The following is a 57,671-nucleotide window of genomic DNA, read 5'->3' as shown; positions in this document are numbered from 1 at the left end:
GCGCCCCCCGCAGCCGCCGCGCGTGGCCGCGCGCACGGGGTCACGGCCGCTGACCGTCGAGGAGACCTCGGCCGGGGGTCTGGTCGTGGACCTCGGCGGCGCTGTACCGTGCGCGGCCGTGATCGCCCGGGTGAACCGGGCCGGACGGCTCGAGTGGTGCCTGCCCAAGGGGCACCTCGAGGGCGACGAGACCCCGGAGCAGGCCGCCGTGCGCGAGATCGAGGAGGAGACCGGGATCCGCGGGCGGGTCGTGCGCGAGCTCGGCACGATCGACTACTGGTTCAACGCCGAGGGACGACGGATCCACAAGACCGTGCACCACTACCTGCTCGAGGCCACCGGCGGACGCCTCACCGTGGAGGGCGACCCCGACGCGGAGGCCGTCGACGTCGCGTGGGTGCCGTTCCCGGACCTGCCCACGAGGCTCGCGTTCGCCAACGAGCGCCGGATCGCCCTGGCCGCCCGGGACGCGCTGGCGGACATCGCGTGAGCCGCGGCCTGCTCGGGCGGCCCCGCACCACGGCGCCGCCCGGCGTCCTGCGGTCGGTGCCGCGCCCGGCCGTCCCGGGCGGGGTGCTGCCGGTCCTGCTGACGGCGTTGGTGACGGCGCTGCTCGCGGCGCTGGTCACCGCCGGCCTGCCCGGTGCCCCGGCCGCCGCGTCGACGACGTCACCCACCGACCAGGACCGCGAGCGGACGGACGACCGGATGAGCGACCGGACGGACGACCAGGAGGGGGACGAGGACGCCGTCACCCTGCGCGTCGACGCCGTCGGCCCGCAGAGCCTGGTCCCCGGCAGCACCCTGGTGGTGCGCGTCACCGTCACGAACGCGGCCGACGAGCCCGCGGACCTCACGGCGCAGCTGTCGGTGCGACGCCCCCGGCTGTCCAGCCGCAGCGCCGTCGAGGCGTGGGCCCAGGGCACCTTCGCGCGGGGGGCGGTGGTCGTGTCGCAGCCCCTGGGGACCCCGCTCGCGCCCGGCGAGTCGCGCACGCTGGACCTGTCGGTGCCCGCGGACGACCTCGCCCTGCCGGACGACCCCTTCCAGTGGGGGCCGCGGGGGGTGGAGGTCTCGGTCGCCGGCGCGGGCGGTCGGGAGGCCGTCGTCCGCACGTTCACCGTCTGGGAGCCGGCGCCGGGCGGCTACGAACCCACCCGGATCACCGTCCTCGTGCCGGTCGTCGCCGGGCCGCCGCGGCCCGCCACCGGCCTGCTGGACCCCCGGTCGTTCGCCGAGGTGACGGGCGAGGGCGGTCGGCTGCGGGCGGTGCTGGACGCAGCCGCCGTCCCCGGGGTGTCGTGGGCGGTCGACCCGGCGGTCGTCGACCCCGCCCTGCCTGCCGCCGCGGAGGACGGCTCCGCGGGGGACGTGCCACCGGACGACGGCGACGGCGGGACTCAGGGGGCACCGGGGGCCGCGCCGGGGACGACGGCGACGCAGGGCCCGGACCAGGGGGACGGCACGGGCTCGCCGGACCCGACGGCCGGCGACGACACGGCCGGCGACGACACGGACGAGGGGACGCCCGGGCGGACCATCGCGACCTGGCAGCAGGACCTCGCCGCCGCCGTCGGCGACCGCGAGGTGGTCGCACTGCCCTACGGGGACCCGGACACCGCGGCCCTCGTGCACGCGGGGCTCGGCGGCGTCCACGACCTGGCGGAGCAGCGCGGCGACGGCGTGGTCTCCGCCGCGCTGCGCACCACCGCGCGCACCGACGTGGCCTGGCCGGTGAGCGGGAGCCTCGACGAGTCGGTCCTCACCCACCTGCTCGGCGCCGGCCGGACGGCGGTCGTGCTCAGCGCAGGCGCCCAGCCGCTCAGCCGGCCCGTCGGCACGACCACGACGGGCCGCAGCGTCGTCGACGTCCCGGGGACCGGGGCCGCCGCCGGACTGCTCGTCGACACCGGGTTGTCCACCGTGCTGGGACGCGACACCGCCGACACCGCCGGTCCGGGCGGCCCCGACGGCCCCGCCGTCGTGGAGGACACCGGTCCCGCCGGGACGGCCCAGCGCCTGCTCGCCGAGACCGCGGCGCTGACGCTGGAGCGTCCCTTCGACCCCCGGCACGTGCTCGTCACGGCACCCCGGGACTGGGCGCCGCAGGACGGCGACCTGGCCACCCGGGCCCTCACCACCGCCCCCTGGCTGCAGGTCCAGCCCCTCGGTGCGCTGCTCGACAGCCCGCCGCCGGACCTGGCCCGCGGGGGCCTGCTGTACCCGGCCACCGACCGGGACGACGAGCTGTCCGCGTCGGTGCTGCGGCGGGCGGCCGCGGCGGCCGAGCGGGCCCGTGACACCGCCTCGGTGCTCGACGACCCCGTCCCCGCCCTGGCCGACGCCGACGCCGCCGTGGTCGCGGCGTCCTCGGCGCAGTGGCGGGAGCGGCGAGGCCGCTGGCTCGAGGCCGTGTCGGGGTACGAGCAGCAGGTCGCCGAGCGGGCGCAGGCGATCCGGGTGCTGCCCGGGTCGTCGCTCAACGTGGTCTCCTCGAACGTCTCGCTCCCGGTGACCGTCGTGAACGGCCTGGACGCCGACGCGACGGTGCGGGTGCAGCTCCGGCCGCGCAGCCAGCGCCTGGTGGCCGAGGAGACCGCCACGGTCCAGGTCCCGGCAGGGGGCCAGCGCAGGGTGACGGTCCCCGTCCGCGCGGTCGGCAACGGCGACACGGACGTGCTCGTGCAGCTGCTGACGCCCTCGGGCGAGGTGCTCGGCGAGCCGGTCACGATCACCGTCCGGGTCCGCGCCGACTGGGAGACGCGCGGCACGCTGGTGATCGGCGCCGTGGTCGCCGTGGTCCTGCTCGTGGGGCTGGTCCGGGCGATCCGGCGGGGCCGGCGCCGTCGCGCCCTCACCGAGGACCGGGTGCCGACGGACGGCGGTCCCGAGGCCGTGGCCACCGGCCAGCCGGCACCCGCGCAGCAGCCGGCACCCACCGGCCCGTCGGAACCCACCAGCGCGAGCGCCGCCGACGGCAACGCCCCTGCGCGCAGCGCACCACCCGGTACCGTGCCCGCCGACGACGAGGAGACCCGCAGGTGAGCACCGAGAGCCTGATGCGCTCGAGCGCCGTGATGGCCGCCGGCACCGCGGTCTCCCGGGTCCTCGGCTTCGTCCGGGCGGCGATCCTCGTCACCGCCATCGGCCTGACCACTCCGGCCGCGAACGCGTTCGACGTCGCCAACAAGGTGCCGAACATCCTCTACATGCTGCTCATCGGCGGCGTGCTGAACGCGGTCCTGGTGCCCCAGATCGTGCGCGCGAGCCGCCGGGAGGACGGCGGTCGGGAGTTCCTCGACCGCCTGCTGACGACGACCCTGGCGCTGATGGCGGGCGTCACCCTGGTGATGACGCTCGCCAGCCCGCTGCTGATCCTGCTGTACGGCAGCGCGAAGTGGCCCGCCGAGCAGGTCGCGCTCGGCACCGCGTTCGCGTTCATCTGCCTGCCGCAGGTCCTCTTCTACGGGCTGTACACCGTCCTGGGCCAGGTGCTCAACGCCCGCGGCAGCTTCGGCCCGTACATGTGGGCGCCGGCGGCCAGCAACGTCGTCGGCATCGCCGGCATCGTGGCCTTCATCTGGCTCTTCGGCCCCGGCGCCGAGGGGCAGCACCGCATCGACGAGTGGACCCCGGCGATGATCGCCGTCCTCGCCGGTTCCGCCACGCTCGGCGTCGTCGTCCAGGCGCTCGTGCTGCTCCCCGCCCTGCGCCGGATCGGCGTCACGTACCGGGTCCGCTGGGGGATGAAGGGCGCCGGCCTGGGGACCACGCGCCGGGTGGCCAGCTGGACCTTCGCCGCCGTGGTCGCCGGCCAGCTGGTCTACATCGTGACCTCGCGCGTCGCCGCGGCCGCCGGCGGGCAGGCGCTGCTGTCCGGCGACCGCTGGCTCGTCCTCGCCACGCCCGGCAACGCCGCGTACACCTACGCCTTCCTGCTGTTCATGCTCCCGCACTCGCTGGTCGCGGTGTCGCTGGTGACGGCGCTGTTCACGCGGATGAGCCACGCGGCCGAGCGCCACGACACGGGCGAGGTCCGCGCCGACCTGTCCCTCGGCGTCCGGATGGTCGGGATGGTGTCGGTCCTGGCCACGGCCGGGCTGGTGGCGCTGCAGGAGCCGGTCGGCCGGGTGATGGTCGACGGTCCACCCGTGACCGCCCAGGCGCTGGGGCAGGTCACCGCGGCGATGGCCCTCGGGCTGCTGCCGTTCAGCGCGAACTACCTCCTGCAGCGCGTCTTCTACGCCTTCGAGGACGCGCGGACGCCGTTCTGGGCGCAGGTGCCGAACCTGGCCGTCGTCCTGGTCGGGAACATGCTGTCGCTGTGGTTCCTGCCGACCCGCTACATCGTCGTCGGCGTCGGGCTGTCCATGAGCGTCGGTCACCTCGTCGGCGCCGGCACCGCCGCGTGGCTGCTGCGGCGCCGGCTGCGGACGCTGGACGGCCGGCGCATCGTGCGGACCCACGTGCGGATGCTCCTCGCCGGCGCGCTGGCCGGCGGGAGCGGCTACGGGGTGGCGACGCTCCTGGAGGACCTCACCCGCAGCGGCCGCCTCGGTGGGCTGGTGGTCCTCGTGGCCGCCGGCGGCGTCCTCGTCGCCGTGTACCTCGGCGCGCTGCGGCTGATGCACGTGCGGGAGCTGGGCGAGGTCGTCACGCCGTTCACGTCCCGGGTGCGCCGGCTCGTCCGCCGCTGACCCGCCCCCCTCTGACGCGCCACCGCCGCCGCGCGACCGCGTTCGGCCGAGTGGGTGAGGCACCTCAAGCGCCACCCGGTCGCGTACCGACGACACCCGGGTGGACGGGGACGTGCAGACCCGACGCCGGGCGCCGCGAGGTGACACCGGCGACATCGTGCTGGGGTGGCTGACCAGGCTGGTGGTCGCGTTCGCCGTCCTGGGCCTGGTCCTCTTCGACCTGCTGTCCGTCGTCACCGCCCGGCTGTCGGTGGAGGACCACGCCGTCCTCGTGGCCCGCGAGTCCAGCGAGCGCTACCGCGCGACCGGTGACCTGCAGGCCACCTACCAGCACGCCGTCACCGTGGCCGCCGACGCGGACGTCCACGACGTCGTCCCCGCCGAGGAGTTCCGGGTGGGACGCGACGGCAGCGTGACCGTGACCGTGCGTCGCACCGCCACCACGCTCGTGACCGAGCGGATCGGCTGGATCGACCACTGGGCCACCGTCGAGGCGCGCGCCACGTCCGACGGCGGTCGGTGACGCTCCCCCACGGGGACGCCCGGGCGGACGCGTCAGCCGCCTAGCATGGCCCCGGTCCGGGTCGGGTGACCCGGGAGTCCGTCGACCACGCGGTCACGGCACTGCACGGGAGAGGGTGGGCACACTGGACGGCGTCGGACACGGCACGGCCCTCGGCGGGCGCTACCGGCTCGAGGAGCGGCTGCGCTCGGAGGGCGGCGCGACGCTGTGGCGCGCCGTCGACGGGACGCTCGACCGCCCGGTCGACGTGCACGTCGTGACCGGTGAGCACGCCGAGGACGCGCTCGACGCCGCCCGACGCGCCGCCATGGTCGCCGAGCCGCGCCTGGTCAAGGTCGTCGACGTCGGCACCGAGCTGGCCGGCGGCGCACCGTCCGGCACGGGACGCGAGCGGGACACCACGCCCCTGACGTACGTCGTCACCGAGCACGTCGAGGCCCCCACCCTGGCCGAGCTCGTCGCGGCCGAGGGCCCGCTGCCCCCCGAGGTGGCGCGCTCGGTCGTCGGCGAGACCGCCGAGGCGCTCGAGCGCGCCCGCCGGACCGGGCTGCACCACCGGCGGCTCCACCCGGGGTCCGTGCACGTCCTGGACGACGGCGAGGTCAAGGTGTCCGGGCTCGCGGTGCAGTCGGCCGCCGCCGGGGCGGAGGACGAGGACGACGTCAGCGCGGCGCGCCAGGACGCCGTCGCGCTGGTCGCCGTCCTCTACGCGGCCATGACGGGCCGGTGGCCCCTGCGCCCCACCGGGTCGAGTCTGCCGCCGGCCCCGCTCGTCGCAGGCCGGTGCACCCCTCCCGCGGACCTCGTCCCCGGGGTCCCCAACGACCTGGACACCTTGTGCGAGGTCACCCTGGGCCCGCACGGCGACGGCCCGCGCACCCCGGGTGAGCTGGCCGACGAGCTGGCGCCATGGGGTTCGGCGCGCACCGTCGCGCAGCGACCGGCCGCCGGGCACCGCCCCGCTGCGCGCTTCCCCGTCCCGCTCGCCGCACCGGCTGACGCGCCCGCCGCCGCACCCGACCGGCCGGCGCCCGGCGAGCCCGCGCCCGGCGAGCCCGCGCGGAGTCAGGCGCCCACCCAGGCACCGCCAGGCACCGGGTCGGGCCGGGCCGTCCCCGCCGGGGTCGCCGCGGTCGCCGGCATGATGGCCGGGGGGCGCGCCGGGTCACCCGAGTCGCCCGACTCACCCGACTCACCCGAGTCGCCCCAGGAGCCGTCGCCGGGCGTGGGCTCCGGCGGCGGCACCGACGAGCCCCGGGTCCCGTTCGCCCAGGCCGTCGGCACCGGTCCGTACGCGGCGGAGCCGCGCGGGGCCACCCCCGTGCAGAAGATCGTCCTGGTCGCGGTGGCCGCGGCCCTCGTCGTGCTGCTCGCCGTCGCGGTGAGCACGCTCGCGGGCATCGGCGGGGACGACGGTCGGACCGCGGCGCCCGAGCCGACGACGCAGGCCACCGACGGGTCGACGCCCAGCGGGGAGCCGGCACCCACCACCAGCCCCGCCCCCACCGGGAGCCCGGCCGCGCCGCCCCAGGTCGTCGGTGGCGTGCCGCTGGACCCGCAGGGCGACCAGTCCGAGAACGAGGGGTCGGCGTCCGACGCCTACGACGGTGACGAGGGCTCGTACTGGCAGTCGGAGACGTACAACTCCGCGGACTTCGGCGGCCTCAAGGAGGGTGTCGGGTACGCCATCCAGCTCGCGCAGCCCGCGAGCGTCAGCGCCGTGACGCTCGTCGTCAACGGCGAGGGTGGCGCGTTCGAGGTGCGCACCGCACCGGACGCCGGTCTCGGCGGCTCGCAGGTCGTGGCGGAGGCCAGCACCACCGGGGGGCCGGTGGACGTGCCGTTGCCCGAGCCGGTGGAGACCGGCTGGCTGGTGCTGTGGTTCACCGAGCTGCCGAGCACCGACGCCGGCTTCCGCGTCGAGCTCGCCGAGGTGGGGGTCCGGTGACCTGGTCCGGGGAGCACGGCAGGACCGGTGACGCGCCGGAGGACGACAGGGAGCGGGACCGCAGGCTCCTCGCGGCGCACGTCGCCGGGGACCCGGACGCGTTCTCGGACCTGGTCCGGCTGCACCAGCGCAGGTTGTGGGCGGTGGCGCTGCGGACGCTCGGCGACCCCGAGGAGGCCGCCGACGCCGTCCAGGACGCGATGGTCAGCGCGTTCCGCTCCGCGCACACGTACCGCGGGGACGCCGCCGTGACGACCTGGCTGCACCGGGTCGTGGTCAACGCCTGCCTGGACCGGGTCCGCCGGGCCAAGGCACGCCCCACCGTGCCGCTGCCGGAGCGCGACGTGGCCACACACCGGGACGAGCACGCCGCGACCGAGACCCGCGTCGACGTGGTCGCGGCCCTGGCGCGGATCCCGGAGCACCAGCGCACCGCCCTCGTGCTGGTCGACGTGCAGGACCTGTCCGTCGCCGAGGCCGCGCAGGTCCTCGGGGTCGCCGAGGGCACCGTGAAGTCCCGCTGCGCCCGGGGCCGGGCCGCCCTGCTCGAGGTGCTGCGCGGTCCGCGGTCGCCGAGCGACCCGGAGCCGGGTCGGCGGAACCCGGCGGCCACGCCGGACGTCCCACCTGCCGGGTCTGGTCCGCCCTCGAACCGGGGGGCGGGCTCACCCGACGAGCCACCCGACGAGCCACCCGACAGGCCGACCGACGGGCCGCCCAGCGAGACGGCCCGGGACCGGACCGGAACCGCAGCCGCCCACCAGACCGGAGAGACGCCGTGACCCCTGCGCCAGCCGGCGCCCACCCCTCGCCGGAGGAGGTGGACGCGCTGCTCGACCTCGACGACCCCACCGAGGGAGCCCCGACGGGACCGTCGGGCCCCTCGGCACGTGCCGTCGACCCGGACGACGCGCCGGTGTCGGTGGAGGTCGCCGAGCACGTCCGTGGCTGCGAGCAGTGCCGCGAGCTGCTGGCGGGGATGCGCTCCGTGCGCGAGCTGCTGCGCACGGCCGCGCGGGAGGACCTGGAGCCGCCCGCCGACCTGGACGCGCGCCTCGGCGCGGCCCTCGCCCGCGCGTCCGCCGAACGGACCGGCACGATCGTGCCGCTCGCGGCGGCGTCCGCGGCGCGTGAGCGCCCGGGTCGACCGGGGCCCGACGCCGACGACAGCCGAGCGCGCGTCCCGCGCTGGCTCACCCTGGCCGCCGGGCTGGCCGTGCTCGCCGGGGCCGGTGCCGCCGCCACGCAGCTCCTCGACGGCGACGGGTCCGAGGGGCAGGCCAGCATGAGCCAGGCCGACGCCGGCGCGCCCCGGGCAGCCGCGGCACCCGTGACGTCGTCCGGCACCGGGTACACCGAGGACGCCCTCGCGGCGCAGGTGACCACCCTGCTGGACGCGCCCGCGGACAGCGCGCTGGACGGGACCGAGAGCGGGGGCGGGGACCTCGGCACGCTGTCCTCACCCTCGGCACCCGACGGCTCCCAGGGCACCCAGGACGGTCAGGGCAACCAGGACGGAGCGCCGGGCGCCGACGAGGAGGGCCTGCCCGGCTCGGGGACCGACGAGCCGGGGGTCCTGAGCGTCCCCGGCGACGCGGCCGCCCCCCGGTTGCAGGAGCCCGAGGTGCTGTCCCGCTGCCTCGACGCCCTCGGGGCGACCGACCCGCCGCTGCGCGTGGACCAGGGCACGTGGGACGGCGAGCCCGCGGCCGTGGTCGTGCTGCCGGGGAGCACGCCCGACACCGTCCAGGTGTGGGTGGTCGGCGCGGCGTGCGGTGTCGACGGGGACGACCTCAGGCACTTCCAGGTCGTCACCCGCTGACCGCCGCCGACGGTCGTGGCCACCGCGACCGGGGAACACCCGGCCCCTACGATCGGTTGTGCCGACGAGCGACGACGGTGGCCCCAGCGCGCCGTCCCGACCGAGCGCGCCGGAGCGGCGCGCACCCACGAGGAGACAGGCCAGCGTGAGCGACGACGTCCGAGAGCTGATCATCATCGGGTCCGGCCCCGCCGGGTACACCGCCGCCATCTACGCCGCCCGGGCGAACCTCGAGCCGCTCGTGGTCGCAGGGTCCGTCACCTCCGGTGGCGCCCTGATGAACACCACCGAGGTCGAGAACTTCCCCGGCTTCCCCGACGGCCTCATGGGCCCGGCGCTGATGGAGCAGATGCAGGCGCAGGCGGAGCGGTTCGGGGCCCGGATCGAGTACGACGACGTCATCGAGGTCGACCTGACGGGCGACGTCAAGGTCGTGCGGACCGCCCTGGACGCCACGTACCGGGCGCGCTCGGTGATCCTGGCGACCGGGTCCGCGTACCGCGAGATCGGCCTGGAGAACGAGAAGCGCCTGTCGGGGCGCGGCGTCAGCTGGTGCGCCACGTGCGACGGGTTCTTCTTCAAGGACCAGGACATCGTGGTCGTCGGTGGCGGGGACTCCGCGGTCGAGGAGGCCACCTTCCTCACCAAGTTCGCCCGCAGCGTCACCCTCGTCCACCGTCGCGACACGCTGCGCGCCTCGAAGATCATGCAGGAGCGCGCGTTCGCCAACGAGAAGATCTCGTTCGCGTGGAACAGCGAGGTCGCCGACGTCCTCGGTGAGGACAAGGTGACCGGCGTGCTGCTGCGCGACACGCAGACGGGCGAGACCCGCGAGCTCGCCGCGACGGGCCTGTTCGTCGCCATCGGCCACGACCCGCGCGTCGAGCTGTTCCGCGACCAGGTCGACCTCGACGAGGCGGGCTACGTCGTCGTCGAGGGCCGCACGAGCCGGACCAACCTGCCTGGCGTGTTCGCCTGCGGCGACGTGGTCGACCACGAGTACCGCCAGGCCATCACGGCCGCCGGCTCCGGGTGCGCCGCCGCCCTGGACGCCGAGCGCTACCTGGCCGCCCTCGGCGACGCCGGCGCCCCGGCGCCCGACGCGGCGCTCACCGCGCCCGAGGGCCACTCCTCGGACGAGGTCCCCGTCGGCTGAGCCACGGGACGACCGCACGACCCCTGCACCCCCAGCACGACTGACGCACGCGACCGAGAACCGACCGAGAGGAGCCGCCCCGTGGGCGCGACCAGGACCGTGACCGACGACACCTTCGAGACCGAGGTGCTCAAGGCCGACAAGCCCGTGCTCGTGGACTTCTGGGCCCCCTGGTGCCACCCGTGCCGGCAGGTCGCGCCGATCCTCGAGGAGCTCGCCACGGAGCACGCCGACAAGATCGAGGTCGTCAAGGTCAACACGGACGAGAACCCGAAGATCGCTTCCAGCTACGGCATCACGTCGATCCCCACGCTGAACGTCTACTCGGGAGGCGAGCTCGTCAAGAGCATCGTCGGGGCCCGCCCGAAGCCGGTGCTCGTCCGGGAGCTCTCCGACTTCCTCGGCTGAGACCGACCGCTGACCTGGCCGCGCCCGGCGCCTGTCCCGCCTCCCCGGCGGACGGTGCCGGGCGCGTCTGCGTCCGGTGCCAGCGTCCGGTGCCAGCGTCCGGTGCCAGCGTCCGGTGCCAGCGTCCGGTGCCAGCGTCCGGTGCCAGCGTCCGGTGCCAGCGTCCCGTGCCTGGGTCCGTGCCTGGGTCCGAGCCTGGGTCCGTGCTCAGCCGCCGGAGAGGACGGGGACGCGCACGGAGCCGAGGATCCGCTCCAGCGCCTGCTCGACGTCCTCCCGCCACGACAGCGCCGTCCGCAGGTCGAGGCGCAGCCGCGGGTGCCGGTGGTGCTGTCGGACCGTGGTGAAGCCGACCGCCAGCAGGAAGTCCGCCGGGACGACGCACCCCTGCGCCGGCGCGTAGCGGTCCTGCGCGCCCGCCAGGCCGAACGCCTCGATGGCGCGCACGCCGCGCCGGGTGAGGTCCTTGGCGGCAGCCTGGACCAGCATGCGTCCGAGGCCGCCACCTCGGTGCGCGACCGCCACCTGACCGCTCATCAGCAGCACGGCGTCCCCGCTGACCGGTGACGTCGCGAACGACACCGAGCGCGGGACGTACGCCGGTGGGGCGTAGACCACGTGCCCCACCGGTTCGTCGTCGACGTAGGCGACGCGGCCGCAGGACCCCCACTCCAGCAGGGTGGCGGACAGCCACGCCTCCTTCTCGAACCCCGGGTCACCGGTACGGCGGGCCCGGTCGGCGGCGACGGGGTCGAGCTCCCAGTACACGCACCGGCGGCACGGCGGCGCGAGGTCGTCGAGCGTCTGCAGGGTGAGGGGGTCGAGCCGACGCGACATGCGGTCAGCCGGCGTCGACCTGCTGGGCGGGGACCGCCGGCGTGACCGCCTCCTGCCACGGGTCGTACCCGCCCGGCCGGCGCGGCCGCAGCAGCGTGGCCACGAACGCGACCGCGGCACCCGCCAGCAGGCCCGAGACGACGAGCCGGACGACCTTCATGCGACACTCCAAGGACGAAGCGGCGGGGTGCGAGCACCATCGTAGGACCACGGTCACGGTCGGTGAAGCCCGCCGTCCGCAGCATCCCGACGACGGGCGGACCACCCATGCAGCGACGTGTTCCCGACGAGCCTGCCCACCCAGGCCAGGCGACCGACGCGACGAGTGACGTGACGACCGGCCGGTCCAGCCGGACCGCGGCCGGGGCGACCGGCGCGGGCGCCCCGGGGCGCGGGGGCCAGGGCACGCGCCTCGACGCCTGGGCCGGCCACTACGCCGCGCGCACGCGCGGGATGACCGCCTCCGAGATCCGTGCCCTGTTCGCCGTCGCGAGCCGGCCGGAGGTGGTCTCCCTCGCCGGTGGCATGCCCAACCTCGCGGCCCTGCCGATGGACGCCGTGGGGGACCTCGCCGCCTCGCTGCTGCGCGACCACGGCACGACGTCCCTGCAGTACGGCTCGGGGCAGGGCGACCCCGTGCTGCGCGAGCGCATCCTCGACGTCATGGCGCTGGAGGGCATCGACGCGCACGCGGACGACGTCGTCGTGACGACCGGCTCCCAGCAGGCGCTCGACCTCGTGACCCGGGTCTTCGTCGACCCGGGCGACGTGGTCGTCGCCGAGGCGCCCAGTTACGTCGGTGCCCTGGGTGTCTTCCGCGCGTACCAGGCGGACGTCGTCCACACGCCGATGGACGCCGACGGGCTCGACCCCGACGCGCTCGAGGTGACGCTCACCCGCCTCGCCGCCGAGGGGCGCACGGTCAAGCTGCTGTACACGGTGCCGAACCACCACAACCCCGGCGGGGTGACGCTCTCGCGCGAACGCCGGGCCCGCGTTCTCGAGGTCGCGCAGCGGTGGGACGTGCTCGTCCTGGAGGACAACCCGTACGGCCTGCTCGGTTTCGACGAGGAGCCCCTGCCCGCCCTGCGGAGCCTCGACGCCGAGGGCGTCGTGTACCTGGGCTCCTTCTCCAAGACGTTCGCCCCCGGGCTGCGGGTCGGGTGGGCCCTGGCACCGCACGCGATCCGCGACAAGCTCGTGCTCGCGAGCGAGTCGGCCATCCTGTGCCCGAGCGCCTTCAGCCAGGCCGTGGTCGCCCGCTACCTCGACCTCCACGACTGGCGGCACCAGGTGAAGGTGTACCAGCAGCTCTACCGGGAGCGGCGGGACGCGATGCTCGCCGCGCTGGACGACCTCCTGCCCGATGCGTCCTGGACGGTCCCCGGCGGCGGCTTCTACGTGTGGGTGCGCCTCCCAGGCTCTCTCGACGCCAAGGCGATGCTGCCCCGGGCCGTCACCGAGCGCGTCGCCTACGTCCCGGGGACCGCGTTCTACGCGGGTCCGACGTACGGCCTGGAGCCCACAGCGACCGGCGGAGCGGCCCAGGACCCGGTGGACGGCGGGGACGGAGGCGTCCCGGGCCGCTCGCACGTGCGCCTGTCGTACTGCTACCCCGATCCGGAACGGATCCGTGAGGGCGTCCGGCGGCTCGCGGGCGTGGTCGACGGTGAGCTCGACGTCCGCCGCACCTTCGGGGCCGCCGCCGGCAGCCCGTCCGGGGGCCGACCCGAGGTCCTCTCCCCCGGCCCCGAGACGACCTGACGGCGTCGCACTCTCACCGCCGAGATCCTCTGTCCCCCAACGAGAACGGGTGTTCGCATGTCTGCTGACGGGCCTCGGGTCCTGGTCGTCGCGGGTGGTCTGTCCCACGAGCGCGAGGTGTCGCTGCGCTCGGGTCGCAGGGTCGCCGACGCGCTGCGGCAAGCCGGGTGCGAGGTGCGGGTCAGCGACCTGGACGGCTCCCTGCTGAGCACCCTGTCCGAGGACCCGCCGGACGTCGTGTGGCCGCTGCTGCACGGCGCCACCGGTGAGGACGGCTCCGTCCGTGACGTCCTCGAGCTCGCCGGGGTCAGGTACGTCGGGTCCACGCCGGAGGCGTGCCGGCGCACGTGGGACAAGCCGGTGGCCGGGTCCGTGGCCGCCTCCGCCGGGGTGCGCGTGCCCGACGCGGTCGCGCTGCCGCACGCGGTCTTCCGCGAGCTGGGAGCCGTCGCCGTCATGCAGGCGCTGGAGCGTCGCTTCGGCCTGCCCCTGGTGGTGAAGCCGAGTCGCGGCGGGTCGGCGCTCGGCGTGACGGTCGTGCAGCGCGCCGAGGACCTGCCCCGTGCCATGGTCGACTGCTTCGCCTACTCCGACGTCGCGCTGGTGCAGCGCGCGGTGAGCGGTCGGGAGGTCACCGTGTCGGTGCTCGACCTCGGTGAGGGTCCCCTTCCACTCCCCGTCGTCGAGATCGTCACCGACGGCGCCTACGACTACGACGCCCGGTACAACCCCGGGCGGGTCGAGTACTTCTGCCCCGCCCGTCTCTCGGACGACGACACCATGCAGGTCGCCGCTGCGGCCGTCTCCGCGTACCAGGCGCTGGGGCTGCGTCACCTCGGCCGCGTGGACTTCATCCTGGACGACGAGGGGACGCCGTGGTTCCTGGAGGCCAACGTGGCCCCCGGGATGACAGAGGTCTCGCTGCTGCCTCAGGCCGTCCAGGCGTCCGCTCTCGACCTGGCCACGACCTACCGCCGGCTCGTCGAGTCCGCCGCCGCGTCCTGACCCCCGTCGCGACAGCCGGCTCGGTCGGGCGCAGCCCTGCCCGCCCCGGGAACCGGCGTGGCGTCCTGACCGGGACCCGCGCGGACGTCTCTCCGGGCCGCCGGGCGTGAGCCCGGGTGCGTGACCGGAGTGGGACGACGCCAGCTGGGGTCGTCCCACTCCGTCGTCCCGTTCGCGTCAGCTGTCGCGGAACACGCCGCGCTCGTCCGGGGCGAGCACGCCGACGATGCGGTTCAGGTCGTCGACGGTCGCGAACTCGACGGTGAGCCGCCCTTTCCGCTGACCCAGGGCGATCTTCACCCGGGTGTCGAAGCGGTCCGAGAGACGGCTCGCCAGGTCGTCCAGCGCAGCGTGCCGGTCCCCCGACCGCACCGGCCGCCGCTTGGCCGGAGCGCCGTCCTCTCCACCGAGCGCGACGATTTCCTCCGTCGAGCGCACGGACAGTCCCTCGGCGACGATCCGCTGCGCGAGGCGCTCCATCGCCGCGGCGTCGGCGAGGCCCAGGAGCGCCCGCGCGTGCCCTGCCGACAGCACGCCGGCAGCGACGCGACGCTGGACGAGGGGCGGCAGCTTCATCAGCCGCAGGGTGTTGGAGATCTGCGGCCGGGAGCGACCGATGCGCGTGGCCAGCTGGTCGTGCGTGCAGCCGAAGTCGTCGAGCAGCTGCTGGTAGGCCGCCGCCTCCTCGAGGGGGTTGAGCTGGCTGCGGTGCAGGTTCTCGAGCAGCGCGTCCCGCAGGAGGTCGTCCTCCTGCGTCTCTCGGATGATCGCCGGAATCCGGTCGAGTCCGGCCTGCTGGGTGGCCCGCCAGCGACGCTCCCCCATCACCAGCTCGTAGCGCGACTCCCCGTCGTCACCGGCGAGCGGCCGGACCACCACCGGCTGGAGCACTCCGATCTCACGGATGGAGTGGACCAGCTCGCTCATCGCCTCCTCGTCGAACACCTGACGGGGCTGACGGGGGTTCGGGCTGATCGACGAGACCGGGACCTCGGCGAACCGCGTGCCTGGCACCGGGACCAGGTCATCAGGACCGGGCGCCTCGTCGGTCACGTTTCCCGTGAAACCGTCGGCGGCGTCAGCGGCGTTTCCCGTGAAACCGTCGACGCCGTTCCACGTGGAACCAGCCGTCCCAGCGTCTTCCGGTGTCGCGGTACTCGCCGGTGTGGGTGCTCCCGCGGCTGTGTCCCCGGTCGAGGTGGGACCAGCGACACCTCCGTCGGCCGGTGCCACCGGCGCACCGGTACCGTTCCCGCCCGCGCTCCGAACGGTCACGTCCGCCGGCCTGGCAACGGAGTCGTCGGCTCCCGAGCGCGCCCCGGGCTCATCCCTCGTCGCGGTCTCCGCGGCCGGCTCCGGCGTACCACCCTCCGCGGGGGCGGGGTCGTCGCGGGTCGCGCCCGCGGACGTCCCGTCCTTCGCAGTGCCACCGTCTCGCTCGGGGAAGAAGACGTCCACGGGACGATCGGTCGCCCGCTGGGGAGGGGCGCTCGGGATGAGTGCTCCCAGACCACGTCCCAGACCGCGTCGCTTCTCGCTCACTGCTTCTCCTCCGCCGCTTCGCGGCCGTCAGCGGCAGGCTCAGGCTCCGTGCCGTCACAGTCCATGGTGGTCGCCGCGCTGGCCGACCCGGTTCCCGCCACGCCGCGGTCGGCGATCTCCTGCGCGGCGGACAGGTACGACAGCGCGCCGCTCGAGCTGGGGTCGTACGTCATCACCGTCTGGCTGTGGCTGGGGGCTTCGGAGATCCGGACCGACCGGGGGATGGTGGTACGCAGGACCGTGTCGGGGAAGTGCGTGCGCACCTCGTCGGCCACCTGGGCCGCCAGCCTCGTCCTCCCGTCGTACATGGTCAGCAGGATCGTCGACACGTGGAGCTCGGGGTTGAGGTGCGACTTGATGAGCTCGATGTTCCGCAGCAGCTGGCTCAGCCCCTCCAGGGCGTAGTACTCGCACTGGATCGGGATGAACACCTCGCGCGCGACCACGAACGCGTTGACCGTCAGCAGCCCCAGACTCGGAGGGCAGTCGACCAGGACGTAGTCGACGCGCGGCAGGTCGTTCTCCTCCCGGTACGCCAGGTAGGCGTCGAGCGCCGTTCGCAGCCGCGTCTCACGCGCCACCATGGACACGAGCTCGATCTCGGCGCCGGCGAGGTCGATCGTGGCCGGTGCGCACAGCAGGTTCGGGACGTCAGGGCACTCCTGGACGACGTCCTGCAAGGGCGTGCCCTCCACGAGTACGTCGTACAGGCTCGGCACCTCGGCGTGGTGGTCGATGTTGAGGGCCGTCGACGCGTTGCCCTGCGGATCGTTGTCCAGCACCAGCACCGTCAGCCCGGCCTGCGCCAACGACGCCGCGATGTTCACCGTCGTCGTGGTCTTGCCGACACCACCCTTCTGGTTGGCGACGGTCAGCACGCGAGTTCGAGGTGGCGCCGGGAACCGGCGCCCTGCCAGTGCGATACGGCGGCGCGCGTTCTCGGCGAGCTCCTGGGCGAGCGGGGTGCTGTCGTCGGTGAAGGGGATCGACTCCGCCACCGCCGCCCTGCGCGCCTCGTCCTCGGGATCCACGTCGACGACGTCCACGGGGTCGTCGAGTGGGTTGTCTCCACCTCGCACGTCGTTCTCTGGGTCGACGGTCAGGCCGGTTCCACGTGGAACCTCGTGACGCGCCCCGGCGTCGGCCCAGGAGGTCACCGTGCCCCCGCCTGCGGCGTGTGAGTCCGCCGGGGCGCCGGCGGCGATCACCGATGAGCCGTCGTCGAACTGACCCGCTGTTGGCCCCACCCGCTCCGGCACTGGCGGCCCGCCGTGCGGGCGCTCATCGACCTCGTTCATCTGCTCGTGCTCCTCGGGCCCGGTCGTTCCACGTGAAACGGGAGATGGGACAGCGCTCACCGGTGCAGGGGGCGACGGAGCGACCACGGGTACCCGACCCGTCCCATCGTCCGGTCCACCAGACCCGATGACCTCGTTGGACGCCTCGATTCCAGGAGCAGCATCGCCGGGTGACGAGCCGCCGCGCGGAGCGACGTCCCCGGGCCCCGCTCCGGGCGCTGCGCCGGACGGCGTGAACCGGTCGTCCTGTTCGATCCGCCCGCCCGGGACGCTCCCGCTGGGCGGCCAGCCAAGGTCACCTGAGGGCGGCCGCTCGCCACCCGGCCACCCCAGACCCGTGCGGTCCGGCCCGGTCCCCTCACTCACGCGTCCACCCCATCGTCACCGAATGTCCCTCCCAGCCGTGATGCCGTCCGTCAGCGTGAAGGGCGGCGGCGTCGGGGCCGCTTCCCGGTCCGAGGAGCGGTGCCCGCAGTGAGCCGGCGGACGTCGGCCCCGACCCTAACCCGCACCACGGTCGTCGGGGTCTCCAGGACCCCGGCCCCGCAGGTCACGACGTCCATGGCGTCCACTCCCAGTCGCAGGAGCGCAGCGCGCGAAGCGTCGAGCTCCTCCTGGGCGCTGCGTCCCTTGATGGCGAGCATCTGCCCGCCCGGCGCCACCAGTGGGAGGCCCCACCGAGCCAGCTTCTCCAGCGGCGCGACCGCGCGTGCCGTGACGACGTCCGCGGTCACCTGCCCGGCGACCTCCTCCGCTCTGGCCCGGCGTACCGAGACCGTCGCCAGCTCGAGGTCGTCGACGACCTCGTCGAGCCAGCTGGTCCGGCGTTCCAGCGGCTCCACGAGGGTGATCCGGATGTCAGGTCGGGCGATCGCGACAGCCAGGCCAGGCAGGCCGGCGCCGCTCCCGACGTCCACGACGGAGCATCCTGCAGGGAGCAGCTCGCCGAGCACAGCGCAGTTCAGGACGTGGCGCGTCCACAGGCGCGGCAGCTCCCGCGGGCCGAGGAGTCCCCAGTCGACCCCTGTGGTGGCCAGGTGCTCCGCGAAGCGCTCGGCGAGCGGAAGGCGGTCCCGGAACAGGGACACCGCCGAGGTCGGAGTCGCCTCGACGGTGTTGGTCCCTGATCGATCCGTTTCACGTGGAACAGGATCGGCTCCACGTGCAACGGCCTCGTCTCCCACGTCAGCCCCCAGTGGGCAGGACGACCACGCGGCGCTCGGGCTCCTCGCCCTCGGACTCGCTGCGGAGACCCGCCGTGGCGATCGCGTCGTGCACGACCTTTCGCTCGAACGGGGTCATCGGATCGAGCCGAACCGGAGCCGCGGTGCGGCGGCACTCGGCGACCGCGCGAGAGGCCAGCGCCTCGAGGTCCTTGCGACGGCCGGCGCGGAAACCGGCCACGTCCAGCATGAGCCGGCTACGTTCGCCGGTCCTGGTCTGGACGGCCAGCCGCGTCAGCTCCTGCAGCGCCTCGAGCACCTCACCGTCGCTGCCGGCCAGACGGCGCAACGAGCGGTTGGACACGGCATCGGCGACGACGGACACCGACGCGCGGCCGTTCTCGACGTCGATGTCGATGTCGCCGTCGAGGTCGACGATGTCGAGAAGCTCCTCGAGGTAGTCGGCGGCGACGTCGCCTTCCTCCTCCAGTCGCTGGGCGGCGGTGCGTCGCTGTCCCTCGTCCGCGGCCGGTGCAGGCGCCGTGGTGACGGCGTCGCCGGCGCCCGGGTGCCCTGGGTTCGGGTCCACGACCGCGGTCTCGGGGGTGCCCGACGGCTCGGTGCCCGACGTCTGCACGGCGGTGGTCTCGACGTCCGCGCCCGGGACGTCGCTGTTCTGCTCGCTCATGACGGTCTCCTCGCCGCCCGGACCGGGCGGTGTTCTGGGACAACAGGTGCTGCTCTGAAAACGAAGGGGCGACGGTCCACCGCCGCAGGTACTCAGGGGCGGGGACGGTTCCTGGCGCCGGTGCCCGCACGGGATCCGCCCTGCGCACGGGACTTGCCCTTGCCCTTGCGCTTGGGGCTCTTGCCGCCGTTGCCCGCGGCTCCGGTGCCCTTCGACCCCTGGCCCCCGCGGGGACCGGTGGTGTCGCCCTCCACGGACGGAGCGACGTCGGACGCCGGAGCCGCTCCGTCGTCGCGGCCATCGGCCTCCGGGTCCGCACCCGGGTCCTCGTCGGCACCACCCGTGGCTGCAGTGGGGCCCTCGCCCGGCCGGCGCCCGCGCTGACGGTCCTTGCGCTTGGGCTGCACCCGCTGACCACGGGCGGTCGTGGGGGCGGCCTCCTCCGCGACGGCCGCGTCCGCCCCGGGTGCGGGCTTGCCCTTGCGGGCACGGCGCTCCATCAGCGCCTTCTCCGCCGCGGAACCCGGGGCGGGCATCCGCCGGATCACGTAGAACTGCTGACCCATGGACCAGACGTTCGTGGTGAACCAGTAGATGAGGACACCGATCGGGAAGTTGACGCCCGACACGGCGAAGATCACGGGCAGCGCGTAGAGGAGGATCTTCTGCTGCTGAGCGAAGGGGTTGTCCAGCGCAGCGGCCGGCATGTTCTTCGTCATCAGCTGCTTCTGCGTCGTGAACGTCGTCGCTGACATCAGGATGATCAGCACGACCGTCACGAGCTTGGTCGCCAGGTCCTCCGAGCCGAGGAACGTCGAGGACAGCTGCGCCCCGAAGAGCGTGGACTGCTCCGCCTGCGCGGCGAGCTCCTGCGTGAGCGCACCGATCGGCTCGTCGCGACCCTCCGCGATCGGCCGCAGACCGTTCAGGACGCGGAAGAGCCCGAAGAAGATCGGGGCCTGGAGCAGGATCGGCAGGCACGACGCGAACGGGTTCGTCCCCGTCCGCTTGTACAGCTCCATCGTCTCCTGCGTCATCGCCTGACGCGACGCCGGATCGGTCTTCCCCTTGTACTTGGCCTGGATCTTGCGCATCTCCGGCTGGATGAGCTGCAGACCGCGGGAGGCCTTGATCTGCTTGACGAAGAGCGGGATGAGCAGGATGCGCATGACGATCACCAGTCCGACGATCGACAGCCCCCACGTCCACCCCGACGCCTCGGGCATGCCGAGCATCGTCAGGAGGCTGTGGAACTGCACCATCAGCCAGGCCACGGCGATCTCGATCGGCGTCAAGAACGCGAAGAAGTCCACGCTTGCTGCTCCTGCCGGTCAGGCGGCGGCCGCCGGCGTCGCCGGCCCGTCGTCTTCGGTGCGGTCACCGGATCCGGTGACCGAGGTCTGTGAGGGGGTACCCGGTCCCGCAGGACCCTCGCGCGGGGGGACGAGGTCGACCCCGCCGGGGTTCCACGGGTGGCAGCGCCCGAGGCGGCGCGCCGCCAGCCAGCTGCCGCGCACGGCGCCGTGCACCTGCAGCGCCTCGACCGCGTAGGCCGAGCACGACGGGTAGAACCGGCAGGTGGGTCCCAGCAGCGGCGAGACGAGGAGCTGGTAGAGGCGGACGACGCCGACCAGGACGCGTCGCGGCAGGCGCCTCACGACGGCCGCCGCCCCGCCGCCGGCTGCGTCCGGGCGGACCGCTGGGCGCGAGCGAGAGCGGCGTCGAGGTCGGCGGCCAGCTCGCCCGACGAGGCCCCCGAGGACGCAGGCAGCGCCCGGACCACCAGACGCGAACCCGTGGGGACCGCGTCGAGCCGGGTCCCGACCAGGTGCCGCAGCCGTCGCTTCACGCGGTTGCGGACGACGGCTCCGCCCACGGCCTTGGACACCACGAACCCCGCCGTCGTCGTACCCTCCGCGGCCCCGGCAGGGGACGTGAGGTGGACGACGAGGCGGGGTCTGCCGGCGCGGGCGCCGCGACGCACGGCGGCGCTGAAGTCCGCAGAGCGCCGCATCCGGTGGGCCGCTGGTAGCACCCGGAACCCGCGGGAGGGTCTCAGGCCGAGAGCTCGGTGCGGCCCTTGCGGCGACGGGCGGCCAGGATGGCGCGGCCCGCGCGGGTACGCATCCGCAGGCGGAAGCCGTGCGTCTTGGCGCGACGGCGGTTGTTCGGCTGGAAGGTGCGCTTGCTCACGGGTGGCTCCACACAGGACTGGTCGACCGCGTGCGTGCACGCGAGGGGAAGAAGGGCACCGGACACCGCCGGCCACCACCGGACGCCCACGCCGACCGCCGAGGCGGTGCGTGGGCATGCGACAGGGGCCGCCGGACACCAGGCCGTTCCACGGTACGGGCCGGGCTCGGAGCCGGTCAAACCGGCGGGCCCGTGGCCGCGGGCGCCTCCACCTGGAGGACGGCGTCGTCCACAGGTTGTCCACAGGCTGGGGGAAACCTGTGCACACCATCACCGGCGCCGTTGTGGACGCACGTGCGGGTCCTCTCCCGCCCACTGCCATCATGGGACCCCGGTCCGGGTCGACGGAACCGGCGATCATCTCCCGACCGGCCCGGGGCGCGGCGTCCGACACGCCGGCCCCCGGGCGGATTCGTGGGGACGGGACGTGAGGAGCCGCTTGTCGCTCCACGGACCGCGGTTGTACCGTCGCTCGCCGTACGGTGTGACGGGCCCTCCTGGTGAGTGCGCCGGACCCCGCGTTCCGCGACCCCCGGTACGCACAGGGTGTGGACAACCCTGTGGAATGTGCACGTCCGACGGTGGCGCGAGTCGAAGGGTGGGTGGCAGCACGGTGGCCGATCAGCAGGAGGACCTCCCCCAGGTCTGGCCCCGTGTCGTGCGCTCGCTCGCCAGCGAGCACTCCGCCCAGCAGATGGCGTTCGTCCGCCTGGCCCACCCTCTCGGCCTGCTCGACGGGACCGCCCTCTTCGCCGTCCCGAACGACCTGACCAAGGAGATGATCGAGCAGCGCATGCGCGCGCCGATCAGCGAGGCGCTCTCGGCCGCGATGGGCCAGCCCGTCCGGCTCGCCGTCACGGTCGACCACACCGTCGAGAGCTCCCTGGTCGAGGAGGACGACGAGGAGGTGGACGACGAGCCCGCGGCCGACGTCCTGCCGATGCCGACGCGCCGCGAGCGCGACGCCGGCCGGCAGGCCGAACCCGCCCGGCTCAACCCCAAGTACACGTTCGACACCTTCGTGATCGGCGCCAGCAACCGGTTCGCCCACGCGGCGTCGGTCGCCGTGGCGGAGGCACCGGCCAAGGCCTACAACCCGCTCTTCGTCTACGGCGAGTCCGGCCTGGGCAAGACGCACCTGCTGCACGCCATCGGCGACTACGCCCAGCACCTCTACCCCGGCGTCCGGGTGCGCTACGTGAACTCCGAGGAGTTCACCAACGACTTCATCAACTCGATCCGGGACGAGCGGGCGGGCGCGTTCCAGCGCCGCTACCGCGACGTCGACGTCCTGCTCATCGACGACATCCAGTTCCTGCAGGGCAAGGAGGGGACGCAGGAGGAGTTCTTCCACACCTTCAACACCCTTCACAACGCCAACAAGCAGGTCGTCATCACCTCCGACCTCCCGCCGAAGAAGCTGTCCGGCTTCGAGGAGCGGATGCGCTCGCGGTTCGAGTGGGGTCTGATCACCGACGTCCAGCCGCCCGACCTGGAGACGCGCATCGCGATCCTGCGCAAGAAGGCGGTCGGCGAGCGGCTGCTCGCGCCGGACGACGTGCTGGAGTACATCGCGTCGAAGATCTCCACGAACATCCGGGAGCTCGAGGGCGCCCTGATCCGGGTGACCGCGTTCGCGAACCTCAACCGGCAGCCGGTGGACCTCTCGCTCGCCGAGGTCGTGCTCAAGGACCTCATCACCGACGACGAGACGCGCGAGATCACCGTCGCGACGATCATGGCGCAGACCGCCGACTACTTCGGGCTGACCATGGAGGACCTGTCGGGATCGTCCCGGTCGCGGGTCCTGGTGACCGCCCGCCAGATCGCCATGTACCTGTGCCGTGAGCTCACCGAGCTGTCGCTGCCGAAGATCGGGCAGGCGTTCGGCGGCCGCGACCACACCACGGTGATGCACGCGAACAAGAAGGTGCGCGAGCTGATGACCGAGCGCCGGTCGATCTACAACCAGGTCACCGAGCTGACGAACCGGATCAAGCAGCAGCACCGGACCTGACGCCGCCGACCGCCCCGACGGGGAGCGCGCGCTCCCGTCCACGACGCCCTCGTCCACACGGACGGGGGCGTCGCTGCATCCCGGGCCCCGCGTCGCCTACTGATCACGCAATGCCATCACTCGAACACGGCGAGTGCCAATCCCATAGATCTGCCGCGCGCGTCAAGAGGTTCCACACAGGCTGTGGACAACTCTGTGGATCTGTGGACCGACCTGTTGGCAGCCGGTGGACGAGCGGTGGACGGCGCGGGACGGCGGCGGGGACGCGAGCCGTCGTCCACACCCGTCCCCAGCGACCGGGCCCGCCGTCAACAGACCGTCCACACGCCCCGCCGCGACGCGACCTCCCACCCGACCTGCGACGACGTGCGCTCCCCGGTGCTCCGTCCACAGGATCCACAGCCGCTACGAACACCTCTGTCCTGTCTTCCAGGAAGGGCGATCACCCGCGAACATCCACAGGGGCGTCGATCTGGGGACGATCGACCGCACCGCACGGAGCAGCGAGCCGACCCGTGACCAGCCGTGTGCACCCGGTTCACCGCTGTCGCTCCTCTGCCGTACTGTCAGCGCTCGCAGGAATGTCGTTCAGCTGCTCGTGTCCGCTCCGCGCGCGGACCGCGGAAGGGGTCGGTGGCCGTGAAGTTCCGGGTGGAGCGTGACGTCCTCGCCGAGGCGGTGACCTGGACGGCGCGCTCGCTGCCCAGCCGTCCCCCGGTCCCCGTGCTGGCCGGCCTCCTGCTCGAGGCGGACGCCCAGGGGTCCCTGGTGCTCTCCGGCTTCGACTACGAGGTCTCCGCCCGCGTCGAGGTGCCCGCCGAGGTCGACGAACCGGGCACCGCGCTCGTCAGCGGCCGCCTGCTCGCGGACATCTCCCGCAGCCTGCCCGCCAAGCCCGTCGAGGTCGCGCAGGACGGGTCGAAGATCAGCGTCACCTGCGGCGCCTCCCGCTTCAGCCTGCTGACGATGCCCGTCGACGAGTACCCGTCGCTGCCGCAGATGCCGGACGTCGCGGGCTCGATCGCGGGGGACGTCTTCACCTCCGCCGTCGCCCAGGTCACCGCAGCCGCCAGCCGCGACGAGACGCTCCCGATCCTCACCGGCGTCCGGATGGAGATCGAGGACGACCGCGTGACCCTGCTGGCGACGGACCGCTACCGGCTGGCCATGCGCGAGATCCCGTGGCGCCCGGCGACGCCGGGGACGTCGGCGGTCGCCCTCGTGCGCGCCCGCACGCTGTCCGAGGTCGCGAAGGCACTCGGCGGCGCGTCCTCGGACGTCACCGTGGCGCTGTCGTCCGACGGCGGGCAGGAGCTCATCGGGTTCGAGGCCGGCGGCCGGCGCACGACGTCGCTGCTCGTGGACGGCGAGTACCCCAAGGTCCGGTCGCTCTTCCCCGCGGAGTCCCCGGTCCACGCGGTCGTCGAGACGGGCCCGCTGGTCGAGGCCGTCCGGCGCGTCGCGCTGGTCGCCGAGCGCAACACCCCGGTGCGCCTGTCGTTCACCGACGGGCAGGTCACCCTGGAGGCGGGGCAGGGCGACGACGCGCAGGCCTCCGAGGCGCTGGAGTCCACGCTGCAGGGTGAGCCCATCTCCATCGCGTTCAACCCGCAGTTCCTGCTCGACGGGCTGCAGGCGCTGAGCACCCCGTTCGTGCGGCTGTCGTTCACGCAGCCGACGAAGCCGGCGGTCCTGACCGGGCAGGCCGAGCTCGCGGGGTCGGACGACGACACCTACCGCTACCTGCTGATGCCCGTCCGGATGGCCGGCTGACGTCGGTCAGCGCCGGGGTCTCGGGCCCCGGGCGTCCCGGCCCAGCGGGTGCCCGCCCCGGCCGGGTGTGGTCGAGTAGGCGGACGGACAGGCGGACAGGCTCGGTCGACGAGGAGGCAGCGATGCACATCGGGCTCGTGGGGCTCGGCAAGATGGGCGGCAACATGCGCGAGCGCCTGCGCCGCGCCGGCCTCGAGGTCACCGGCTACGACCGCGACCCGGACGTCAGCGACGTGGGGAGCATGGCCGAGATGGTGCAGGCCCTCCCCGCGCCGCGCACGGTCTGGGTCATGGTCCCCTCCGGGCCCGTCACCCACGGCGTGGTCGACGAGCTCGCCGACCTCCTCGACGAGGGCGACCTCGTCATCGAGGGCGGCAACTCGCGCTACACCGACGACCAGGAGCACGCCGACCAGCTCGCCGCCAAGGGCATCGGCTACCTCGACTGCGGCGTGTCCGGCGGCGTGTGGGGCCTGGACAACGGCTACGGGCTGATGGTCGGCGGCGACGCGGAGCTGGTCGAGCGCGCCATGCCCGTCTTCGACGCCCTGCGTCCGGAGGGCCCGCGCGAGGAGGGGTTCGTCCACGCGGGGGCCGTCGGCGCCGGCCACTACGCGAAGATGGTGCACAACGGCATCGAGTACGGCCTCATGCAGGCGTACGCCGAGGGCTACGAGCTGCTGCAAGCGAAGGACATCGTCGACGACCCGCACGGGTGCTTCCAGGCGTGGACCCGCGGGACCGTCGTCCGCTCCTGGCTGCTCGACCTGCTGGTCAAGGCGCTCGAGGGCGACAACGAGCTGTCCGCGATCAAGGGCTACGTCGAGGACTCCGGCGAGGGTCGCTGGACCGTCGAGGAGGGCATCGCCAACGCGGTGCCGATGCCCGTCATCAGCTCGGCCCTGTTCGCCCGCTTCGCCTCCCGCCAGGACGACTCACCCGCGATGAAGGCCGTCGCGGCGCTGCGCAACCAGTTCGGTGGGCACGCCATGACGGAGGCCGGACCCACCTCTGGCACCGAGGAGGTCAGCAAGGAGGCCGGTGCCGACGAGGCAGGCCCGACCTCCGGGTCCGGCGAGACCCACTGACGCCGGCTCCCCACAGCCGGCCGCCGACCGCAGCGAACAGCGCCCCACCCGTGCACGTCACCCACCTGTCCCTGGCCGACTTCCGCAGCTGGCGCCAGGTCGAGCTGCCGTTGGCGGCGGGCGTCACGGCCCTGGTCGGCCCGAACGGCCAGGGCAAGACCAACCTCGTCGAGGCCGTCGGCTACGTCGCGACGCTCGCCAGCCACCGCGTCGCCCAGGACGCCCCGCTCGTCCGGGCCGGCGCCGAGCGGGCCGTCGTCCGCACGGCCGTCGACCGGGACGGCCGCAGCACCCTGGTCGAGCTGGAGATCACCCCCGGCCGGGCGAACCGTGCCCGGTTGAACCGCTCACCCGTCCCGCGGCCGCGCGAGGTGCTCGGCACGCTGCGCACGGTGCTGTTCGCGCCGGAGGACCTCGCCCTGGTCAAGGGCGACCCGGAGGGGCGGCGTCGCTTCGTCGACGACCTGCTCGTGCTGCTCTCGCCGCGCTACGCCGGCGTCCGCGCCGACTACGACCGCGTGCTCCGGCAGCGCAACGCCCTGCTCAAGCAGGCCGCACCGCAGCGTGCCCGCGGGCGGCGCCGCGACGAGGCACCGGCGGCCGGCGGCGCGACCGTCGACTCCACCCTCGACGTGTGGGACACCCAGCTGTCCCGGCTGGGTGCCGAGCTGCTCGCCGCCCGGTTGTTCACGCTGCGCCGGCTCGCGCCCCACGTGGCGGAGGCCTACCGCGCGGTGTCCGACGCCCAGGGCGAGGCCGTCCTGGGGTACCGCGCGTCGGTGTCGGACGAGCTCGGCGACGCGTTCGCCGCGGGCGACGACCTGCCGGGCCGCGAGCCGCTGGCGCAGGCCCTGGCCGCCCGGATGCTCGAGCTGCGCCCCAAGGAGGTCGAACGGGGCACGAGCCTCGTCGGCCCCCACCGCGACGACCTCCTCCTCGACCTGGGTGGCCTGCCCGCCCGGGGGTACGCCAGCCACGGCGAGTCCTGGTCGTTCGCGCTGGCACTGCGGCTCGCCAGCTACCGGCTGCTGAAGGACGAGGGGTCCGGCAGCGACGCGGACCGCGAACCGGTCCTCGTGCTGGACGACGTGTTCGCCGAGCTCGACGCGGGCCGCCGGACCCGGCTGGCGGCGCTCGTCGGGGACGCCGAGCAGGTGCTGCTGACCGCCGCGGTGGACGCCGACGTCCCGGCGGAGCTCGCGGGCGACCGGGTGCGGGTGCAGGGCGGCGAGGTGACCCGTGGTTGACGCACGCGGCCAGGACGAGCCGCCCGGCGAGGGGCCGGAGGCGGCCGAGGACGGCATCGACGCGGTGCGCGCGGCGCTGAACCGGGCGCGCGCCGCAGCGGCGGCGAAAGGGCTGGCACCGGGACGCCGGCCCGGTCCGGCGCCGCGACCGAGGCGCCGGGTCGCCGGCCGCCGCACCGGCGCAGGCCCCGACGGGCGGGACCCGCAGCCGTTCGCGTCGGTCGTCGAGCGCCTGGTCGCGGAGCGCGGCTGGACCACCCCGGTGGCCGTCGGCGGGGTCATCGGCCGGTGGGAGCAGGTGGTCGGGGACGAGGTCGCCGCCCACTGCACCCCGGACTCCTTCGAGGACGGTGTGCTCGTCGTGCGCACCGACTCCACGGCGTGGGCCACCCAGATGCGGCTGCTGGCGCCGACGGTCCTGCGCCGGCTGGCCGAGGAGCTCGGGCAGGGTGTCGTGAAGCGGCTCGTCGTGCGTGGGCCGAGCGGTCCGAGCTGGCGGCGCGGCCCGCGCAGCGCGTACGGCGGCCGGGGCCCGCGGGACACCTACGGGTGAGTCGGCAGAACGGGGGGCACGAATGCGAGGGATCCGGCGCGGGAGCGTGCGGCTGGTCGCGGACGGCGACGGCGTGCGGGTGGTCGGGGCCGAGGGTGGTCACGGCCCGGACGTCCGGGTCGAGTGGGGGTCGTTGACGAAGACGGTCACCGCCACGGCCCTGGAGGTGCTGGCCGCCGACGGTGCCCTGGACCCCGACGCGCCGCTCGAGGAGGTGCTCCCGGGTGCGCGCCCGGGCACGGGGATCACCCCGCGCCTGCTGGTGGAGCACCGGTCGGGCCTGCCGCGGCTGCCCCCGGGCGTCCACCCCTTCACCACCCAGCCGTACGCGCGGTTCGACGCCGCGGCGCTCGAGGTGGTGCTCGGGCGGCTCGACCAGGTGGCGGTCCGCCCGCCCGGGCACGACGAGGAGTACTCCAACCTCGGCTACGCGGTGCTCGGCGCCGTGGTCGCCGCCGCGACCGGCGGCAGCTGGGCCGGCGCGGTGCGCCGCCTCGTCCTGGAGCCGGTCGGCCTGACCGGCGTGTCCGACGTCCCCGGGCCCGACGCCGTCGCCGGCGCCACGCGGTGGGGACGACCGCGCGTCCCGTGGCGGATGGCGGCGATGGCACCGGCGGGCGGCCTGTGGGGGACGCCGCGCGAGGCGCTCGCGTGGACGCGGTCGGCCGTGCTCCGGGGGCATCCGGTGCCCGCCTGCGCCGCGTGGCAGCGGGCGGGCGACGCGCGGTGGCACAACGGGGCGACCCGCGACGCGTCGGTCGTGGCGGCCGCGTCGCCGCAGCGGTCGGTGGCGGTCATCGTCCACGGCGTGGGCGTGGGGCACGGGGCCACCGACGCGGCGGGGCTCGAGCTCCTGCGTGCCCTGGCCGGCGGGCCCGGAGCCGGTGGAGGGACCGGCGCCGAGGCCGCGCCGAGGCGGCGCCGAGAGGCGCCGGACCGCCCGGGGGGCGTGGGGGGCCACAGCCCCGCACTCCAACGACGCGCAGATCCACCCCACAGGGCCGCAGACAGCACGTTGAGGCGCCGCGGAGAGGTAGACTGACCACGACGGTCACCTCAGGGTGGCCGTCAGTCACGCCGGAGCGTCGACCGCGGTCCGGCCAGCCAGTCGAGGGAGCGTCGTCACCCCGTGCCCGACGAGAACACCGCCCCGCGCTCCGCGGAGCCCGCCGTCCCCGGCGGTCAGGAGCTGAGCGCCGAGATCGACCCCACCACGGCCCCGGAGGAGGCGGCGTCCCTCGCGGACGCCGGCGCCTCGTACGACGCGAGCGCCATCACGGTCCTCGAGGGTCTCGAGGCGGTCCGCAAGCGTCCCGGGATGTACATCGGCTCCACCGGCGAGCGGGGTCTGCACCACCTCGTCTACGAGGTGGTCGACAACGCGGTCGACGAGGCCCTGGCCGGGTACTGCGACACCATCGACGTCACGCTGCTGCCGGACGGCGGCGTCCGGGTCCGCGACAACGGGCGCGGCATCCCGGTGGACGTCGTCGCCAGCGAGGGGCGCCCCGCGGTCGAGGTCGTGCTGACCGTCCTGCACGCCGGCGGCAAGTTCGGGGGCAGCGGGTACGCCGTGTCCGGCGGCCTGCACGGTGTCGGCGTCTCCGTCGTCAACGCGCTGTCGTCCCGCCTGGCGGTCGAGGTGCGCCGCGACGGCCACGTGTACCAGCAGAGCTACACGATCGGCGTCCCCGACGCCCCGCTCGACAAGGTCGGCGCCACGGACGAGACCGGCACGACGGTCACCTTCTGGGCGAGCGACGACGTGTTCGAGACGACCGAGTACGACTTCGAGACGCTGCGCACGCGCTTCCAGCAGATGGCCTTCCTCAACAAGGGCCTGACGATCCGGCTCACCGACGAGCGCCCCGAGCACCTCGACACCGGCGAGGAGGCCGAGGAGGCGACCGACGAGACGCCGAAGGCGCGCACGGTCACCTACCGCTACGACGGCGGCCTCGTCGACTACGTGGCGCACCTGAACTCCTCGAAGAAGAGCGACGTCATCCACCCGGAGGTCATCGCCTTCGAGGCCGAGGACACCGAGCGCCGGCTGTCGGTCGAGCTCGCGATGCAGTGGACGACGGCCTACTCCGAGTCCGTGCACACCTACGCGAACACGATCAACACCCACGAGGGCGGCACCCACGAGGAGGGCTTCCGCGCGGCGATGACCTCGCTGGTCAACCGGTACGCGCGCGAGAAGGGCCTGCTCAAGGAGAAGGACGACAACCTCACCGGGGAGGACATCCGGGAGGGGCTGACCGCCGTCGTCTCCATCAAGCTCGGCGAGCCGCAGTTCGAGGGGCAGACCAAGACGAAGCTCGGCAACACCGAGGCGAAGGCGTTCGTGCAGCGGGTCGTCACCGACCAGCTCGCGGACTGGCTGGACCGGCACCCGAACGAGGCGCGGGACGTCGTCCGCAAGTCGATCCAGTCGGCGGCGGCGCGGATGGCGGCGCGCAAGGCGCGCGAGGCGACCCGGCGCAAGGGCCTGCTGGAGTCCGGCGGCATGCCCGGCAAGCTGCGGGACTGCCAGAGCAACGACCCGTCGCGCTGCGAGGTGTTCATCGTCGAGGGCGACTCCGCGGGTGGTTCCGCCGTCCGCGGCCGCAACCCCGAGACGCAGGCGATCCTGCCGATCCGCGGCAAGATCCTCAACGTCGAGAAGGCGCGGATCGACAAGGCCCTGGGCAACCAGGAGGTGCAGGCGCTCATCACGGCGTTCGGCACCGGCATCGGCGAGGACTTCGACATCAGCAAGCTGCGGTACCACAAGATCGTGCTGATGGCCGACGCCGACGTCGACGGCCAGCACATCTGCACGCTGCTGCTGACCCTGCTGTTCCGCTACATGCAGCCGCTCATCGAGGGCGGGTACGTGTACCTGGCCGCTCCCCCGCTGTACCGGATCAAGTGGTCCAACGCGCCGCACGACTACGTGTACTCCGACCGCGAGCGGGACGCCGTCCTGGCCGACGGCCGCGCGAACGGCAAGCGGCTGCCGAAGGACAACGCCATCCAGCGCTACAAGGGCCTGGGCGAGATGGACTACTCCGAGCTGTGGGACACGACCATGGACCCGGAGCACCGCACCCTCAAGCAGGTGACCATCGACCAGGCGGCCGCCGCCGACGAGATCTTCTCGATCCTCATGGGTGAGGACGTCGAGTCCCGGCGCGCGTTCATCCAGCGCAACGCCAAGGACGTGCGGTTCCTCGACATCTGAGGTCGCACCCCCGCCCGCCCGTCCCCCGGTCACCGCACGCCGTCCGTGACCGACCCGCACGACGAAGGAAGTCCTCGTGACCGAGCAACCGCCCGTCGAGACCGACCGGATCGAGCAGGTCGACCTGCAGCTGGAGATGCAGCGGTCGTACCTCGACTACGCGATGAGCGTCATCGTCGGCCGCGCGCTGCCCGACGTCCGCGACGGGCTCAAGCCGGTGCACCGGCGCGTGCTGTACGCGATGTACGACGGCGGGTACCGGCCGGACCGCAGCTTCTCGAAGTGCTCGCGCGTCGTCGGCGACGTCATGGGCCAGTACCACCCTCACGGTGACACGGCGATCTACGACGCGCTGGTGCGGCTCGTGCAGGACTGGTCGATGCGGTACCCGCTGGTCGCCGGCCAGGGCAACTTCGGGTCGCCGGGCAACGACCCCGCGGCCGCCCCGCGGTACACCGAGTGCAAGATGGCGCCGCTGGCCATGGAGATGGTCCGCGACATCGACAAGGACACCGTCGACTTCCAGGACAACTACGACGGCCGCACCCAGGAGCCGTCGGTCCTGCCGTCGAGGTTCCCGAACCTGCTGGTCAACGGCTCGGCCGGCATCGCGGTCGGGATGGCCACGAACATCCCGCCGCACAACCTGCGCGAGGTGACCGCCGGCGTCCAGTGGTTCCTGGAGAACCCGGAGGCGTCCAAGGAGGAGCTGCTCGAGGCGCTGATGGCCCGGGTCCAGGGCCCGGACTTCCCGACTGGCGCGTTGATCATGGGCCGGCGCGGCATCGAGGACGCGTACCGCACCGGCCGCGGGTCGATCACGATGCGCTCGGTCGTCGAGGTCGAGGAGATCCAGAACCGGACCTGCCTCGTCGTCACCGAGCTGCCGTACCAGGTCAACCCCGACAACCTCGCGCAGACGATCGCCCAGCTCGTCCGCGACGGCCGGCTGGCCGGCATCGCCGACATCCGGGACGAGACGTCCGGTCGCACCGGCCAGCGGCTCGTCATCGTGCTCAAGCGCGACGCCGTCGCGAAGGTCGTCCTCAACAACCTCTACAAGCACACCCAGCTGCAGTACACGTTCGGCGCGAACATGCTCGCGCTGGTGGACGGCGTCCCGCGGACGCTGAGCCTGGACTCGTTCGTCCGGCACTGGGTCGACCACCAGATCGAGGTCGTCGTCCGGCGCACCCGCTACCTGCTGCGCGAGGCGCAGGAGCGGATGCACATCGTCGTCGCGCTGCTCAAGGCCCTCGACGCGCTCGACGAGGTGATCGCGCTGATCCGCGCGAGCGCCACCGTCGACGACGCGCGCACCGGTCTGATGGAGCTGCTCGACATCGACGAGGTGCAGGCCAGCGCCATCCTCGACATGCAGCTGCGCCGGCTCGCGGCCCTGGAGCGGCAGAAGCTCACCGAGGAGCACGCGGCGCTCGAGGCGAAGATCGCCGACTACGAGTCGATCCTCGCCTCGCCGGAGCGGCAGCGGCAGATCGTCAGCGACGAGCTCGCGGAGATCACCGACAAGTACGGCGACGACCGCCGCACCCGGGTCATCCCCTTCGACGGCGACGTGTCGATGGAGGACCTGATCCCCGAGGAGGACGTCGTCATCACGATCACCCGTGGTGGCTACGCCAAGCGGACCCGGGTCGACCAGTACCGCTCGCAGCGCCGCGGCGGCAAGGGCGTGCGGGGTGCGCAGCTGCGCGGGGACGACGTGGTGGAGCACTTCTTCACCACGACGACCCACCACTGGCTGCTGTTCTTCACGAACCTCGGCCGGGTGTACCGGGCGAAGGCGTACGAGCTGCCGGAGGGTGGTCGGGACTCCAAGGGGCAGCACGTCGCGAACCTCATGGCGTTCCAGCCGGACGAGCGGATCGCGCAGGTGCTCGACCTGCGCGACTACGAGCAGGCCCCGTACCTGGTGCTGGCGACCCGCCGCGGCCTGGTGAAGAAGACGCGGCTGACGGAGTACGACTCGAACCGGTCGGGCGGCCTGATCGCGGTCAACCTGCGCGAGACCGACCAGGAGGGCGGCGGGCCCGTCCGCGACGAGCTGGTGTCCGCGCGGCTGCTGGACTCCCGCGACGACCTGCTGCTGGTCTCCCGCAAGGGCCAGTCGGTGCGCTTCACCGCCACCGACGAGGCGCTGCGGCCGATGGGCCGGGCGACGTCCGGGGTCACGGGCATGAAGTTCCGGGACGACGACGAGCTGCTCGCGATGGACGTCGTCCCGATCGCGGAGGTCAAGGCGTCGGAGGGTGAGACGGAGGGCGAGGCGGCGGACGTCGTCCCGCACGACGTGTTCGTCGTCTTCGAGAACGGCCTGGCCAAGCGCACGCGCGTCGCCGAGTACCGGGTGCAGGGTCGCGGCGGTCTCGGCATCAAGGTGGCGAAGCGCTCCGAGAAGGGCGGGGACCTCGTCGGCGCCCTGCTCGTGGGGCCGGACGACGAGGTGCTCGTCGTGATGGAGAAGGGCAAGGTCGTGCGCTCGCGCGCCGACGAGGTGCGGCTGACGGGTCGCGACAGCCAGGGCGTGCGGTTCGCCACGCCGGACCGCGGTGACTCGATCATCGCGGTGGCACGCAACACCGAGCGGGCGGTCGAGGAGGAGGTCGGGGCTGTGGACAGCCCGGTGGACCCACCTGTGGACAGCCCTGTGGATGCTGTGGATGACCAGGGTGCTCCTGCTGCTGACCGTGTGGACGGTGGCACCCAGGGTGCTCAGGACGCCGTCGCGCCGGACGACGACGGCACCGCGGATGGCGTACCGTCGAGGGACCAGCAGACCGGAGGTGAGGCGTGAGCCAGTCCGATCAGGCGGCCCCCGGGGTCGCCGCTCGCGGCGCGGGCTCGTCCCGCCCCGGTGACGGCCCGAAGGGGTCAGCAGCGCAGGGGTCGGCCACGCAGCCGATCGAACGCGTCCGGCCGGCTGAGAAGGGCGGTGCGGGGTCGCCGTCAGCTGCCGCGAGCCCGTCCCCCGGCAGGGCCGGCGCCGACACGCTGGACCGTCCCGCGACCGGCGCCGCCGGCTCGGGTGCCCGGCCGGGCGGTGAGGCCCGCCAGGCACCGCAACGGCCGCCGTCCGCGCCGTCCGGTGCGCGACCCGGCGCCCCCCGGCGGGTCCGGCTGACGGTGTCCGCCGTCGACCCGTGGTCGGTGATGAAGCTGTCGTTCCTGCTGTCCGTGGCGATCGGCGTGGCGATGGTCGTGGCCGCCGGCGTGCTGTGGACGTTGCTGGACGGGATGGGCGTCTTCAGTGACGTCAACGGCGTGGTCGGTGAGGTGCTCGGCGACCCCGCCTTCGACATCCACGACTACGTCGGCTTCGGCAAGATCGTCTCGCTGACCACCGTCATCGCGGTGGTGGACGTCGTCCTGCTGACCGCGATCGCCACCCTCGGCGCGTTCCTCTACAACATCGCGACGTCCCTGGTCGGAGGGCTGCACCTCACCCTGTCCGACGAGTGACAGGCGTTTTGGGAACCCGGGTGAGCCTGCGGTACCCTCGTCCGTCGTCAGCCTCCCCGCTCAGGCGGTGGCGCCGACGGTTCCGGGCCTATAGCTCAGTCGGTTAGAGCGCTTCCCTGATAAGGAAGAGGTCAGAGGTTCAAGTCCTCTTAGGCCCACCGGTTTCCCAGGCGGTCGTCCCTCCCGGAGGGCCGTGGTCGACGACGCGGAGGACCTGGTGAAGAAGCTCCTGCTCCTGGCCGCTGGCGCCCTCGGGTTCCTCGTGTGGCGCAAGAACCAGGCCGACAAGGCCGAGCAGGACCTGTGGGCCGAGGCCACCGACACGGTCTGACCCGCACCACCGGAACCGCGAGGTTCCGCCCGGGGGCGTGGCGCAATTGGTAGCGCACCTGCTTTGCAAGCAGGGGGTTAGGGGTTCGAGTCCCCTCGCCTCCACCCCAGGTCAGAGGCCCTTTCCGGATCCCGGGAAGGGCCTCTGACCGTCCCGTACAGCAGCGGAGTACAGCAGTAGGGCTCACGACGCCCCCTCTCCGAACTGGGCGCCGAGCCTGGCCAGCGCCCGCTGCGTCTCCTGCGACGGCGCCTCGCTGTAGACGTTCATGGTCACGGCGATCTGGCTGTGGCGGAGGATCGCCATCGCCACCCGCGGGTGCACGTCCAGAGCGACCAACAGCGAGGCGCACGTCCGCCGAGTGTCGTGGACGGAGATCTCCCGGACCCCGGCCAACCCCGCCCGTTCCTTGAACTTCCGGTGGAAGTTACGCGGGTCCACCGGCCGTCCGAACCTCGTGGTCACTACGAGCCCGTCACCGTCCCACGCCTCCGCCGCCTCCTCACGCCAGGCGTCCTGCTCCGCCCTCCGCAGCCTCAGCGCCTCGATGCAGAGCCCAGGCAGCGGCAGCGACGCCTCGGACGACGCCGTCTTGGTCTGCCGACGGACCAGCTCGCGGCTGTTCAGCAACTTCATGCTCGGCTTCGAGCGCACCTGGGACCTCGCCACCCCTGTACAGGCCGAGACCGCCGCCTAGAGTTCGAGGCGTGGCACGCATCGACTACATCGACGACCCGAACGCCCCCGAGATCAACAGCGTGGTGCCGTCCGTCGTGGCCGTCGTCGAAGACGACCAGGGCCGCATCCTGCTCATCCACAAGACCGACAACAACCTCTGGGCCCTCCCCGGCGGCGGCCACGAACCCGGCGAATCCATCCGCGACACCGTCATCCGCGAGGTCAAGGAAGAGACCGGCTACGACGTCGAAGTCACCGGCATCGTCGGCACCTACACCAACCCCAACCACCGCATGGCCTACGACGACGGCGAAGTCCGCCAGCAGTTCTCGATCTGCTTTGCTGCCCAATTGCTGGGTGGTGAGTCCACCAGGAGCAGCGAGAGCCGTGAGGTTCGTTGGGTCCAGCCGGGCGCTACCCGGCAGCTCGACATGCACCCGTCGATGCGCCTCAGGCTGCAGCACTACCTAGATCGGCGGGACCACCCCTACATCGGGTAACCCAAGCGTTGCGCGTGCGCGCCCACACGCCGCTAGCAGGTGCGCTTCACCCTTGCTGACCGCACGGTTAACCGGATCCGTGGGACCGTATCGGCGGAGTATGTCGTCGATGCGGTCACGCTCGGAGGTGACTTCCCCCGACGGCCCCGTCGTCATGTCAAGAAACGTCAGTAGATCTAGATTCGGTCGCTCGGGCTCCTCAAACTGGAGCAGGGCAGCATCAAGACCCCGCTCACGCGCTTCGAATATCGCCCCGGAATGGTAGGCCACCAATGACACCACCTCCGCAGGGGCACCGAGCAGAAACAAATACGCAGCTGCGTCCAAAGGATGAAATCCGGTGGATCGTATGCCATCCCCATACCCCACATCATGCAACCATGCCGCACATACGACTGGCTCACTGACAAGGCGGAGAGCGGCCAGGGTTTCAGCTCGCGCTCCCACTTTGCTTACGTGAAGCCAGCGACGGCCAGTCAGAACACGACGCGCGAGGACCCTAGCGCCAACCGCATTCCACTGAGTCATCTGTAGGGGTCGAACATAAGGGCAAAGAGCCTGGCCTGTCACCGAACAAGCCCCGTTGCGCGATCTCACACCACAGCGGCCTTGGCCACATCTTGCTGCCCAAACTCGGAAGCCATGAAGTATAGTAACTGTTGCGGCTGGGTTTCCAAGAACTCACGAAGGAATGGTCCGTGACCACCGTTGAAGGCGCTTAGCAAGTCCAGCGGCTGATAGCGCGACAGACTTCCCAACCAGAACATCAGACTATAAATGCTCAGCCACTGCGGCAGGCGGGTCTCACCCGCAGGTGCAAGGTACAGATAGTACCGTCGGTAGGGTGGCTGTGACGTCACGGTCTGCCAAAGGACGTCTCTCAGTGGGGCGACGACATCCATCACTACATCCGCCGCCCTATGCGAATAGACCACTGGGGCCGCTTGCTGAATCCCGTACAAGCTGGCGTCATGCGGCTCTGCAACACCCTCATGGGATACGCCGAGACCGGAATCCGTCACCGTCGCCTTAAGCGATCGCCTTCGGGTCGTCAAAGCTTCACGCTTGACGTACAGCGTCGACCACAGCTGGCTTCGGCGTCGATCCTCTAGGATGCGGACCGCCTCTACAGGTATGAACCGCTCACGCTTCAGTCCCTCGGCGTTCAGCCACATGCGATGCCCTACGACGCTTTGGCCCATCAGCGCGCGAACCGGGTGCTGAGTGGCCAGTACGCCTGCCCCATGCAAGGCGTTATGTACTTCGTCCACCACCGAATCCCCATTGGGGTAGGAAGACTTGAACGCGATCGAACTGGTCGCTGGGGAATGATGCCCGACCCCGTGCGGCAAACCCACGGGACTGATGCCATGAAACGTCCGGCTTGTTATCGATCGGCCACGGCTGGCAGCTAGCGCTTTGGCTAAGTTCATGAACGAGTAGTAGTAGAGCAGGGGCTGTGGCTCGAATGTATGCGCTCTCGCTGCCGCACGATAGTATTCCTGAGCCTGCCGCACGAAGGACTTCGCTTGCTCACGATCGCTCGGTGATGACGCCTGCATATGCGCCGAGACAGCTCCGTGGATGACTGCCCAGGGATCCGCCGCGTACAACATGTGGTGCAGTGCCCAGCGGCGTTTGGTGTCTCGCCGCATCATGTTGAACGCGAAGTCAGGCCGCGCCCCCAATATCCGAAGGCGTTCCCCCTGGCGGGCGGGTGCTAAGGACATGACCTCAATGTGCCAGACGCCGGCAGCGAACGGGTGCCGAAGTGACCTCTATGGGATCAAGGGGTCGCGGCTGCGCCGCGCTCCGCGCTGCGCTCGAGGCAGACACCCCGCGCTTTGGCGCTTCGCGCCACGCGCGCTGCCCCGAGCGGCGCGCAGGGTTGATAGCGCCCACGCACGACGCCGCCCCCGTTCCCCACGGACAGACTCGACGAGGCGGCTGACCGGACGTCACTTCCGGTCCCTGGACTCTGTATCACCACCAGGCACAACGGTCGAACGCTACGGTGCGAGATTGGAAGGCAGAGGCAACTCAAGATCCCGGCCACACGAGGAAGGACCAGGTCGTGAAGCGAGTGCGCATCACGCTTCCTGACTGGGCAGGGGGCGGGGACCCCGAGGCGCTCCTGCGCGCCGCTTCACTGAAGACTTGGAACCGCGGTGACGGTGAGTGGGACGTGCAGCCAGAGGAGGCCTACCTACAGCGTGCGAACACCCTCATCGATGTTCACCATGTGGCCGGCCCCGAGCGCGCAACGCGTGACTTCGGCCTCTTGGACAGTGCCGCAAGGACCGAGACGACCCCCGTTCGTCAGCACGTGGATCCCGCGTTGTTGGCACGTCGCCTTGCGGCTAAGCCGGCGGATGGAGATATCGCCACCAGCCTGTCGCAGGCCCAACTTGCCCTGCTCGTAGCGCCGACCACAGATGTAGCGGCGCTTGCCGAGGCTCAATGGGATGCGCTTCGTCGGACTCGTTTCATCGAGGACGCTTCTGGCCGCCCGTTCGCGGATGCTGGCGTGCATTTTGTAACCCGCAAACACGCCGTGTCTCTGCGAATGAAGTTGGCACAGGTGTCGCTCCACCTAGAGGACGATCCTACCGGCCGTGAGTCCTACGCGCGGCACGTAGGCGGAGGGCCGGCATTTCCGACGTCAGACGGCTTGCTGGATGGGCATTATCTACTTGACGCCTACATGGGCCCGCTCCTAGGAGCGCTGTCCCCTTTCATTTGGGCTATTGCCACGTTCCGTGAGTCGGGCGCCATCATCTACTCACTAGGAACGCCCATCGCCGGTGCCTCTGGTGAGGCGTCAGAGCCGCTTCAACTGCTACCGACACAGTCCGCGACATCAGTAACCCCAACCCCCAGCCTGGGTGCGGAAGCCCCTGGAGCTGCTCTGCGTTGGTGGGTGATCGCTCTCGATCGGATGTTCAGTGTGCTCACCGACGTGACAGTGTTCTCAACGAGTGACGGCAAGTACAATCCATCGGCGCATCTCCACGCGATGCTCACCGTGGAACAATTGCTCCGACGGGTGTCCTCCATCCAAGCCACACACCGTGACGTCCATGCACGACGGGTGCTTTTCTTTTCCGCACTCGACACGCTCCAGTGGCTCACCGGACGAAATGTTGAGACACTTACCAAGCCGAGCCTGGCGGCGAAGACCCTGGTCAACCTCCGCGCCGCGCTGCCCACTCCCGCCGCAGAGGTCCTGCTGCCAACTGCCGAGAGGGGACTCAGTGCCCTACGGGCCGTGGACGCCGGCTTCGGGGCAGGTACTGGGCCGATTCAGCTGCCCCGCCACGACGGGGCAACCGAGCCCATCACTCGCGACCGGGCTACCGGCATGTACATGCGCCTCCTTCGGAACGCGACACATGGGCATGGCGGGGAGCCAAAGACACGAACCCAGGTGACCTCTCTCCTTAAGTCACATTCTGGATCCGTGCCGCATGATATCGGATTCGTTGCGTGGCTCTGGCTCATAGACCTGCTCAACCGGCCGGCAGACCTAAGGGCAACCCTTCGCGCACGATCACGCGCGTAGTGGGTGTCTAACTCGGGCCGGGCATTCTTCCTCAGCAACCGTGAGTTAGAAGTTCAGCCTATAGCCGGTAATGACGCGCCTTGCTCTGATGAGTTCGGCACGCGTCAGCAGGTGGAGTCGGAACGCCGTAGGGGACAAGACGTTGGTCACGGCGACGACGACGAAGTGATTGTCCCACTCGACGCGCCAGCTCTCCTTAGGCGTGAGATTGAACGCCAGCTTCGAGGCCATCACGCCCTTTACCTCTACATGCAACTCGCGGTCTGCCTTCGCGAACAACAGGTCGAAGCCGACGCCATCCCGCTGACAGTCCCGTTTCAAGGCCCAACCATCGGCCTCCAGGGCGAGCTGTGCGAGCGAAATCCCTCGCGTCTCTGCCAGTTTGTTGCGACGTGAGTTGCTCCCGGAAGGCGGCAGGTCCGAGTTGAACACGCTCGTGCCGGGCGGTCCTTCGGTGTAGTTGGGGATCGCGGCGGGCGGGGGCGTGAGGGGGCCGCTGGGGAGAACTGGCGGCACGACGAGTAGCGGAGCCACCTCAGGCATCGGGAGTTCGTCGATGACGCGGGCTGCGACCACGTCGCCGCCGGGATCGTGATCACTTGCAGCCTCGACAAGGGGAGCAGCGGCCGCTGCTCGCAGGATCGCCGAGTAGGTCTCGTAGGTGATCTCGGTGATCGCGTGTTGGTGGTTCCAGCCAGGCATCTCCAGCTCTTCGCCAGGGACAGGCCGAGTGAACTCCGAGTAGTTGGCGATGGTGGCTTCCCACGGCCCAGTCCACCCGGGACCGATGTAGGAGACCTCGGCATGAGCGACGAAGTGCTTGGGATGCTGCCTCGACTTGCTCGTCGAGTAGTAGATGACCCGCGACCCCGGACCAGCGTCGTTCAGCGGGCGGTGCGCTGTGACCGTTGAGTCGTACCGGTACCGCAGGTGGTGGTCAGTCTCCCAACGGGCACCGACCTCAGCGTCACTGACGTTGAGGAGGAAGCACCGGGGCGTCCTCGTGATGGCTGCGCGCATCCGCGAGTACGCACGGTTCGTGACCGTCGAGCCACCCTTCTCCGCCGACTCGCTGGTATCCCAGAACGGGTCGTATGTCAGGCCGAGGTCTTGCAGGACACGCTCAGCCTTCCGGTAGGCGTCCGCGGCGGTTGACCCGTCATCGGTCAGCACCTTGTGGACTCGGTCCAGGAAGGTGCTATCCACGGACGCGCCGCTGGAAACCGGCGGATTATCAAGGCCGAGGGCGGCGGCGATGCCCGCGGCCAACTGTCCCTTGGTGGGCTTCGCGACCTTCGCGCCGAGGATTTTCGAGGGAGCGGCGTCCTGACTCACTGTGCTGAGTCTGCCCGGCAACCGGTGAACTAGGAGGAAGTCGGACAGCGGATGCTCCGAACGGGGTAGTGACTGGCACGCGACGGGGAGGGTCAGGGTCGTTCGCCGGCAGCCGCCCCGCTGTACGGTCGTGTCCGTGCTCGAGACGTGCCCGATGCAGGCAGCACTCCATAGGCGGGTCTGATGGAGCTGCAGCAAGTCGTCGAACGTTACGCCCGCTCAATCGAGCAGGTGGACCCGGGGAGCCAGGCGACTGGGGTGAACGCGCGAACCGGGCGTGCATACCTGCCCGGGTTCAAGGCCCTCAGCGAGGAGCCTGCGGTGGAAGCCATCGATGAGGCCTGGGAGCTCCTGCACCCTGGCGAGCGGAGTCATCGCGCGACGAAGGTCCGCTACCCGCTGCTACCCGCCACCGCCAAGCTCGATCACGTCATCGACACCACTGGGACCACCGAGGGCGAGTATGAGTGGGGTATCGAGGTGAAGCGGCTGCAGTTTGTCGGAGACAACGGCGGCGCCAACGACTTCGCCACCGCCAAGGTGTTGTCGCCGTACCTGAAGGACCGCGGGATGCTTCACGATGCTCTCCGCCTCCGGGAGTATGGCTTTACCCGTCGCATCGCAGTCATCGGCTACTCGTTCGACTACGACGCCACGTCTGTAGCCCGCGCCCGCACCCTGCACCCGGCGCTCACTGCCCAGACGGTCCTCGACAACATCAGCACCATCATCCGGAACAACGGCCCCCTCCGGACACGGCCCCTCATCGAGTTCGCCGACGCCATCCTGGGCTTGCGCGGCTTCACCAGCGGCCCGCGTGCGGAGGAGAGTTTCGACGCGTGGACGCACCCAGCCGGCGGGCGCGGTGTCGTCTTCGGCTGGGAGATCCGGCGACCCGACCGCGAGCCGGACTACGACCCACGACACCCCTGGTAGTCGAGTCGCTCATCGCGGCGCCTCAGCGGCCAGCACCCGATGTGCCGCAGCCTTGGGGTCTTGAGCCACCTCGCACTCCCAGACCCGCACCACCACCCAGCCGAGCTCCTGCGCGGCTTCGGTTGAGGCCCGGTCACGAGCACGGTTGCGCTCCATCTTGTCCCGCCACAGCGCAGCGTTAGGCCCGCGCCAGTCCGTCCGGCCGTGCTTGGGGCACCCGTGCCAGAAGCAGCCATCCACGAACACCGCGAGACGCCTACCAGGCAGCACCAGGTCCGGCCTGCAGCCCGGTGCTAGGCGACGCTGCAGCCGGAACCGTGCGCCGGCCGCGTGCAGAGCACGTCGCAGCGCGACCTCAGGGCCGGTATCTCGCCGCTTCCGTGCGCGAAGGTGACGACCCGCCTCGGTCGCTACCCAGCCCTCGCCCGCCCCGGCCATCGGTTACGAGACCTCGCGCAGACCGTGCCCACTGTGGATGTCTAGTCCTTCACTGGCGGCCGCCGCGTGCGCTTCCACTGCCCGGACCACAGGGTGGTCGTCGCCCAGCAGGTCCTTGTCCCGGTCCACGTGCTCGCGGAAGACGTGCTGGACCGCTCCCACGTTCACCGCGTTACCCAGCTGCTTGAACGACGCCGCGTCCGGCTGCTGCCCGAAGTCGAAGCCCTCAGGTAGGCCTTGCAGCCTCGCGGCTTCCCGCACAGTGATCCGACGCCGACGCGGGCCGATGATGCTCGTCTGGGTGATGGCCACTAGAGCAGGCAGGTACGTCGCCCGCTTGGCGCGGATCCCTGACGGCCGGAAGTGCATGACGGTGTCCCAGAGCGACTCCGCCTCCTGTGCCTGCCACTCCAGCTTGCGGCGCGACGGCGGGAACCCCTCCAGCCCGTCCCAGCGCTCCAGCCAGTCGTCGATCGCGTCTTGGTGCCGCGTGTACAGCTGCGAGTTCCGCCTCAGGAAGTTGGCCTTCCAGGCGGGCGCGCTCGGCTCGATCCACAGCTCGTCCTCGTGCACGAAGTGGTCCGCCCACACGGGGAAGCCCGGCAGCCGCCGCTCGCCACCACGTCGGAGCGTCTGGACGAAGTCGTCCCACGCGTTGATCCAACGAACCTCGGTGGTCGTCAGCCGACCACGCACCGCCGCCGGGTCGTCGTCCGAGTCCAGGTACTCCTCGATGTCCCACTCCTGCGGGTCCCAGAGAACCGGCCGCGGCGACACCACCGGCGGGACGTCGACCCACGCGTCGTCAGGGTCGTCAACGCGCGTCGCGGCGATGAACACCCGCTCACGCACCTGCGGGCGCCCCCCCGCGTCAGGTGCCAGAAGGTGAGGCGAGAAGACCGCGGGCTTCGACGCCACCCGGTAACCGAGCTGGCGGAGAGCCTTCACGATCACCCTCCACTCGTGGTCATGGCGAGGCCCCGCGAGGTTCCGCACGTTCTCCAGGAGCACGACCGAGGGCGCACGCTCCTCCAGCACCCGGCAGATGTTCCAGAACAGGGTGCCGCGCGCCTCGTCCATGCCGAGCTGGCGCCCCGACTTGGAGAAGGGCTGGCAGGGGAACCCCGCCGCCAACACGTCGTGGTCCGGGACGTCCATGCGGTTCTCAGTAGCCTCGACGATGTCGCCCGCTGGAGGAACGTGCCAGTTCCGCTCGTAGACAGCCGCGGCGCGCTCGTCGATCTCGGATGCGTAGACGCACTCACCGCCGAAGGCGGACAGGGCCGCATGGAAGCCGCCGATACCGGCGAACAGGTCGACGAACCGGAAGGAAGGTGGACTCGTCGCCATAGTCGTCAGCTTAGCTGAGGGGTCAGCTAAGTCAAGCTCCCTTCGGGTGAGTTCGACGCCCGGTATGCCGGTGCGTGTCATGACTCTCCCACCCGGACGCGAACAGCGAAGGCGAGGGTCGGCCTGCCACCAGCCAGCAAGGCGAGACCTTGGCAGTCGGCACCGACATCCCCAGTCGGACGATGGCCACAGAAGGAGCGCACGTACAGCAGAGAAGTACAGCAACCCCGCCGACGGACAGCCTCGAAGGCTGGTGCGTCTGCGCGTCGACGCGTGCTCACCGACGCTTGTCGAGCCACCAGCCGACGCTTTGCAAGCAGGGGGTTAGGGGTTCGAGTCCCCTCGCCTCCACCCCGTGACGAACCCCTCCCGAGGTCGGGAGGGGTTCGTCGTGTCCCGGGTGGCGCGGGGGTTGTCCCTTCGGGCCGCCCACCGCCCGGTGTCAGCTCTCCCGCGCGGCGATCCCGTCGAGGCGGAGCAGGTCGACGATCTCCTGGGGCGTGCGGCCGGTCTTCTTCTCGGCGTTGTCGAGGTAGGCCTGGAACGACACGAGGTCCTCCACGTGACGAGGGTGGGTCGATCGCCGGTCCGACCGGTGCCCGGCCGGGGAGTCATCGGTCCGGCGCGAGCGCACCGATGAGTCGAGGAGCGCGACGCGGTCGGAGTGGTCAAGGGACGACGGACGACCGGCGAGGAGGGCACGTCGTGACGGCAGCGGTGGTGGCGGGCATGACCACGTCGGCGGACGGGTTCGTCGCCGACGTCGAGGGCAGGATCGACCGCCTCTACGCGGACCTGGCGGACCTGCGGGACGACGCCTGGCTCCAGGAGCCGGTCCGGCGCACCGGGGCGGTGCTCATGGGACGGCGGACCACGTTCGTCGACGGCGACGTCGTCCGGGCCGTGGACGTGGCCCGTCGCGCCGCCGCGGACCGTGACGTCCACGTCGTCGGTGGCGCCGACGTCATCGGGCAGCTCCTGCGCGCGGGACTGGTCGACGAGCTGCACCTCGACGTCACACCCGTGCTGCTCGGTGACGGCCTGCGCCTCCTGCCCCGGGACCCGACCCGCCACGCCGACCTCGACCTGCTCGACGTCCGCCGGGTCGGTGGGCGCACCAGCCTGCGCTTCGCCGTCCGCCGCTGACGCGCGCGACGGACCCGGCCGATGGCCGGGACCTCCGTACCTGGCCGGACGGGCGGCGCGGCGGGAGCATGGCGGGGACACCACAGGGGGTGGACGGAGGAGGTCGCCGTGCCACGCATCACCGGCTCGGTCGTCATCGACGCCCCGGCGGAGGTCGTGTTCGACACCGTCGCGGACGAGCGCAACGAGCCCCGCTACAACCCTCGGATCGCCCGCGCCGAGATGCTCACCCCCGAGCCGGTGACGGCGGGCAGCCGGTTCCGCGCCTGGCCCCGCGGCGGCGGGGAGCGGGCCGGCATGGACGTCACCCTCGTCGAGCACGACCGGCCGCACCGGCTCGTCACCGCGGTCCGGTCGCGGTCCCTCGACGTCGACGGCGTCCTCACGGTCCGCCCCGGACCCGCCGGCACGGTCCTCACCTGGGACTGGTCGACCCGCCCCCGGGGAGCGGCCCGGCTGCTGACGCCCCTGCTGGCCCTCGTCGGCCCGCGCTGGGAACGCCGCAACTGGGTCGGTCTCAAGCACCACCTCGAACGAGGGGCACCACCCGCAGCGCGTGCGTGACACGGCGTCTCGTCCCACGATGAGCGGATGCCCGACACCCGATCCGGCCGGCAGGGGGTCGTCGCCTCGCTGCCGGCACTGCTCTCCCGCCACCCCCGGTGGGCGCTCGCCCTGCGCGTCGCGGTCGCGGCGGCGATCGCCTGGCAGGTCGCGCTGCTGCTGCCCGACCCCGCCGGCGACTACCCGTACTACGCACCCCTCGGCGCCGTGGTGGCGTCCTCGGTCTCGCTCGCGGGTTCGGCGCGCGAGTCGGTGCAGGCCGTCGCGTCCATCGCGCTGGGCGGCCTGATCGCCGTAGCCTCCGACGCGCTCCTCGACGTCCCCGGGCCGTTCATCATCGCCGTCGTCGTGGGCCTGGGGGTGATGGCCGCCGGGTGGGAGCGCCTCGGGCCGATGGCCAGCTGGGTGCCGACGGCCGCGCTCTTCACCCTGGTGATCGGTGGCGGAGAGACGTTCTACGTGGGCGTGTACGCGGGGCTGGTGCTCCTGGGCGCGCTCGTCGGTCTGGCCATCACCGTCGTGGTGCCCCAGCTGCCTCTCGCCCCCGCGCAGGAGGCGGTGGACGTCGTCCGGACCCGCCTGACCGACCAGCTCACCGAGCTCGCCGAGGCGCTGGCCGGGGACCGGCCGCCCGACCGCGAGGAGTGGCAGCGGCGCGAGCTGCGGATCAGCCCGCACCTGAACCGGATGCGCGCCGCCGTGGCGGAGGCCGAGCAGGCCACCCGCGCCAACGTCCGCGCCCGCCGGTACCGGTCGGCGTTCCGCGCCCTGCGCGCGGAGGCCACGGAGCTCGACCGGGTCAGCGGTCTCGTGCTCGACCTGGTCGAGGTCCTCGCCGAGACGGAGCGCGCGGGCAAGGACGAGGTCGCCCTGGGGCCGGCCCTGCGTCCCGCCACCTGCCGGGCCCTCAATGCCGCGGCGGAGGTGCTCGGGACGGTGGACGCGGGCGTGGCCGACGGCGACGCGGTGACGACGGCGAGGACGCGCCTGGCCGAGCTGACCGACCAGCTCGACGAGCAGCGCAGCACCGAGGTCCGCGGCGGGGGCACCCTCGTCGCCGGGTCGGTGGTGACGACCCTGATGCGGATGCTCGACCGCGTCGACCCCCGACTCGGAGAGAGCACCGAGCCGACGAGCAGCGAGGACGGCAGCACGCCGGCGTGACCGCCGACCGGGTGGTCTCACCGCACGTCCTGACCACGGTCACAGGAACCACCGAATGGTCCTGTGCGGAGGGCGACCACGCGGTTACTGTTCGACCACGGTGCGTGCGGGCGCCGGGCGGGCGACAGGGTCGGGGGTGGTGGCCGTGACGGGCGAGCGACCCCTCGTGCACGCCTGCGGCCAGGTTCCCGCGCTGCGCCGCCTCGCCGACCTGGCGGCGCTGGTCCTCGACGCGGACGCCGGCCACGTGCTCGTCCCCGCCGGTCCCCTGCTGGGGGACGCACCCGGTTGCCCGCACCCGACGACCGCGGGCTGCCTCGACCGGGCGGCGGACGCCGTCACCGCGGGTGAGCCGGCCTGCGACGACCACGTGCTCGCCGTCCCCGCCCAGACCCGGGACAGCGGCCGGACCGGCGCCGTGGTCGTCGTCTCGACCGCCCCCCGCACCTGGCACGACGGCGACGTCCGGCGGCTGCAGCACGTCGCGGCGACCGTCGCCGCGGAGGGCGAGCTGCTGCGCGAGGTGCACGAGCGCGCCGAGCAGGGCCTGCGGTACGAGATGGCGATGGCCGCCGCCCGGATCGGCACCTTCGACTGGGACCTGCGCACCGACGAGGTGGTCTGGGACGACCTGATGGAGCAGGTCTTCGGGTACCGGCAGGGCACCTTCCCGACCCGGATCGAGGCGTTCTGGGCGCGCGTGCACCCCGACGACCGGACCGACCTCGAGCGCGCGGTCCAGGACGCCATCGACGCGCGCGGTGACTACGCGGCCGAGTACCGGGTCGTCCTGGACGACGGCCAGGTGCGCTGGGTCAACGCCCGCGGCAGGGTCGTCACCGACGCCGCCGGGTCACCGCTGCGGCTGGTCGGCGCCGGGTACGACGTGACCGCCGTCCGGTCCAGCAAGGACGAGGCCGTCGCCGTGCTGGAGGCGATGGCCACCGGCTTCTACGCCCTCGACCGGGACTGGACCGTCACCTACCTCAACGCCGAGGGCGAGCGCATCCTCGACCGCACCCGCGACGAGGTGCTCGGCCGCCCCGTCTGGGAGGTCTTCCCCGACGCCGAGGAGCTCGGCCACGGCAGCCGCTACCAGCTCGCCATGCGCACCCGGCAGGCCCAGCACTTCGAGGAGTACTACCCGCACCTGGCGGCGTGGATGGACGTGCGCGTCGTCCCGAGCCGGCGCGGGCTCGGCGTGTACTTCCTCGACGTGACCGCCCGCCGCGTCGCGCAGGAGCGGGCCGAGCGCGCCGCCGCCCGCGCCGAGCTGCTCTCCCGGGTCAGCGCCGCGGTGGCCTCGACCCTGGACCCGCTGACCATGGTCGCCGAGCTACCCCAGCACATCGCCCCGGCGCTCGCGGACTGGTGCGTCGTCACCGTCAAGGAGGACGACGGCACGCTGCGCGACCTCGGGTCGTGGCACGGCGACCCCGCCCAGCGCGACCTCGTGCACCGCTACACGGTGCTGCGGGCGCCGGTGCTGCGTACCTCCTCCTACATCACCCGGGCCCTCGTCACCGGGGAGACCGTGACGATCCCGGCGCGCGCCACCGAGCGGATCACCGAGGTGCTGCAGGGCCAGGACGAGGCGGCCGAGGTGCTGCGGCGCCTGGCCCCGGAGCAGGTCGTCCTGCTGCCGTTGCGGGCGCACGGCCGGACCACCGGCCTGCTCAACGTGTTCTCCGGCCGGGGACGTCACCTGCTGGACCCGGAGAACCTGGCCACCATCACCGAGGTCGCCCAGCGGGCAGGGGTCGCGCTGGAGCACGCCCGGCTGTACGACCTGCAGCGCCGCCTCGCGGAGGGCCTGCAGCGGGGGCTCCTCACGCCGCCGCCGGAGACCGACGACCTCGACATCGCGGTGCGCTACCAGCCGGCCGCGGAGGCCGCGCAGGTCGGCGGCGACTGGTACGACGCGTTCGTCCAGGCCGACGGCTCGACGATGCTCGTGATCGGCGACGTCGTCGGACACGACACGGAGGCCGCGGCGGCGATGGCGCAGGTCCGCAGCCTGCTGCGCGGGATCGGCTACCACTCCGACGGCTCGCCCGCGCAGGTCCTCGCGGGGCTGGACGACGCGATGCGCGGCCTGCGCGTCGAGACCACCGCGACCGCCGTCCTCGCCCGCCTCGGACCGGTCGAGGACGGCGGCGCGCGCCGGCTGACGTGGTCGAACGCCGGCCACCCTCCTCCGATCGTGGTCGGGTCCGACGGCCGCGTCGACGTGCTCACCGGCACGACCCCGGGGCTGCTGCTGGGCATCAAGCCCTCCACCCCGCGCGCGGACACCGAGGTGGTGCTGCGGCCCGGGTCGACGGTCCTGCTCTACACGGACGGCCTGGTGGAGCGGCGGCGTCAGTCGCTGGACGAGGGGCTGACCCGGCTCGTCGACAGCCTCGGCAGGTCGCACGCGGCGCCGGTGGACGAGCTGTGCGACCGGTTGCTGTCCGAGCTGCTGCCGTCACGTCCGGAGGACGACGTGGCGCTGGTCGCCGTCCGGCTCCGCGGCTGACCCGCCGGTCCCGGCGCGCGGTCCCGCGCCCGCGTCAGGACCGACCGCACGCGCCGCGGCGCGCGCTCCGCGAGCGCCCAGTACCCCACGCCGGCGGCCAGCGACGCGCCCACCGCCACCGCGGGGTGGACGGCGACCAGCGGCGGGTAGACCAGCCAGTGCACCAGGTAGACGTACAGGGACGCCGACGCCACGTACCCGACGACGCGATGGGCCCGTCGCGGCACGGGCAGCGCGGGCACCCACGCCAGCAGCAGCACCCCGCCGAGGATGATCGCGTCCCGCACCGGGTCGTCGAAGAACCCCGGGACCGTCAGCGCGGCGACGGCCGAGACCAGCACCCGCCGAGGGACGGTCCGGGCCCGGGCCACCGCCCAGCCGAGCGCGAACAGCCACAGCACCGGCATGGGGTGGGGGACGCCGACCCCGACCACGTCGTACCGGGCGAGCAGCCCGACGGCCAGCAGCCCCACCGGGAACGCGAAGGGCGCGCGGCGCTCGGCCCGGTCGGCCCACGGCACGGCCAGCAGGGCGACCACGGCGAGGAGGACGTAGACGAGCACCTCGACGAACCAGAACCGCCACTGCGTCGTCCACGTCTCCGGCCCGACCAGGGCGTTGAGCAGCAGGACGTTCGCGCTCGAGTAGTCGTCCGTGACGAGGTGGGCGAACGCGATGAATGCGACGCTCGGCACGACCACGCGCCGCAGCGACCGCAGCTGGCGGCGCAGCCGCGGCCACCGGTCGCCGCTGAGCTGGAAGCGGGCGAAGTTGTACCCCGCCACCGCCATCAGCACGTGCGCGCTGCCCTTCCAGTCGAACAGCGCCGCGTGGGTGCCGACGATGAGGACGATCGCCACGGCGCGGACGACGATGCTCGTCTCCAGCGGCGCCGCCCAGCGCTCGCGCCACCGGCGCAGCGGCCCGGGCGCCGGTGCGTCCGCCGTGGCCAGGGCCAGGGCCTCGAGCTCCCGGACCGGTGTCAGGTGCCACCCGGCGGGCAGGGTGCCGAGGACCTCCTCCAGCCGGACCGAGACCTCCACGTACGACAGGGAGTCGCCGCCGAGCCCGACGAACGTGTCGTCCCCGTCCACGGGCGCGTCCAGGCACGCCGCGAGGACGCCGCGGACGGTCGCCGGCCGCGACCCGCCCGCCGTCCCCGGCAGGTCGGGGGACGACGCCGCGCCGCCGGGGGCCAGCGACAGGACCGCCGCGGCGTCCGGCTTGCCGTTGGGCAGCCGCGGCAGCTCGGGCACCAGCACGACGGTGACGGCCGCCCGCGGCAGGCCGATCTCCCCCGCGAGCAGCGCCGCGAGCACCGGGGCGTCCCGGTCCGCCCCCTCGACCGCGACCACGAGCCGGCTGTCGTCACCGGTGGCCGTGGCGCGCAGGCCGAGGTCCGCGAGCACCCGCTCGACCCGCCCCAGGTCCACCCGCAGCCCGACCACCTTGAGGAAGCGGCTGCGCCGCCCGACCACCTCGTACAGGCCGTCGGGGTGCCGGCGCGCGAGGTCGCCGGTCCGCAGCTCGTGGACGGTCCGGCCGAGCGTCAGGTCGTCGGGCCCGGCGGCGTACCCGAGCATGACGTTCGGCCCCGTGTACACGAGCTCGCCGCGCTCCTCGCCCGCCGGCGTGGGCACCCCGGCCGACAGCTCCGGCGCCGGGTCCAGCCGGAAGGCGCCTCCGGGCACGGGCACCCCGATGGTCGACGGCCGCTCGGCGGCGAGCGACGGCGGCAGGTACGCCATCCGGGCCGTCGCCTCCGTCTGCCCGTACATGACGAACAGGTCCCAACCGCGCTCGCGGCCCAGCCCGGCGTACCGGCGGACGGCGTCCGGGGCGAGCCGGCCGCCGGCCTGGGTGACGTAGCGCAGGGACGGCAGGTCCATCGCGGCGAAGCCGACCCGGTCGAGGAGCTCGAACGTGTACGGCACCCCCGCCAGCGACGTCGCCCGCACGCGGCGGAACAGGTCCCAGAAGCAGGGGTCGACGACGGACGCCCCCGTCAGCGCCACGGTCCCCCCACGCAGCAGGTGGGTGTTGAGCACCGACAGCCCGTAGCAGTACGCCAGCGGCAGCGACGTGACCGTCCGGTCGGCGTCCGTGAGGCCCAGGTACCCCGCGATCGCCTCGGTGTTGGCACGCAGGTTCTCCACGGACAGCCGGACGGTCTTCGGCGACCCCGTGGAGCCCGACGTGCTGAGCAGCAGCGCCAGGTCGGGGTGCAGGTCGTGCGCGGACCCGGGACGGCGCTCGTCGAGCACCACCCCTGCTCCGTCGGGCCGGGCCACCACGTCCGGGTCGTAGGCGGCGAGCAGCGCGCCGACGGCGGCCGGCTTGTCGGCGGGGGCGAGCAGCACCGGGTGCCCACCGGCGAGCGCAGCCAGGTACGCCACGACGGTCCCGACGTCCGCTGCCGCGGGCAGCAGCACGAGCCGCCGGGTCGGCCCCAGCCGCGCGGCGACCGCATCGACCCTGCGGGCCAGGTCCCGGTACGAGACCTCCCCGTCGGCGGTGACGAGGGCGACCCGGTCACCGTGCCGGTCGAGGTCGGTGGCGAACGGCACCCGCTCCGGGGCGAGGGGACCGACGGCGGGCGCGCTCACGGGGTGCTCACGACGCGCCGACCGGGTGCTCGCGGACGGCCGCGGCGTCCCCGGCGGGGAAGAACGACACCGGCCCGGCGACGACGAGACCCACCTCGTCACCGACCGCCGGCACCGGGCCCTGGGTGCGGCACAGCACGGGCGTGCGGGGCGCCCCTGGCCCCAGCAGCTCGAGGCGGACGCTCGCGTCGTGACCGTAGAAGGTCGTGTCGACCACCCGCGCGGCGACCCCGCGCCCGGGCGAGGCGACGTGCACCTGCTCGGGTCGGACGGCGACCTGCCCGCGGGCGTGCGCCCCGGCCTCCCCCCGCAGCAGGGTGAGCCGCCCCAGCGGGGTGTCGGCGACGCCGTCGCGGACGGTGGCCGGCAGCACCACCGCCTCACCGACGAACGTGGCCGTCCGGACGTCGACCGGCTGCCGGTACAGCACGTCCGGGGCGGCGGCCTGGACGACCCGCCCGTCGCGCATGACCGCGACGACGTCGGCGGTGCTCAGCGCCTCCTCCTGGTCGTGGGTGACGAGGACGCCGGTCGCCCCCGCCGTGCGCAGCGCCGTCCGGACGTCCGCGCGCAGCGCCGCGCGCAGCCCCGCGTCGAGGGCGGAGAACGGCTCGTCCAGCAGCACGACGTCCGGGCTGGGGGCCAGCGCCCGCGCCAGCGCGACCCGCTGCTGCTGGCCACCGGACAGCTGCGACGGCATCCGCTCGCCGAGGTCCGCCAGCCCGACGAGGTCGAGCAGCTCGGCGACGCGATCGCGGCGGGCCCGTCCGGCACCTGCGCCGCGCCGCGGCAGCCCGAAGGCCACGTTGCGCGCGACCGTCAGGTGCGGGAACAGCGCCCCCTCCTGGGGGACGACGCCGACCCGGCGGCGCTCCGGCGGGACCCCCGACGGCCCGTCGACGACGACCCGGTCGCCGACGAGCACCTGACCGGCGTCGGCGTCCTCGAAGCCCGCGACGACGCGCAGCAGGGTCGTCTTGCCGCACCCGGACGCCCCGAGCACCGCCGCCATCGCCCCGGACGGCACGTCGAGGTCCACGCCGCGGAGCACGGGCACGTCGCCGAACGCCTTGTGCAGGCCGCGCACGGTCAGCCGCCTCATCGGTCTCCTCCTGTCAGCGTCTGCGCCGCCGGCGCCGTCGGCACCGTGGCCGCCCCAGGTGCCGCGGCGTCGCCCAGCAGCCGGGCCTGCACGCGGGCGAGCACGAACGTCGGGACCGCGGCGAGCAGCACCAGGGCGACCGCGTACGGGGCGGCCGCGGCGTACGCGCCGACCCCGGTCTCGGTCCACAGCCGGGTGGCGAGGGTGTCCACGCCCGTGGGGCGCAGCAGCAGGGTCGCGGGCAGCTCCTTCATCGCGCTGAGCAGCACCAGCGCGAACCCCGCGGCCACCCCCGGGCCGGCCAGCGGCAGGGTGACCTCCCGCAGCACCCCGGACGGCGTGCGGCCCAGGGAGCGGGCCACCTCCTCCGCGCGCCGGGGGCTCTGGGCGACCGCGGCCCGCACGGACCCGATCGCCGCGGGCAGGAACAGCACCGCGTACGCGATCACGAGCAGCGGCGTCCGCTGGTAGATCGGCGTGGCGTACCGGACCCCGAGGAACACCAGCGCGAGCCCCACGACGATGCCGGGGACGGCGTGACCGGCGTACGAGGCGTGCTCCAGCAGCCGGGTGCCGCGGTGGGACCAGCGCGCGGCCAGCGTGCCGACCGGGACGGCCAGGGCGGTGGCGACGACCGCGCCGAGCAGCGCGACCCAGGCGGTCGAGGCGGCGGCGGGCACGAGCTCGGCCCAGTCGACGCCCGCGGACCGGCCGCGGGTGACCCAGTACGCCAGGACGGCGGCGGGCACACCGAGCGCGAGGCCCACCACGGCGGTGGTGACGGCGAGGGCGAGGGGCGCGGCCCGGCCGAGCCGGGTGTCCCGGGGGGCACGCGCCGCACCGGACCCGACCCGGGCCTGGTCGGCCCGGCCCCGGCTCCGGGCCTCGGCGACCGTGATGCCGACGGTCACGGCGACGAGCACCAGCGACAGCACGGCGGCCGGTGTCCGGTCGAACGACGCCGTGTACGACGTGTGGATGACGCGCGTGAACACGTCGTACCGCATCAGGGACGGGGTGCCGAAGTCGCTGAGCGCGTACAGGGCCACGAGCAGGGCACCCGCCGCCGCGGCCGGGCGGGCGACGCGCGCCGTGACCGCGACGGCGGTCCGCAGCGTGCCGTACCCGAGGGAGCGCGCGACCTCCTCCAGCGCCGGGTCGGCCCGGCGCAGGGCGGCCGACACCGGCAGGTACACGTACGGGTACGTCGTCAGGGTCAGCACCAGCCAGGTCCCGGTGAACCCCGAGACCCCGGGCAGCACGGAGATCCACGCGTACGCGGCGACGAAGCTGGGGACCGCCAGCGGCAGGGCCACCACGACGGACCAGGTGCGCCGCCCGGGCAGGTCGGTGCGCGTCGTCAGCCAGGCGAGGCCGACGCCGAGGGCGACGGTCGACGCCGTCACCGCGGCCGCCAGCGTCAGGCTGCGGACGACCAGCCACAGGGTGCGCTCGCGCCACAGGATCCGGACGACGTCGTCCAGCCCGGCCTCGCCGGCGCGGACCAGCAGGTACGCGACGGGCAGCAGGGCGACGCCGGCGGCCACGGCCGCGGGCACGACGAGGACCGCCGGGGGGCGTCCCGACCTGCCTCGCGCGCGGCGCCGGCGCGCCGGTGCGGCGGGTGCCGCGGTGGTCAGGTCAGCCCCACGTCCTCGAGCAGGGCGAGCGTCTCCTCGAGCGAGTCGAGCGCGTTGAGGTCGACCTGGAAGCCGGTGTCGGCGTCCAGGGGCTCGAGGTCGTGCTCGGTGGAGGTGACGCCCTCGACGACCGGGTACTCGGCGGTGGTGTCGGCGAAGTACTGCTGGGCCTCGTCGGACAGCAGGTACTCCACGGCCGCCTCGGCGCGGTCGGGCACGTCCGTGCCGGCGAGCACGCCGGCGCCGGCGACGTTCACGAGGGCACCGGGGTCGTCGCTGGGCAGGAAGCGCAGCCGCGCGTTGACGGCGTCCGCACCCTCCTCGGCGACGCGCTCGTACCAGTAGTAGTGGTTGATCAGGCCGACGCCGACCTGGCCGGAGTCGACCGCGTCGAGCACGGCGATGTTGTTGTCGTAGGTCTGCGGCTCGAGCTCGACGAGGCGCTCGAGCCACTCGCGGGCCCCCTCCTCGCCGCGGTCGACGCGCAGCGCGGTGACGAACGACTGGAAGGAGGCGTTCGTGGGGGCGACGCCGATCTGGCCCCGGTAGCGCTCGTCGAGCAGGTCGTCGATGCCGGTGAGCTCGGCGGCCTGGGGCGCCTGCTGCGGGTCGTACGCCACGACCCGGGCGCGGGCGGACGTCGCCACCCACCGGCCGTCGGCGTCGCGGTAGCGCTCGGGCACCCGGTCGAGCAGCTCGGTGGGCAGCTCGGCGAGCATGTCGGCGTTCTTCAGCGCGCCGAGCGCGCCGGCGTCCTGGGAGAAGAAGACGTCCGCGTCGGTGCGGTCACCCTCCTCGAGCAGCTGCGCGGCGAGGTCGCTGGACCCGGCGTAGCGAACCTCCACCCGGCCGCCGACGACCTCCTCGAGGTCCTCCAGCAGCGGGCCGACGAGGTTCTCGTTGCGGCCGGAGTAGATGGTCAGCGCCGCCTCCTCCTCGGTGTCCGTACCGGCGCCCGTCCCGCAGGCGGCGACGGAGGCGGCGACCGCCAGGGCGAGCGCGGCGACGCGGGTACCGCGGGAACGGCGCATGGGTGGAGGACCTCCGGCGAGTCGGTGGGCACGCGACGGGCGCGCCGCGTGGACGCGCCCCCGCAGGAGATGCTAACGCAGGCCAGGCTTTCCTAAGTCCGGGACCTTGGTCACTGCCGCGGACGGGTGCGCGGCGGGACGCACACGTCGAACGCACGTCGGACGCACGCCGGGACGCGCGAGGACCCGTGACCGACGTGGTCACGGGTCCTCGGTGCCAGGCGCAGGAGCGGTGCGCTCAGCCCTTCGTGTGCTTGCCGTTGCCGCCGCGGTTCGTGCCGGCGCCCTCGTCGGTCTTGTCGGCCTTGTCGGCCGACTTGGCGACGTCAGCGGGGGTCGGCGTCCCACCGGTGGTGGCACCGCCCGCGGACCCGCCGCTCGGCGCGCCGGCGCCTGCGGAGCCGGAGGTCTTGCCGGCAGGCCGCGTGGACCCGGTGGACCCGCCCTTCGGGGCATCCTCGCCGGACACCGGCGCGCCGGGGACCTGCGCGTCCGAGCCGCCCGTGCCGCCGTCGTCCAGCGCGGCGCCGGCGGCCCCGTCCTCCAGGCCGTCCGGGACGGGGGTGCTGACGTCGGTCGACTTGCTCGCCAGTGAGCCCTCGCCCAGACCACCGGACGACGCGCCGGTCGGGGAGCCGCCCGACCCGCTGAGCCGGGAGGACGGGGACGTGCCCGTCGCGGTGACCCACGGGTCGTCCGTCGGCTGGCTGCGCTTCCACGCCGCGTAGCCGGCACCCGCGCCGGCTCCGAGCACGGTGAGCACGAGCAGGACCTTGCGCTTGCTCCGCTTGGGCTTCGCCCCCTTGCGGGCGGCCTTCGCGTGCTTGCCGGCGGCGGACAGGCCGGCCTGGCTGGCGGTGCGGGCCTCCTCCGTCTTGACGGCGGCGGCCGCGGCGGCGGCGCTGACGGCCTCCACCAGCCGGGGCAGCAGGTCGTCGACGATCTTGTCGCGGGTGGCGTCCACCCTGGGGGCGAGCGCCTCCGCGGCGTGCTCGACCTTCGGTGCCGCCTTCGTCACGCCCTTGTCGCGGGCCTTCTCGATCCGGGGGGTCGCCCACTCGCGGGCGACCTCGGCGGCGTGGACCGCGGACTCCTTCGCGTGGTGCGCGGTCGGGCCGACCCGGTCCCCGAGCGCTCCCGCCCGGGCCCTGAGCAGGTCCGCCTGGGCCTGGGCCTGCTCCGCGGCGCGTTCGCTACGGCTCTTCGTCCGGAACACACATCCTCCCCTCGGGTCCGAGCGGCTCCCGGACCACGGCCAGGGGTCCATCCTGCCCCCGTCCGGCCCACCTCGCCCACCGGGAGCCGCGACCCGGCGGGCGTGCGAGGATCGGCGCATGTTCGCGACGCTGCACACCAACCACGGCGACATCCGCATCGAGCTCTTCCCGAACCACGCGCCCAAGACGGTGCGCAGCTTCGTGGGGCTCGCCCAGGGCACCCAGGAGTGGAAGGACCCGAAGTCCGGCCAGACCCGGACCGACCCGTTCTACGACGGCCTGACCTTCCACCGGGTCATCAGCGGCTTCATGATCCAGGGCGGGTGCCCGCTCGGCACCGGCACCGGCGGCCCGGGCTACGAGTTCGACGACGAGATCCACCCCGAGCTGACCTACGAGAAGCCCTACCTGCTCGCCATGGCCAACGCCGGCAAGCGGATGGGCAAGGGGACGAACGGCTCGCAGTTCTTCATCACCGTGTCGACGCCCATGCACCTGCAGGGCAAGCACACGATCTTCGGCGAGGTCGCGGACGCCGCGAGCCGCGAGGTCGTCGACACGATCGCGGCGCTGCCCACCGGTCCGATGGACCGCCCCGTCGAGGACGTCGTCATCGAGCGCGTGACCGTCGAGGGCGCGGACGCCCCCGCCCAGGCCTGACAGCCACCGGATGACCGGTCCCGACCCGGCCGCCGCGCCCGGGGTGCCGTACTGCCCACGGCACCCCGGGCGCGAGTCGTACGTCCGCTGCCAGCGCTGCGAGCGACCGGTCTGCCCGGAGTGCCAGCGGCAGGCCGCCGTCGGCGTGCAGTGCGTCGACTGCGTCCGCGACGCCGCCCGGTCGGCGCCGCGCACGGTCACGGCGCTCGGCGGCCGCCAGCACGACGGCCGGCCCGTCGTCACCTGGTCGATCATGGGCCTGTGCGTCGTCGCGTACCTCGCGCAGCTCGTCGTCCCCGGGTTCACCGAGCGGTTCATGCTGGTCCCCGCCTGGTCGTCCGCCGAGCCCTGGCGGCTGCTGACCTCGGCCTTCCTGCACTCCGACGGCTGGCCGCTGCACATCCTGTTCAACCTGTACGCGGTCTACCTCCTCGGCCCGTACCTCGAGGAGCTCCTGGGGCG

At 73.0% G+C, this 57,671-nt stretch carries 49 protein-coding genes, 2 tRNA genes and 1 pseudogene (2 of these 52 cut by a window edge); 31 read left to right on the top strand and 21 right to left on the bottom strand.

Annotated features, from left to right (window positions below; all coding sequences use genetic code 11):
• The 9 genes from ACYVQV_RS04300 to trxA all read left to right on the top strand — a co-directional run.
• On the top strand, nucleotides 1-490 hold the 3' portion of the coding sequence (locus ACYVQV_RS04300) for an NUDIX hydrolase (RefSeq protein ID WP_461022024.1). Its footprint begins 32 nt before the window's first position; 490 of the gene's 522 nt are visible here — the last part of the coding sequence; the start codon falls outside the window, past its left edge; it ends in the stop codon at nucleotides 488-490.
• Nucleotides 487-3,045, top strand: a complete 2,559-nt coding sequence (locus ACYVQV_RS04295) for a DUF6049 family protein (protein WP_461022023.1) — start codon at nucleotides 487-489, stop codon at nucleotides 3,043-3,045. The genes ACYVQV_RS04300 and ACYVQV_RS04295 overlap by 4 nt, the downstream gene beginning before the upstream one ends.
• Entirely contained in the window at nucleotides 3,042-4,697 is a 1,656-nt protein-coding gene (gene murJ, locus ACYVQV_RS04290) for a murein biosynthesis integral membrane protein MurJ (protein WP_461022022.1), read from the top strand. The genes ACYVQV_RS04295 and murJ overlap by 4 nt, the downstream gene beginning before the upstream one ends.
• Nucleotides 4,698-4,797: 100 nt before the next feature.
• On the top strand, nucleotides 4,798-5,220 hold the full coding sequence (locus ACYVQV_RS04285) for a hypothetical protein (RefSeq protein WP_461022021.1): 423 nt from the start codon (nucleotides 4,798-4,800) through the stop codon (nucleotides 5,218-5,220).
• A 115-nt stretch (nucleotides 5,221-5,335) separates the two neighbouring features.
• Entirely contained in the window at nucleotides 5,336-7,168 is a 1,833-nt protein-coding gene (locus tag ACYVQV_RS04280; protein WP_461022020.1) for a protein kinase family protein, read from the top strand.
• On the top strand, nucleotides 7,165-7,950 hold the full coding sequence (sigM, locus tag ACYVQV_RS04275; protein ID WP_461022019.1) for an RNA polymerase sigma factor SigM: 786 nt from the start codon (nucleotides 7,165-7,167) through the stop codon (nucleotides 7,948-7,950). Before ACYVQV_RS04280 ends, sigM begins: the two co-directional genes overlap by 4 nt.
• The gene (locus tag ACYVQV_RS04270) at nucleotides 7,947-8,990 is read left to right on the top strand and encodes an anti-sigma factor family protein (RefSeq protein ID WP_461022018.1); all 1,044 of its coding nucleotides are present in this window, start codon (nucleotides 7,947-7,949) and stop codon (nucleotides 8,988-8,990) included. The genes sigM and ACYVQV_RS04270 overlap by 4 nt, the downstream gene beginning before the upstream one ends.
• Before the next feature lie 145 nt (nucleotides 8,991-9,135).
• A complete protein-coding gene (gene trxB / locus ACYVQV_RS04265) occupies nucleotides 9,136-10,146 on the top strand; it encodes a thioredoxin-disulfide reductase (protein WP_461022017.1) in 1,011 nt (336 codons plus the stop codon).
• A gap of 81 nt (nucleotides 10,147-10,227) precedes the next feature.
• A complete protein-coding gene (gene trxA, locus ACYVQV_RS04260; RefSeq protein ID WP_461022016.1) occupies nucleotides 10,228-10,554 on the top strand; it encodes a thioredoxin in 327 nt (108 codons plus the stop codon).
• A 207-nt stretch (nucleotides 10,555-10,761) separates the two neighbouring features.
• Here the strand turns inward: trxA and ACYVQV_RS04255 are convergent, their stop codons facing one another.
• Entirely contained in the window at nucleotides 10,762-11,391 is a 630-nt protein-coding gene (locus ACYVQV_RS04255; protein WP_461022015.1) for a GNAT family N-acetyltransferase, read from the bottom strand.
• 4 nt (nucleotides 11,392-11,395) lie between these two features.
• Nucleotides 11,396-11,551, bottom strand: a complete 156-nt coding sequence (locus tag ACYVQV_RS04250; protein WP_461022014.1) for a hypothetical protein — start codon at nucleotides 11,549-11,551, stop codon at nucleotides 11,396-11,398.
• 293 nt (nucleotides 11,552-11,844) lie between these two features.
• On the opposite strand from ACYVQV_RS04250, the gene ACYVQV_RS04245 reads away from it, so the two are divergent.
• Nucleotides 11,845-13,155: an aminotransferase-like domain-containing protein gene (locus ACYVQV_RS04245; RefSeq protein ID WP_461022086.1), complete on the top strand. Its 1,311-nt coding sequence runs from the start codon at nucleotides 11,845-11,847 to the stop codon at nucleotides 13,153-13,155.
• Between the two features lie 57 nt (nucleotides 13,156-13,212).
• Nucleotides 13,213-14,160 carry a D-alanine--D-alanine ligase family protein gene (locus ACYVQV_RS04240; RefSeq protein ID WP_461022013.1) on the top strand — a complete coding sequence of 316 codons (948 nt, stop codon included), beginning with the start codon at nucleotides 13,213-13,215 and terminating at the stop codon, nucleotides 14,158-14,160.
• Nucleotides 14,161-14,337: 177 nt separating this feature from the next.
• On the opposite strand, the gene ACYVQV_RS04235 is transcribed toward ACYVQV_RS04240, so the two are convergent.
• From ACYVQV_RS04235 to rpmH, 8 genes are all read right to left on the bottom strand, one after another.
• Complete coding sequence (locus tag ACYVQV_RS04235; protein WP_461022012.1) at nucleotides 14,338-15,702, bottom strand: ParB/RepB/Spo0J family partition protein; 1,365 nt, start codon at nucleotides 15,700-15,702, stop codon at nucleotides 14,338-14,340.
• A complete protein-coding gene (locus ACYVQV_RS04230) occupies nucleotides 15,699-17,000 on the bottom strand; it encodes a ParA family protein (RefSeq protein ID WP_461022011.1) in 1,302 nt (433 codons plus the stop codon). Before ACYVQV_RS04230 ends, ACYVQV_RS04235 begins: the two co-directional genes overlap by 4 nt.
• A 416-nt stretch (nucleotides 17,001-17,416) precedes the next feature.
• The gene (gene rsmG / locus ACYVQV_RS04225; protein ID WP_461022010.1) at nucleotides 17,417-18,088 is read right to left on the bottom strand and encodes a 16S rRNA (guanine(527)-N(7))-methyltransferase RsmG; all 672 of its coding nucleotides are present in this window, start codon (nucleotides 18,086-18,088) and stop codon (nucleotides 17,417-17,419) included.
• Nucleotides 18,089-18,185: 97 nt separating this feature from the next.
• The gene (locus ACYVQV_RS04220; protein ID WP_461022085.1) at nucleotides 18,186-18,752 is read right to left on the bottom strand and encodes a Jag family protein; all 567 of its coding nucleotides are present in this window, start codon (nucleotides 18,750-18,752) and stop codon (nucleotides 18,186-18,188) included.
• Nucleotides 18,753-18,943: 191 nt separating this feature from the next.
• Nucleotides 18,944-20,164 (bottom strand): membrane protein insertase YidC, encoded by a 1,221-nt coding sequence (gene yidC, locus ACYVQV_RS04215; RefSeq protein WP_461022009.1) that lies wholly within the window; start codon nucleotides 20,162-20,164, stop codon nucleotides 18,944-18,946.
• 18 nt (nucleotides 20,165-20,182) lie between these two features.
• On the bottom strand, nucleotides 20,183-20,509 hold the full coding sequence (gene yidD, locus ACYVQV_RS04210) for a membrane protein insertion efficiency factor YidD (protein WP_461022008.1): 327 nt from the start codon (nucleotides 20,507-20,509) through the stop codon (nucleotides 20,183-20,185).
• Nucleotides 20,506-20,886 carry a ribonuclease P protein component gene (gene rnpA, locus ACYVQV_RS04205; RefSeq protein ID WP_461022007.1) on the bottom strand — a complete coding sequence of 127 codons (381 nt, stop codon included), beginning with the start codon at nucleotides 20,884-20,886 and terminating at the stop codon, nucleotides 20,506-20,508. Before rnpA ends, yidD begins: the two co-directional genes overlap by 4 nt.
• Before the next feature lie 20 nt (nucleotides 20,887-20,906).
• Nucleotides 20,907-21,044, bottom strand: coding sequence for a 50S ribosomal protein L34 (gene rpmH / locus ACYVQV_RS04200; RefSeq protein ID WP_034225701.1), 138 nt, complete (start codon nucleotides 21,042-21,044; stop codon nucleotides 20,907-20,909).
• A 613-nt stretch (nucleotides 21,045-21,657) separates the two neighbouring features.
• Here rpmH and dnaA point away from each other — a divergent pair.
• The 12 genes from dnaA (at nucleotide 21,658) to ACYVQV_RS04140 (ending at nucleotide 34,866) form a co-directional block, all read left to right on the top strand.
• On the top strand, nucleotides 21,658-23,061 hold the full coding sequence (gene dnaA / locus ACYVQV_RS04195) for a chromosomal replication initiator protein DnaA (protein ID WP_461022006.1): 1,404 nt from the start codon (nucleotides 21,658-21,660) through the stop codon (nucleotides 23,059-23,061).
• A gap of 639 nt (nucleotides 23,062-23,700) precedes the next feature.
• Nucleotides 23,701-24,834 carry a DNA polymerase III subunit beta gene (dnaN, locus tag ACYVQV_RS04190; protein ID WP_461022084.1) on the top strand — a complete coding sequence of 378 codons (1,134 nt, stop codon included), beginning with the start codon at nucleotides 23,701-23,703 and terminating at the stop codon, nucleotides 24,832-24,834.
• Nucleotides 24,835-24,899: 65 nt separating this feature from the next.
• Nucleotides 24,900-25,922 (top strand): phosphogluconate dehydrogenase (NAD(+)-dependent, decarboxylating), encoded by a 1,023-nt coding sequence (gnd, locus tag ACYVQV_RS04185; protein WP_461022005.1) that lies wholly within the window; start codon nucleotides 24,900-24,902, stop codon nucleotides 25,920-25,922.
• 50 nt (nucleotides 25,923-25,972) lie between these two features.
• Nucleotides 25,973-27,169, top strand: coding sequence for a DNA replication/repair protein RecF (recF, locus tag ACYVQV_RS04180; RefSeq protein WP_461022004.1), 1,197 nt, complete (start codon nucleotides 25,973-25,975; stop codon nucleotides 27,167-27,169).
• Nucleotides 27,162-27,722: a DciA family protein gene (locus ACYVQV_RS04175; protein ID WP_461022003.1), complete on the top strand. Its 561-nt coding sequence runs from the start codon at nucleotides 27,162-27,164 to the stop codon at nucleotides 27,720-27,722. The genes recF and ACYVQV_RS04175 overlap by 8 nt, the downstream gene beginning before the upstream one ends.
• Before the next feature lie 22 nt (nucleotides 27,723-27,744).
• Nucleotides 27,745-28,764 carry a serine hydrolase domain-containing protein gene (locus ACYVQV_RS04170; RefSeq protein WP_461022002.1) on the top strand — a complete coding sequence of 340 codons (1,020 nt, stop codon included), beginning with the start codon at nucleotides 27,745-27,747 and terminating at the stop codon, nucleotides 28,762-28,764.
• A gap of 159 nt (nucleotides 28,765-28,923) precedes the next feature.
• Entirely contained in the window at nucleotides 28,924-30,951 is a 2,028-nt protein-coding gene (gyrB, locus tag ACYVQV_RS04165; RefSeq protein ID WP_461022083.1) for a DNA topoisomerase (ATP-hydrolyzing) subunit B, read from the top strand.
• Nucleotides 30,952-31,087: 136 nt separating this feature from the next.
• Nucleotides 31,088-33,766: a DNA gyrase subunit A gene (gene gyrA / locus ACYVQV_RS04160; protein WP_461022082.1), complete on the top strand. Its 2,679-nt coding sequence runs from the start codon at nucleotides 31,088-31,090 to the stop codon at nucleotides 33,764-33,766.
• On the top strand, nucleotides 33,763-34,431 hold the full coding sequence (locus ACYVQV_RS04155) for a DUF3566 domain-containing protein (protein ID WP_461022001.1): 669 nt from the start codon (nucleotides 33,763-33,765) through the stop codon (nucleotides 34,429-34,431). The genes gyrA and ACYVQV_RS04155 overlap by 4 nt, the downstream gene beginning before the upstream one ends.
• An 84-nt stretch (nucleotides 34,432-34,515) precedes the next feature.
• Nucleotides 34,516-34,589: transfer RNA gene (locus tag ACYVQV_RS04150), tRNA-Ile, on the top strand.
• 59 nt (nucleotides 34,590-34,648) lie between these two features.
• On the top strand, nucleotides 34,649-34,762 hold the full coding sequence (locus ACYVQV_RS04145) for a DLW-39 family protein (RefSeq protein WP_461022081.1): 114 nt from the start codon (nucleotides 34,649-34,651) through the stop codon (nucleotides 34,760-34,762).
• A gap of 31 nt (nucleotides 34,763-34,793) precedes the next feature.
• Nucleotides 34,794-34,866, top strand: a tRNA-Ala gene (locus ACYVQV_RS04140).
• 79 nt (nucleotides 34,867-34,945) lie between these two features.
• On the opposite strand, the gene ACYVQV_RS04135 is transcribed toward ACYVQV_RS04140, so the two are convergent.
• Nucleotides 34,946-35,398 carry a site-specific integrase gene (locus tag ACYVQV_RS04135; RefSeq protein WP_461022000.1) on the bottom strand — a complete coding sequence of 151 codons (453 nt, stop codon included), beginning with the start codon at nucleotides 35,396-35,398 and terminating at the stop codon, nucleotides 34,946-34,948.
• 71 nt (nucleotides 35,399-35,469) lie between these two features.
• Between ACYVQV_RS04135 and ACYVQV_RS04130 the strand changes: the two genes are divergently transcribed.
• Complete coding sequence (locus ACYVQV_RS04130) at nucleotides 35,470-35,940, top strand: NUDIX hydrolase (RefSeq protein ID WP_461021999.1); 471 nt, start codon at nucleotides 35,470-35,472, stop codon at nucleotides 35,938-35,940.
• A gap of 593 nt (nucleotides 35,941-36,533) precedes the next feature.
• On the opposite strand, the gene ACYVQV_RS04125 is transcribed toward ACYVQV_RS04130, so the two are convergent.
• The 3 genes from ACYVQV_RS04125 to ACYVQV_RS04115 all read right to left on the bottom strand — a co-directional run bounded on the left by ACYVQV_RS04125 (nucleotide 36,534) and on the right by ACYVQV_RS04115 (nucleotide 40,837).
• The gene (locus ACYVQV_RS04125; RefSeq protein ID WP_461021998.1) at nucleotides 36,534-37,670 is read right to left on the bottom strand and encodes a YaaC family protein; all 1,137 of its coding nucleotides are present in this window, start codon (nucleotides 37,668-37,670) and stop codon (nucleotides 36,534-36,536) included.
• Nucleotides 37,671-38,146: 476 nt separating this feature from the next.
• Entirely contained in the window at nucleotides 38,147-38,533 is a 387-nt protein-coding gene (locus tag ACYVQV_RS04120; protein ID WP_461021997.1) for a hypothetical protein, read from the bottom strand.
• A 1,014-nt stretch (nucleotides 38,534-39,547) separates the two neighbouring features.
• A complete protein-coding gene (locus tag ACYVQV_RS04115) occupies nucleotides 39,548-40,837 on the bottom strand; it encodes a protein NO VEIN domain-containing protein (RefSeq protein WP_461021996.1) in 1,290 nt (429 codons plus the stop codon).
• 183 nt (nucleotides 40,838-41,020) lie between these two features.
• Between ACYVQV_RS04115 and ACYVQV_RS04110 the strand changes: the two genes are divergently transcribed.
• Nucleotides 41,021-41,773: a hypothetical protein gene (locus ACYVQV_RS04110; RefSeq protein ID WP_461021995.1), complete on the top strand. Its 753-nt coding sequence runs from the start codon at nucleotides 41,021-41,023 to the stop codon at nucleotides 41,771-41,773.
• 9 nt (nucleotides 41,774-41,782) lie between these two features.
• Here the strand turns inward: ACYVQV_RS04110 and ACYVQV_RS04105 are convergent, their stop codons facing one another.
• Complete coding sequence (locus tag ACYVQV_RS04105; RefSeq protein ID WP_461021994.1) at nucleotides 41,783-42,211, bottom strand: very short patch repair endonuclease; 429 nt, start codon at nucleotides 42,209-42,211, stop codon at nucleotides 41,783-41,785.
• A 3-nt stretch (nucleotides 42,212-42,214) separates the two neighbouring features.
• Nucleotides 42,215-43,561, bottom strand: coding sequence for a DNA cytosine methyltransferase (locus tag ACYVQV_RS04100; RefSeq protein WP_461021993.1), 1,347 nt, complete (start codon nucleotides 43,559-43,561; stop codon nucleotides 42,215-42,217).
• Between the two features lie 705 nt (nucleotides 43,562-44,266).
• On the opposite strand from ACYVQV_RS04100, the gene ACYVQV_RS04095 reads away from it, so the two are divergent.
• From ACYVQV_RS04095 to ACYVQV_RS04080, 4 genes and pseudogenes are all read left to right on the top strand, one after another.
• On the top strand, nucleotides 44,267-44,707 hold the full coding sequence (locus ACYVQV_RS04095) for a dihydrofolate reductase family protein (protein WP_461021992.1): 441 nt from the start codon (nucleotides 44,267-44,269) through the stop codon (nucleotides 44,705-44,707).
• Between the two features lie 108 nt (nucleotides 44,708-44,815).
• A complete protein-coding gene (locus ACYVQV_RS04090) occupies nucleotides 44,816-45,271 on the top strand; it encodes an SRPBCC family protein (RefSeq protein ID WP_461021991.1) in 456 nt (151 codons plus the stop codon).
• Nucleotides 45,272-45,298: 27 nt separating this feature from the next.
• Nucleotides 45,299-46,435 (top strand): aromatic acid exporter family protein, encoded by a 1,137-nt coding sequence (locus ACYVQV_RS04085; RefSeq protein WP_461021990.1) that lies wholly within the window; start codon nucleotides 45,299-45,301, stop codon nucleotides 46,433-46,435.
• 55 nt (nucleotides 46,436-46,490) lie between these two features.
• Nucleotides 46,491-48,884, top strand: a pseudogene (locus ACYVQV_RS04080) (SpoIIE family protein phosphatase); the annotation flags it as partial.
• Here the strand turns inward: ACYVQV_RS04080 and ACYVQV_RS04075 are convergent.
• From ACYVQV_RS04075 to ACYVQV_RS04055, 5 genes are all read right to left on the bottom strand, one after another.
• Nucleotides 48,797-51,559: an AMP-binding protein gene (locus tag ACYVQV_RS04075; protein ID WP_461021989.1), complete on the bottom strand. Its 2,763-nt coding sequence runs from the start codon at nucleotides 51,557-51,559 to the stop codon at nucleotides 48,797-48,799. The pseudogene ACYVQV_RS04080 and the gene ACYVQV_RS04075 overlap by 88 nt on opposite strands.
• A 7-nt stretch (nucleotides 51,560-51,566) precedes the next feature.
• Nucleotides 51,567-52,661 carry an ABC transporter ATP-binding protein gene (locus ACYVQV_RS04070; protein WP_461021988.1) on the bottom strand — a complete coding sequence of 365 codons (1,095 nt, stop codon included), beginning with the start codon at nucleotides 52,659-52,661 and terminating at the stop codon, nucleotides 51,567-51,569.
• Entirely contained in the window at nucleotides 52,658-54,220 is a 1,563-nt protein-coding gene (locus tag ACYVQV_RS04065; protein WP_461021987.1) for an ABC transporter permease, read from the bottom strand. The genes ACYVQV_RS04070 and ACYVQV_RS04065 overlap by 4 nt, the downstream gene beginning before the upstream one ends.
• 77 nt (nucleotides 54,221-54,297) lie before the next feature.
• Nucleotides 54,298-55,332 (bottom strand): extracellular solute-binding protein, encoded by a 1,035-nt coding sequence (locus ACYVQV_RS04060; protein WP_461021986.1) that lies wholly within the window; start codon nucleotides 55,330-55,332, stop codon nucleotides 54,298-54,300.
• 238 nt (nucleotides 55,333-55,570) lie between these two features.
• Nucleotides 55,571-56,548: a hypothetical protein gene (locus ACYVQV_RS04055; RefSeq protein WP_461021985.1), complete on the bottom strand. Its 978-nt coding sequence runs from the start codon at nucleotides 56,546-56,548 to the stop codon at nucleotides 55,571-55,573.
• Nucleotides 56,549-56,666: 118 nt separating this feature from the next.
• Here ACYVQV_RS04055 and ACYVQV_RS04050 point away from each other — a divergent pair, with 118 nt between their 5' ends.
• A complete protein-coding gene (locus ACYVQV_RS04050) occupies nucleotides 56,667-57,209 on the top strand; it encodes a peptidylprolyl isomerase (protein WP_461021984.1) in 543 nt (180 codons plus the stop codon).
• A gap of 10 nt (nucleotides 57,210-57,219) precedes the next feature.
• Nucleotides 57,220-57,671: the 5' portion of a rhomboid family intramembrane serine protease gene (locus ACYVQV_RS04045; protein ID WP_461021983.1), read on the top strand. It continues 427 nt past the right edge of the window; the window shows 452 of its 879 coding nt (coding positions 1-452); its start codon is at nucleotides 57,220-57,222; its stop codon lies beyond the right edge, outside the window.

The sequence above is a fragment of the Thalassiella azotivora genome (genome assembly GCF_054781695.1).
The sequence above is the reverse complement of the archived record's forward strand: the minus strand, read 5'-3'. Positions and strand labels throughout refer to the sequence as shown.

Excerpts from the sequence above, each read along its gene's own strand:
- ACYVQV_RS04250 (WP_461022014.1), bottom strand. The coding sequence starts at position 11,551 with ATGAAGGTCGTCCGGCTCGTCGTCTCGGGCCTGCTGGCGGGTGCCGCG.
- ACYVQV_RS04255 (WP_461022015.1), bottom strand. The coding sequence starts at position 11,391 with ATGTCGCGTCGGCTCGACCCCCTCACCCTGCAGACGCTCGACGACCTC.
- ACYVQV_RS04100 (WP_461021993.1), bottom strand. The coding sequence starts at position 43,561 with ATGGCGACGAGTCCACCTTCCTTCCGGTTCGTCGACCTGTTCGCCGGT.
- ACYVQV_RS04135 (WP_461022000.1), bottom strand. The coding sequence starts at position 35,398 with ATGAAGTTGCTGAACAGCCGCGAGCTGGTCCGTCGGCAGACCAAGACG.
- ACYVQV_RS04105 (WP_461021994.1), bottom strand. The coding sequence starts at position 42,211 with ATGGCCGGGGCGGGCGAGGGCTGGGTAGCGACCGAGGCGGGTCGTCAC.
- ACYVQV_RS04230 (WP_461022011.1), bottom strand. The coding sequence starts at position 17,000 with ATGAACGAGGTCGATGAGCGCCCGCACGGCGGGCCGCCAGTGCCGGAG.
- ACYVQV_RS04240 (WP_461022013.1), top strand. The coding sequence starts at position 13,213 with ATGTCTGCTGACGGGCCTCGGGTCCTGGTCGTCGCGGGTGGTCTGTCC.
- ACYVQV_RS04085 (WP_461021990.1), top strand. The coding sequence starts at position 45,299 with ATGCCCGACACCCGATCCGGCCGGCAGGGGGTCGTCGCCTCGCTGCCG.
- ACYVQV_RS04070 (WP_461021988.1), bottom strand. The coding sequence starts at position 52,661 with ATGAGGCGGCTGACCGTGCGCGGCCTGCACAAGGCGTTCGGCGACGTG.
- ACYVQV_RS04050 (WP_461021984.1), top strand. The coding sequence starts at position 56,667 with ATGTTCGCGACGCTGCACACCAACCACGGCGACATCCGCATCGAGCTC.
- ACYVQV_RS04170 (WP_461022002.1), top strand. The coding sequence starts at position 27,745 with ATGCGAGGGATCCGGCGCGGGAGCGTGCGGCTGGTCGCGGACGGCGAC.
- gyrA (WP_461022082.1), top strand. The coding sequence starts at position 31,088 with ATGCAGCGGTCGTACCTCGACTACGCGATGAGCGTCATCGTCGGCCGC.
- ACYVQV_RS04245 (WP_461022086.1), top strand. The coding sequence starts at position 11,845 with ATGACCGCCTCCGAGATCCGTGCCCTGTTCGCCGTCGCGAGCCGGCCG.
- ACYVQV_RS04125 (WP_461021998.1), bottom strand. The coding sequence starts at position 37,670 with ATGTCCTTAGCACCCGCCCGCCAGGGGGAACGCCTTCGGATATTGGGG.
- ACYVQV_RS04060 (WP_461021986.1), bottom strand. The coding sequence starts at position 55,332 with ATGCGCCGTTCCCGCGGTACCCGCGTCGCCGCGCTCGCCCTGGCGGTC.
- ACYVQV_RS04110 (WP_461021995.1), top strand. The coding sequence starts at position 41,021 with ATGGAGCTGCAGCAAGTCGTCGAACGTTACGCCCGCTCAATCGAGCAG.